General features: G+C 52.3%; 49 protein-coding genes (2 of these 49 cut by a window edge). 20 read left to right on the forward strand and 29 right to left on the reverse strand.

Features of this window, described 5'->3' with window-relative positions; all coding sequences use genetic code 11:
- From gspE to nadC, 3 genes are all read right to left on the reverse strand, one after another.
- A protein-coding gene (gspE, locus tag HV346_RS03815) for a type II secretion system protein GspE (RefSeq protein ID WP_181623689.1) crosses the window boundary here: on the reverse strand, positions 1–1061 show its 5' portion. It extends 325 nt beyond the left edge of the window; only the first 1061 of its 1386 coding nucleotides appear in the window; its start codon is at positions 1059–1061; its stop codon lies beyond the left edge, outside the window.
- Between the two features lie 12 nt (positions 1062–1073).
- On the reverse strand, positions 1074–1511 hold the full coding sequence (gene ppdD, locus HV346_RS03820) for a prepilin peptidase-dependent pilin (RefSeq protein WP_181622264.1): 438 nt from the start codon (positions 1509–1511) through the stop codon (positions 1074–1076).
- A gap of 176 nt (positions 1512–1687) precedes the next feature.
- Positions 1688–2581, reverse strand: a complete 894-nt coding sequence (gene nadC / locus HV346_RS03825) for a carboxylating nicotinate-nucleotide diphosphorylase (protein WP_181622265.1) — start codon at positions 2579–2581, stop codon at positions 1688–1690.
- Positions 2582–2668: 87 nt separating this feature from the next.
- Here nadC and ampD point away from each other — a divergent pair, with 87 nt between their 5' ends.
- A complete protein-coding gene (gene ampD / locus HV346_RS03830) occupies positions 2669–3232 on the forward strand; it encodes a 1,6-anhydro-N-acetylmuramyl-L-alanine amidase AmpD (protein WP_181622266.1) in 564 nt (187 codons plus the stop codon).
- The gene (gene ampE / locus HV346_RS03835; RefSeq protein WP_181622267.1) at positions 3229–4083 is read left to right on the forward strand and encodes a beta-lactamase regulator AmpE; all 855 of its coding nucleotides are present in this window, start codon (positions 3229–3231) and stop codon (positions 4081–4083) included. The genes ampD and ampE overlap by 4 nt, the downstream gene beginning before the upstream one ends.
- A gap of 18 nt (positions 4084–4101) precedes the next feature.
- On the opposite strand, the gene HV346_RS03840 is transcribed toward ampE, so the two are convergent.
- From HV346_RS03840 to aroP, 3 genes are all read right to left on the reverse strand, one after another.
- Complete coding sequence (locus HV346_RS03840) at positions 4102–5052, reverse strand: family 43 glycosylhydrolase (RefSeq protein ID WP_181622268.1); 951 nt, start codon at positions 5050–5052, stop codon at positions 4102–4104.
- Between the two features lie 10 nt (positions 5053–5062).
- Positions 5063–6460, reverse strand: coding sequence for an MFS transporter (locus tag HV346_RS03845; protein ID WP_181622269.1), 1398 nt, complete (start codon positions 6458–6460; stop codon positions 5063–5065).
- A 164-nt stretch (positions 6461–6624) separates the two neighbouring features.
- A complete protein-coding gene (aroP, locus tag HV346_RS03850) occupies positions 6625–7995 on the reverse strand; it encodes an aromatic amino acid transporter AroP (protein WP_181622270.1) in 1371 nt (456 codons plus the stop codon).
- Between the two features lie 539 nt (positions 7996–8534).
- Between aroP and pdhR the strand changes: the two genes are divergently transcribed.
- The 4 genes from pdhR to lpdA all read left to right on the forward strand — a co-directional run bounded on the left by pdhR (position 8535) and on the right by lpdA (position 15707).
- Positions 8535–9299 carry a pyruvate dehydrogenase complex transcriptional repressor PdhR gene (gene pdhR / locus HV346_RS03855; protein ID WP_181622271.1) on the forward strand — a complete coding sequence of 255 codons (765 nt, stop codon included), beginning with the start codon at positions 8535–8537 and terminating at the stop codon, positions 9297–9299.
- A 243-nt stretch (positions 9300–9542) separates the two neighbouring features.
- Positions 9543–12206, forward strand: a complete 2664-nt coding sequence (gene aceE, locus HV346_RS03860; RefSeq protein WP_181622272.1) for a pyruvate dehydrogenase (acetyl-transferring), homodimeric type — start codon at positions 9543–9545, stop codon at positions 12204–12206.
- A 14-nt stretch (positions 12207–12220) separates the two neighbouring features.
- Positions 12221–14107 (forward strand): pyruvate dehydrogenase complex dihydrolipoyllysine-residue acetyltransferase, encoded by a 1887-nt coding sequence (aceF, locus tag HV346_RS03865; protein WP_181622273.1) that lies wholly within the window; start codon positions 12221–12223, stop codon positions 14105–14107.
- Positions 14108–14282: 175 nt separating this feature from the next.
- Complete coding sequence (gene lpdA / locus HV346_RS03870; RefSeq protein ID WP_181623690.1) at positions 14283–15707, forward strand: dihydrolipoyl dehydrogenase; 1425 nt, start codon at positions 14283–14285, stop codon at positions 15705–15707.
- A gap of 54 nt (positions 15708–15761) precedes the next feature.
- On the opposite strand, the gene HV346_RS03875 is transcribed toward lpdA, so the two are convergent.
- On the reverse strand, positions 15762–16553 hold the full coding sequence (locus HV346_RS03875; RefSeq protein ID WP_181622274.1) for a DUF2950 family protein: 792 nt from the start codon (positions 16551–16553) through the stop codon (positions 15762–15764).
- 10 nt (positions 16554–16563) lie between these two features.
- Entirely contained in the window at positions 16564–18105 is a 1542-nt protein-coding gene (locus HV346_RS03880; RefSeq protein WP_181622275.1) for a DUF3300 domain-containing protein, read from the reverse strand.
- Between the two features lie 536 nt (positions 18106–18641).
- On the opposite strand from HV346_RS03880, the gene acnB reads away from it, so the two are divergent.
- Positions 18642–21239 carry a bifunctional aconitate hydratase 2/2-methylisocitrate dehydratase gene (acnB, locus tag HV346_RS03885; protein ID WP_181622276.1) on the forward strand — a complete coding sequence of 866 codons (2598 nt, stop codon included), beginning with the start codon at positions 18642–18644 and terminating at the stop codon, positions 21237–21239.
- Between the two features lie 159 nt (positions 21240–21398).
- Complete coding sequence (gene yacL, locus HV346_RS03890; RefSeq protein WP_181622277.1) at positions 21399–21761, forward strand: protein YacL; 363 nt, start codon at positions 21399–21401, stop codon at positions 21759–21761.
- A gap of 30 nt (positions 21762–21791) precedes the next feature.
- Here yacL and speD read toward each other — a convergent pair whose 3' ends face one another.
- The 3 genes from speD to HV346_RS03905 form a co-directional block, all read right to left on the reverse strand.
- Complete coding sequence (gene speD, locus HV346_RS03895) at positions 21792–22586, reverse strand: adenosylmethionine decarboxylase (protein WP_181622278.1); 795 nt, start codon at positions 22584–22586, stop codon at positions 21792–21794.
- Positions 22587–23456: a polyamine aminopropyltransferase gene (gene speE, locus HV346_RS03900; protein ID WP_181622279.1), complete on the reverse strand. Its 870-nt coding sequence runs from the start codon at positions 23454–23456 to the stop codon at positions 22587–22589.
- A gap of 119 nt (positions 23457–23575) precedes the next feature.
- On the reverse strand, positions 23576–23923 hold the full coding sequence (locus HV346_RS03905) for a YacC family pilotin-like protein (protein WP_181623691.1): 348 nt from the start codon (positions 23921–23923) through the stop codon (positions 23576–23578).
- Between the two features lie 145 nt (positions 23924–24068).
- On the opposite strand from HV346_RS03905, the gene cueO reads away from it, so the two are divergent.
- Positions 24069–25640, forward strand: a complete 1572-nt coding sequence (cueO, locus tag HV346_RS03910; protein WP_181623692.1) for a multicopper oxidase CueO — start codon at positions 24069–24071, stop codon at positions 25638–25640.
- A gap of 91 nt (positions 25641–25731) precedes the next feature.
- Here the strand turns inward: cueO and HV346_RS03915 are convergent, their stop codons facing one another.
- Positions 25732–28122, reverse strand: coding sequence for a glucose/quinate/shikimate family membrane-bound PQQ-dependent dehydrogenase (locus HV346_RS03915; RefSeq protein WP_181622280.1), 2391 nt, complete (start codon positions 28120–28122; stop codon positions 25732–25734).
- Between the two features lie 205 nt (positions 28123–28327).
- On the opposite strand from HV346_RS03915, the gene hpt reads away from it, so the two are divergent.
- A complete protein-coding gene (hpt, locus tag HV346_RS03920) occupies positions 28328–28864 on the forward strand; it encodes a hypoxanthine phosphoribosyltransferase (RefSeq protein WP_181622281.1) in 537 nt (178 codons plus the stop codon).
- Positions 28865–28962: 98 nt separating this feature from the next.
- Here the strand turns inward: hpt and can are convergent, their stop codons facing one another.
- Positions 28963–29625: a carbonate dehydratase gene (can, locus tag HV346_RS03925; protein ID WP_181622282.1), complete on the reverse strand. Its 663-nt coding sequence runs from the start codon at positions 29623–29625 to the stop codon at positions 28963–28965.
- A gap of 107 nt (positions 29626–29732) precedes the next feature.
- On the opposite strand from can, the gene HV346_RS03930 reads away from it, so the two are divergent.
- The 4 genes from HV346_RS03930 to HV346_RS03945 all read left to right on the forward strand — a co-directional run bounded on the left by HV346_RS03930 (position 29733) and on the right by HV346_RS03945 (position 33286).
- The gene (locus HV346_RS03930; protein ID WP_181622283.1) at positions 29733–30659 is read left to right on the forward strand and encodes an ABC transporter ATP-binding protein; all 927 of its coding nucleotides are present in this window, start codon (positions 29733–29735) and stop codon (positions 30657–30659) included.
- A complete protein-coding gene (locus HV346_RS03935) occupies positions 30656–31426 on the forward strand; it encodes an ABC transporter permease (protein ID WP_181622284.1) in 771 nt (256 codons plus the stop codon). The genes HV346_RS03930 and HV346_RS03935 overlap by 4 nt, the downstream gene beginning before the upstream one ends.
- A gap of 108 nt (positions 31427–31534) precedes the next feature.
- Positions 31535–31975, forward strand: a complete 441-nt coding sequence (locus HV346_RS03940; RefSeq protein WP_181622285.1) for a PTS sugar transporter subunit IIA — start codon at positions 31535–31537, stop codon at positions 31973–31975.
- A 63-nt stretch (positions 31976–32038) separates the two neighbouring features.
- Positions 32039–33286 carry a polysaccharide deacetylase family protein gene (locus HV346_RS03945; protein WP_181622286.1) on the forward strand — a complete coding sequence of 416 codons (1248 nt, stop codon included), beginning with the start codon at positions 32039–32041 and terminating at the stop codon, positions 33284–33286.
- A 1-nt stretch (position 33287) separates the two neighbouring features.
- On the opposite strand, the gene HV346_RS03950 is transcribed toward HV346_RS03945, so the two are convergent.
- The 16 genes from HV346_RS03950 to thpR all read right to left on the reverse strand — a co-directional run bounded on the left by HV346_RS03950 (position 33288) and on the right by thpR (position 47631).
- Positions 33288–34385, reverse strand: coding sequence for a fimbrial protein (locus HV346_RS03950; RefSeq protein WP_181622287.1), 1098 nt, complete (start codon positions 34383–34385; stop codon positions 33288–33290).
- 16 nt (positions 34386–34401) lie between these two features.
- On the reverse strand, positions 34402–34920 hold the full coding sequence (locus tag HV346_RS03955; RefSeq protein WP_239006333.1) for a fimbrial-like protein: 519 nt from the start codon (positions 34918–34920) through the stop codon (positions 34402–34404).
- 133 nt (positions 34921–35053) lie between these two features.
- Positions 35054–35608 carry a fimbrial protein gene (locus HV346_RS03960; RefSeq protein ID WP_181622289.1) on the reverse strand — a complete coding sequence of 185 codons (555 nt, stop codon included), beginning with the start codon at positions 35606–35608 and terminating at the stop codon, positions 35054–35056.
- Between the two features lie 27 nt (positions 35609–35635).
- Positions 35636–36217 (reverse strand): fimbrial protein, encoded by a 582-nt coding sequence (locus HV346_RS03965; RefSeq protein WP_249415128.1) that lies wholly within the window; start codon positions 36215–36217, stop codon positions 35636–35638.
- Positions 36218–36247: 30 nt separating this feature from the next.
- Positions 36248–38836 carry an outer membrane usher protein gene (locus tag HV346_RS03970; RefSeq protein WP_181622290.1) on the reverse strand — a complete coding sequence of 863 codons (2589 nt, stop codon included), beginning with the start codon at positions 38834–38836 and terminating at the stop codon, positions 36248–36250.
- Positions 38837–38900: 64 nt separating this feature from the next.
- Positions 38901–39611: a fimbrial chaperone gene (locus HV346_RS03975; protein WP_249415140.1), complete on the reverse strand. Its 711-nt coding sequence runs from the start codon at positions 39609–39611 to the stop codon at positions 38901–38903.
- A gap of 107 nt (positions 39612–39718) precedes the next feature.
- Positions 39719–40309, reverse strand: a complete 591-nt coding sequence (locus HV346_RS03980; RefSeq protein ID WP_181622292.1) for a fimbrial protein — start codon at positions 40307–40309, stop codon at positions 39719–39721.
- Between the two features lie 289 nt (positions 40310–40598).
- A complete protein-coding gene (gene panD / locus HV346_RS03985) occupies positions 40599–40979 on the reverse strand; it encodes an aspartate 1-decarboxylase (RefSeq protein ID WP_181622293.1) in 381 nt (126 codons plus the stop codon).
- 113 nt (positions 40980–41092) lie between these two features.
- Positions 41093–41947, reverse strand: coding sequence for a pantoate--beta-alanine ligase (gene panC, locus HV346_RS03990; RefSeq protein ID WP_181622294.1), 855 nt, complete (start codon positions 41945–41947; stop codon positions 41093–41095).
- Positions 41948–41958: 11 nt separating this feature from the next.
- On the reverse strand, positions 41959–42750 hold the full coding sequence (gene panB, locus HV346_RS03995) for a 3-methyl-2-oxobutanoate hydroxymethyltransferase (RefSeq protein ID WP_181622295.1): 792 nt from the start codon (positions 42748–42750) through the stop codon (positions 41959–41961).
- Positions 42751–42872: 122 nt separating this feature from the next.
- Positions 42873–43352, reverse strand: coding sequence for a 2-amino-4-hydroxy-6-hydroxymethyldihydropteridine diphosphokinase (gene folK / locus HV346_RS04000; protein ID WP_181622296.1), 480 nt, complete (start codon positions 43350–43352; stop codon positions 42873–42875).
- Positions 43349–44746, reverse strand: a complete 1398-nt coding sequence (gene pcnB, locus HV346_RS04005; RefSeq protein ID WP_181623694.1) for a polynucleotide adenylyltransferase PcnB — start codon at positions 44744–44746, stop codon at positions 43349–43351. Before pcnB ends, folK begins: the two co-directional genes overlap by 4 nt.
- Positions 44747–44797: 51 nt before the next feature.
- Positions 44798–45688 carry a tRNA glutamyl-Q(34) synthetase GluQRS gene (gene gluQRS / locus HV346_RS04010; protein ID WP_181622297.1) on the reverse strand — a complete coding sequence of 297 codons (891 nt, stop codon included), beginning with the start codon at positions 45686–45688 and terminating at the stop codon, positions 44798–44800.
- A 61-nt stretch (positions 45689–45749) separates the two neighbouring features.
- Positions 45750–46205 carry an RNA polymerase-binding protein DksA gene (gene dksA / locus HV346_RS04015; RefSeq protein WP_001155232.1) on the reverse strand — a complete coding sequence of 152 codons (456 nt, stop codon included), beginning with the start codon at positions 46203–46205 and terminating at the stop codon, positions 45750–45752.
- 177 nt (positions 46206–46382) lie between these two features.
- Entirely contained in the window at positions 46383–47087 is a 705-nt protein-coding gene (gene sfsA / locus HV346_RS04020; protein ID WP_181622298.1) for a DNA/RNA nuclease SfsA, read from the reverse strand.
- A complete protein-coding gene (thpR, locus tag HV346_RS04025; RefSeq protein WP_181622299.1) occupies positions 47077–47631 on the reverse strand; it encodes an RNA 2',3'-cyclic phosphodiesterase in 555 nt (184 codons plus the stop codon). Before thpR ends, sfsA begins: the two co-directional genes overlap by 11 nt.
- A gap of 73 nt (positions 47632–47704) precedes the next feature.
- Here thpR and hrpB point away from each other — a divergent pair, with 73 nt between their 5' ends.
- The 6 genes from hrpB to fhuB form a co-directional block, all read left to right on the forward strand.
- On the forward strand, positions 47705–50134 hold the full coding sequence (hrpB, locus tag HV346_RS04030; protein WP_181622300.1) for an ATP-dependent helicase HrpB: 2430 nt from the start codon (positions 47705–47707) through the stop codon (positions 50132–50134).
- Between the two features lie 139 nt (positions 50135–50273).
- Positions 50274–52796, forward strand: a complete 2523-nt coding sequence (gene mrcB / locus HV346_RS04035; protein WP_181622301.1) for a bifunctional glycosyl transferase/transpeptidase — start codon at positions 50274–50276, stop codon at positions 52794–52796.
- Between the two features lie 233 nt (positions 52797–53029).
- Entirely contained in the window at positions 53030–55279 is a 2250-nt protein-coding gene (fhuA, locus tag HV346_RS04040; RefSeq protein WP_181622302.1) for a ferrichrome porin FhuA, read from the forward strand.
- Positions 55280–55327: 48 nt separating this feature from the next.
- Positions 55328–56125, forward strand: coding sequence for a Fe3+-hydroxamate ABC transporter ATP-binding protein FhuC (gene fhuC, locus HV346_RS04045; RefSeq protein WP_181622303.1), 798 nt, complete (start codon positions 55328–55330; stop codon positions 56123–56125).
- The gene (gene fhuD / locus HV346_RS04050; RefSeq protein ID WP_181622304.1) at positions 56125–57015 is read left to right on the forward strand and encodes a Fe(3+)-hydroxamate ABC transporter substrate-binding protein FhuD; all 891 of its coding nucleotides are present in this window, start codon (positions 56125–56127) and stop codon (positions 57013–57015) included. Before fhuC ends, fhuD begins: the two co-directional genes overlap by 1 nt.
- Positions 57012–57671, forward strand: partial view of a Fe(3+)-hydroxamate ABC transporter permease FhuB gene (gene fhuB / locus HV346_RS04055; RefSeq protein ID WP_181622305.1) — the 5' end (the start) only. Its footprint extends 1323 nt past the window's final position; only the first 660 of its 1983 coding nucleotides appear in the window; the start codon lies at positions 57012–57014; its stop codon lies off the right edge, out of view. Before fhuD ends, fhuB begins: the two co-directional genes overlap by 4 nt.

Here is a 57671-nt window from a genome sequence, read left to right on the forward strand (position 1 = left end):
AGGCGACGAACAAGGCGTTGGGCAATAACCATAGAGAGTGCAGAAGAGAGCATCCAGCGGGCAACTCCCATTTGCTGTAGGCGAATCAACGTTTCAGCCGTTGAATTAGTGTGAAGAGTCGAAAGCACCAGATGTCCGGTTTGCGCGGCTTTAATGGCAATTTCTGCCGTTTCGCTATCACGGATTTCACCGACCATAATAATGTCCGGATCCTGGCGGAGCAGGGCGCGAAGCACGCTTTGAAACGTTAAGCCTGCACGGGGATTGATTTGTGTCTGGTTGAGTCCTGAAAGGGGGATCTCAATAGGGTCTTCTACACTGCAAATGTTGACGTCGGGAGTGTTCCGCGCCTGCAATGCACTGTAGAGAGTGACCGTTTTTCCGCTACCCGTAGGTCCTGTTACCAGGAGCAAACCTTGCGGCTTATTGAGTACCTCATCAAAGCGCCTTTGTTGGTCAGTGCTCATACCCAACTGATTAACCTCAAGCGCCTGTTGAACCTGGTGTAGTAAGCGGAGCACGATTTTTTCTCCGCCATTGCAGGGAAGTGTGGCGATGCGAAAGGAGACCGGGGTGTTAGCCAGTTCAACCGTAAACTGACCATCCTGCGGTAACCTGCGTTCTGCAATATCCAGCTGGCTCAGTACTTTTAACCGGGCGGTGAGAGTGGCCGCTAAGGCCACTGAAAGGGAGGGTTGCGGGTAGAGCACGCCATCAATGCGTAAACGAATCTGACAACCCTGCTCTGTTGGTTCTATGTGAATGTCGGATGCCCGTTGCTTTAACGCGTGCAAAAGCGTGCGGTTAAGAATATCGACAGCCGACCCAGTAGCCTCAGAGGTCACTGGCAGATGTGATTTTGCCATGGCCTGCTGGTGTTTCTCCATCCGCTCGACCGTCCAGCACTCGATATCAAGACGCTTTTGTGTGGTGAAGCGCAAAGCATCCATCAGCTCTGTCGTGGGATTGCCCACAACGGCGATACTGATCGTGTCGGCATCGCTGGTGAGTAACTGCGCCTGGTGACGCAGGCATAAGGTTGTGAGTTGTTCTAAATTCATCATCAGCTCCTGTTATTGACGTTCGAAGCGGAAGACGTCTTCACAGGCCTGTTTGAGCGAGGTGTCATTAGCGATATTGCAGTTTCGTACCCAGCCCGTCATGCCATTGCCATCATTCCATTGCGGTGTCATCACCACGTCAAGCCCGGTCAGGCTCTCCTGACCGGTGAGGGCCACTACCCCTTTTGCCACACTCATTCCGGAGACATAACGCGAAGTGGTTGGTGCGGGGATACCATTGCTGCCACCGTCACAGTTATCCACCCCACCATGATCCAGGGCGCAAAGCTCAATAGCGGTGCGATAGGGAATAAATGTTTGCAGCATATCGGTCAGGGCTGCTTTTCGAAGGTAGTTCTGGTAAGCCGGAACGCCAATTGCGCTCAAAATAGCAATAATGCCAATAACGACCATTAGCTCAATAAGGGTGAATCCCTGTTGTCTGTTCATTTCTGCTCCTTAGGTTAGATGGCGCTACTGTGGCAGCGCAAAGGCACAGAAACGAGGGGCAAAAAAGAGAACGTGAAGGGGCTTTCAGGCGTTTTCGGGAGAGTTACAGTTCAGGACAACAGATTTGCGTGTGTCTTCGTAATTCCCCTCCCCGATGGGAGAGGGGAAGCATGCGGCTATTTGAAGCGCATCGAAAGGTCGAGTGCCCGGATGTGTTTGGTGAGTGCCCCTACGGAGATAAAGTCCACACCAGTTTCGGCAAACTCACGCAGTGTCTCCTGAGTGACGTTACCGGAAACCTCAAGCTGTGCCTGACCATTGGTACGTTTAACGGCTTCACGCATCTGGTCGGTTTCGAAGTTATCCAGCATGATGATGTCGGCTCCGGCCTTGATGGCATCATCCAGTTCGTCCAGATTTTCCACCTCAACTTCGACCGGTACATCAGGGTGCAGCCAGAAGGCCTTTTCTACCGCCTGACGGACGGAGCCTGAAGCAATAATGTGGTTCTCTTTGATCAGGAAGGCGTCGGATAACCCCAGTCGATGGTTTGCCCCACCACCACACAGCACTGCGTACTTCAGTGCGGTGCGCAGGCCTGGCAGTGTTTTGCGGGTATCCAGCAATTGGGTATGCGTTCCTGCCAGCAGATCCACATAGCGGCGCACTTCACTCGCCACACCGGATAAGGTTTGCACGAAGTTAAGCGCGGTGCGTTCACCTGTCAGTAGCACACGGGATGGACCATCAAGTTCAAACAGTGACTGGTTGGCTGAAATAGCATCGCCATCTGCGACATGCCAGGTGACTTGAACGTCGTCACCCGCGAGTTGGGTAAAGACCTCTTCCACCCAACGTTTTCCGCAAAATACCCCGTCTTCACGGGTAATAATGACCGCGTGAGAGCGTGTCTCTTTTGGCAACAATTGTGCGGTAATATCGTTGTCGGCATTAACGTCGCCGCCCAGATCTTCTTTCAGGGCATGGGCAACGCTTGCCGGAATATCCATATTAATACGTTCCAGAAGCACGTCACGTCGGTGGTCGGGGTTATAGCGGCGAGGCGGCATGATAAAACTCCAAATTGGTAACGAATCATAATATTGAAACATGCTACTCTGAACCGGGTAACAGCACCATACATAAGGAGTTCCAGCATGTTGTTAGAAAACGGATGGCTGGTGGATGCGCGGCATGTGCCCTCGCCGCACCATGACAGCCGCCCGGAGGATGAGATGCCCTCACTGCTGGTTGTTCATAATATTAGTCTCCCACCGGGTGAGTTTGGCGGACCGTGGATCGATGCATTATTCACAGGAACGATTGATCCTGAAGCCCATCCTTTTTTTGCAGAGATTGCGCATCTGCGTGTTTCAGCGCATTGCTTGATCCGCCGTGACGGGGAAATTGTCCAGTATGTTCCATTTGATCAGCGCGCCTGGCATGCGGGTGTATCGCTGTATCAGGGGCGTGAGCGTTGCAATGATTTCTCTATTGGAATCGAACTGGAAGGCACGGACACCACACCGTATACCGATGCGCAATATCAGCAACTGGTTGCGGTGACACAGACGCTTATTGGATTGTATCCCGCCATTGCCGGGAATATCACGGGACACAGTGATATCGCGCCGGTAAGAAAAACCGATCCCGGACCGGCATTTGACTGGTCCCGGTTTCGCGCCATGCTTACCGCTTCGTCAGAAAAGGAGATGACATGACGTTGTTTACCATGCTGCTGGTTATGATCGCTGAACGGTTGTTTAAACTCGGCGAACACTGGCAATTGGATCATCGGCTGGAGGTGTTTTTCCGCCGCATTAAACATTTCTCTATGCTGCAAACGCTGTTGATGACGGCTGTCGTCATGCTTGTCGTGTTCTTGCTGCTGCGCTCGCTCCACGGTCTTTTTTTCAATGTGCCGCTGTTGGTGGTGTGGATCGTACTTGGCGTCTTGTGTATCGGGGCGGGCAAAGTGCGTTTGCACTATCATGCTTATCTGAAAGCTGCATCCCGCGATGATGCTCATGCCCGTGGTGCGATGGCGAGTGAATTAACGCTAATCCATGGCGTTCCACCGGATTGTAACGAACGTGAGTTTCTTCGCGAATTGCAAAACGCGCTGCTGTGGATTAACTATCGCTTTTATATTGCCCCGTTGTTCTGGTTTGTGGTGGGAGGCCCATGGGGGCCGGTATTGCTTATGGGATATGCGTTTCTGCGCGCCTGGCAAACCTGGCTTGCCCGCTACCTGACACCGCACGAACGTCTGCAATCGGGTATTGATGCCATTCTGCATGTGCTCGACTGGTTGCCGGTTCGCCTTGTTGGTGTGGTGTATGCGTTAATTGGCCACGGTGAGAAAGCGCTTCCTGCGTGGTTTGCTTCCCTTGCCGATCGCCACTCCTCGCAGTATCAGGTGTTAACCCGCCTGGCACAATTCTCCCTGGCGCGTGAACCTCATAGTGACAAAGTGGAAACGCCAAAAGCGGCCGTATCAATGGCGAAGAAAACGTCATTTGTGGTGGTCGTTATTGTGGCGCTGTTGACCATTTACGGTACGCTGGTTTAACCCAGCGCACCGTTGTCTTCAAAGCGTATCTGCGGGCGGGATGCCAAAATCAGGCATCCCATTTTCATTCCAGCGAACCAGTTTCAGGCGGGTATGGCGGTTGGGATCATAAAGCGGATCCCCTTCAATTTCGGTGTAGTTACGTGCGTGATACACCAGCACATCTTCGCCATCCTCTGTTTGCGTAAAGCTGTTATGCCCTGGTCCATACTGGCGGTTTTCATAGCTGGTGGTGAACACCGGGCGTGACGCTTTGTGCCAGTTGGCCGGATTTTGTGGGTCAGCATGCATATCTACCCACAGTAATCCCATGCAGTAGTTCTCATCGGTGGCGCTGGCGGAATAACTGATAAACAGTTTATTGCTATGTACCAACACTGCCGGGCCTTCATTGACCCAAAAACCGCGACACTCCCAGTCATACTCTGGTTTGCTGAGCATGACGGGCTCGCCCTTGAGCGTCCAGGGGTTTTCCATTTCACACAGATACAGGTTGGAATTGCCGGAAATATCCGGGGCTTTTTGCGCCCACAGATACCAGCGCTTGCCCTGATGGACAAACGTGGTTGCGTCCAGTGCAAAGGTATCGAATGGGGTTTTGATTTGCCCCTTTTCACGCCATGTTCCCGTGAGCGGATCGCTATGGGAACATTCCAGGGCGAACATGCGATGCTGGAACATGCCGAGTTTATCGAGCGCCTGGGTATGCGCAGCCGCAAAATAGATGTACCACTTACCATCAATGTGGTGCAGCTCGGGCGCCCAGATAAGCTCGCACATCGGGCCAGTGTCAGGTTTTCGCCACACCACCACGTCTTCAGCGCGGCGAAGGCCCTCCAGTGTGTCTGCGCGGCGGATTGCCAGCCTGTCATATTCCGGTACAGAGGCAATAAAATAGTACTGTCCATCATGACGCAGAATATAGGGGTCGGCACGTTGCTCAATAAACGGGTTTGGCCAGGTTTTCATTCGGCTTTCCTTATTTCGTCTCTGCGGCTTTCAGTTCCTGATAGTCGTTCAGTTCACGGTAATTGGTACGACGTTTTTCCAGATCGGCCTGTATTTGTTTCATCAATTCTCGATCCACTTTTAACAGGCGAACCACGCCAGCAGTGATCAAATATCCGACGCCTGGGATCACCGTAAACAGCAGTACGATCCCGTTGATGGCATCAGCACTTTGGGCTTTCGCGCCAGCGTCGTAACCGTACCAGGAGAGCAGGAAGCCCACCATAGCGCCCGCAACAGCCAGCCCCAACTTGAGGAAGAAAATATTGCCGGAGAAGCTGATTCCGGTGATACGTTTCCCTGTTTTCCATTCGCCATAATCATCAACATCCGCCATTAACGACCAGTGCAGCGGGGAAGGGATCTGATGCAAAATGTTCAGCAGGAAGTAGAGAACGACGATTGTGACTGTCGCTTTTGGATCGAAGAAGTAGAACGCGCTGGAGAAGATTGCCAGCACGATGTTGGTCCAGAAGAACACCTTTAATTTACACCAGCGGTCAGTTAACACTTTCGCCAGCATACTGCCGAGCATCATGCCCACTACGCCAAGGCTGATAAACAGCGTGGCAAAATGGGTGCTTTGCCCCATCACCCAGGTGACGTAATACATTGTTGCCGCCATGCGGATAAAGCCAGGACAGACGTTGCAGAGCGTGAGCAGCAGGATGCGCACCCATTGATCGTTTTTCCACACATCCTTGAGATCGTTTTTCAGCTCATCGTTGGTCTGAACAGCCGGGCGGACGCGCTCGCGTACAGTAGAAAAGCAAAACAGGAACATACATGTGCCGATCAGAGCCAGCACGGTCATCGCCATCTGGTAGCCCCTGGCTTTGTTATCGCCCCCAAACCAGTCGGCCATTGGCAACAGGGTTAATGACAGCAGTAACGTGGCAATGCCGACCAGCACAAAACGCCAGGACTGGCAGGCAACGCGCTCTTTCGGATCGTTGGTAATGACGCCGCCCAGCGAGCAATAGGGGATATTGATGGCCGTATAGGTGAGCGACAGCAGGAAATAGGTGACAAAGGCATAGATAACTTTGCTGTTGTAGCTCCAGTCCGGTGTGGTGAACATGAGGATGCTAAAGAGCGCGTAGGGGAAGGCAATCCATAATAACCATGGACGAAAACGACCATACTTGCTGCGGGTACGGTCGGCAATCGCTCCCATAATAGGGTCGGTTATTGCATCAATGACACGGACCGAAAGCAACAATACGCCAACCAGTGCAGGCGCTAGCCCAAAAATATCCGTATAGAAATAGTTAACAAACAACATAATAGCGCCGAAGATGATATTGCATCCCGCGTCGCCCATCCCATAGCCGATCTTTTCTTTCACTGATAATTTGGTGTTATCCATCGACAGCTCTCCGAGTAACGGTATGGAGAGAATTATTTGCCTGCAAATGAATATATGCGTTGCAGTATTGGGGTGGTGATATGGATTAAATGGCTATTGGCGCGAATTTGTGAGGGAGGTAACAACACGCTGTACCCGCGAAAAGCGGGTACAGCGGAGAGGGATTAATGTGCTTTTACTGCTTTGGCATTTTTCTGTTTACACAGGTAGCCGATACCGAGGATCACAATCCATACCGGGATCAGATAAACGGAGATCGCCATACCCGGAGTCATCAACATAATGACCAATACTGCCGCCATGAACAGCAGGCATACCCAGTTACCCAGAGGATAGAACAGCGCAGGGAAGCGAGTGGTCACGCCTTGCTGTTGTTTCGCACGGCGGAACTTGATGTGTGCCAGGCTAATCATCGCCCAGTTGATCACCAGAGCTGAGACCACCAGAGCCATCAGCAGGCCAAAAGCGGACTCCGGAGCCAGATAGTTAATCAGCACGCACAGTGCAGTCACAACGGCTGACACCAGGATGGTATTTACCGGTACACCACGCTTGTCGACGTTGAGCAATGCTTTCGGTGCGTTGCCTTGTTGCGCCAGACCGAACAGCATGCGACTGTTGCAGTATACGCAACTGTTGTACACCGACAGCGCTGCCGTCAGGACCACCACGTTCAGGGCATTCGCGACGAAAGTATCCCCCAGTTCATGGAAGATCAACACGAATGGACTGGTATCAGCCGTTACGCGTGTCCATGGCAGCAGAGAAAGCAGAACGGCCAGTGAACCCACATAGAAAATCAGAATACGGTAGATCACCTGGTTGGTGGCTTTCGGGATGCTCTGCTCCGGGTTATCCGCTTCTGCTGCGGTAATGCCGACCAGTTCCAGCCCCCCGAAGGAGAACATGATAATCGCCATCATCATGACAAGCCCGGTCATGCCGTGAGGCAGGAATCCACCTTGTTCCCACAGGTTACGAACGGTGGCTTGTGGGCCGCCGTTGCCGCTGAACAGCAGCCAGCCGCCAAAGATGATCATCGCAACAACCGCGATTACTTTGATGATAGCGAACCAGAACTCCATCTCCCCGAACACTTTTACGTTAGTCAGGTTGATGGCGTTAATGATAACGAAGAAGGCAGCCGCAGAAGCCCAGGTTGGGATATCCGGATACCAGAACTGAATATATTTACCCACAGCGGTCAGTTCAGCCATGGCAACCAGAACGTACAACACCCAGTAGTTCCAGCCAGAGGCGAAGCCCGCGAAACCTCCCCAGTATTTATAGGCGAAGTGACTGAAAGAGCCGGCCACCGGCTCTTCAACGACCATCTCACCTAGCTGACGCATGATCAGAAAAGCGATAAAACCAGCGATAGCGTAACCCAGAATAATGCCTGGACCGGCGGACTGGATTACGGATGCGCTCCCCAGAAACAGGCCTGTACCGATAGCACCACCCAATGCGATGAGCTGTATGTGGCGGTTTTTGAGGCCGCGCTTTAGCTGATCGCCGTGCTGTTGACCTTCCATTAGAAAACCTCGTGTGTGGTTGTTATGTTCACGCTCAGGCGTGTGTAATTATGAAAGTCCATTTCATGTATTATTTTCTTTACGGACTAATAAAATGAAATATTCGGAACTGTCTTCCTTAGGGGCAAGAATAGTGATAAGTGCGAATGAATGCACCTGCTTTATGAAAGGATGATGACGAGTTGAATAAAAAGAGAGCATTTGTAAATCCTGCCCATTAATCGTTCCTCTGCTACCTATAGAATAAAAATGCTCCTTAAGTGGGCGAATTTTCATTATTTTCGTTGTTGAATCGCTTCAGATTGCAAATTCCATCGTTTCAATAAGGTTAAAACCACCTCTTTGGTAGTAATCATTTCATTTGTGCAAAGTTACATAACTGAAACGTTATTTCTGTAAGGTTGTTAAAATGTGCAGGGTTTACTGATTTCAATCAAAACCAATATGGACAGAAGGTGAATACTTTGTTACTTTAGCGATACGAATATGAAATTGGTAAGACCAATTGACTCCGGGCAAAAAGGCGTAAGACAGGGAATATGGCCTACAGCAAAATTCGCCAACCAAAACTATCCGATGTGATTGAGCAGCAGCTGGAGTTTTTGATCCTTGAGGGGACACTGCGCCCCGGTGAAAAACTCCCGCCTGAACGCGAGCTGGCAAAACAGTTCGACGTTTCCCGTCCCTCTCTGCGTGAGGCGATTCAACGCCTTGAAGCAAAGGGCTTGCTGCTTCGTCGCCAGGGCGGCGGAACCTTTGTGCAAAACAGCCTGTGGCAGAGCTTCAGCGATCCGCTGGTAGAACTTCTCTCTGACCACCCAGAATCCCAGTTTGACCTGCTAGAGACCCGTCACGCGCTTGAAGGCATTGCAGCTTATTACGCTGCGCTTCGTAGCAATGATGAAGATCGTGAGCGCATACGCGAACTCCATCAAGCCATTGAACGGGCACAGCAGTCCGGCGATCTCGACGCCGAGTCTGATGCCGTCGTCCAGTATCAAATTGCCGTTACCGAAGCGGCGCATAATGTGGTGTTGCTTCACTTGCTACGCTGCATGGAACCGATGCTGTCCCAAAATGTTCGTCAGAATTTTGAATTGTTGTATGCCCGTCGGGAAATGCTTCCGCTGGTCAGCAACCATCGCACCCGAGTATTCGAGGCGATAATGGCCGGGGAACCGGAGCAGGCGCGTGAAGCGTCGCACCGCCATCTGGCTTTCATTGAGGAAATCTTGCTGGACCGCAGCCGTGAACAATCGCGTCGCGAACGTTCACTTCGCCGCATACAGCAACGAAAGGATTAAGCGCCAGGTTTTTTTAGAGCGCGGCAACTAAACGCAGAACCTGTCTTATTGTGCTTTTAGTTTTCGAAATAGTTCGGGTTGTATCGCGGCGGCAAGCGCGCGAATCCCTGGGAGCATAGTGAGCTATGTGACCAGGGTGAGGAAGCGCAGCCAACAAAGAGACAGCCTGAAATAGGAAGAAAAAGAACACAATGGGACAGGTTCCAGACAAATTAACGTACTAGATAGATAAGGAATACCCCCATGTCAGAACGTCTCCAAAATGACGTGGATCCGATCGAAACTCGCGACTGGCTACAGGCGATCGAATCGGTCATCCGTGAAGAAGGTGTTGAGCGTGCTCAGTATCTGATTGATCAGCTGCTTTCAGAAGCCCGTAAAGGTGGCGTGAAGGTAGCGGCAGGTGCAGGGGCTAGCAACTACGTAAACACGATTGCCGTCGAAGACGAACCGGAATACCCGGGCAATCTGGATCTGGAACGTCGTATCCGTTCTGCAATCCGCTGGAACGCGATTATGACCGTTCTGCGCGCATCCAAGAAAGACCTGGAACTGGGTGGCCACATGGCATCCTTCCAGTCTTCAGCAACCGTTTATGAAGTGTGCTTCAACCACTTCTTCCGTGCACGTAACGAGAAAGACGGCGGCGATCTGGTTTACTTCCAGGGTCACATCTCCCCTGGTATCTATGCACGTGCATTCCTGGAAGGTCGTCTGACTGAAGAGCAGATGAACAACTTCCGTCAGGAAGTTCACGGTAAAGGTCTGTCTTCTTACCCGCACCCTAAACTGATGCCTGAATTCTGGCAGTTCCCGACCGTGTCTATGGGTCTGGGCCCAATCGGTGCGATCTACCAGGCGAAGTTCCTGAAATATCTGGAACACCGTGGTCTGAAAGATACCTCTGAACAAACCGTTTACGCTTTCCTGGGCGACGGTGAAATGGATGAGCCAGAATCTAAAGGGGCGATTACTATCGCTACCCGTGAGAAACTGGACAACCTGTGCTTCATTATCAACTGTAACCTGCAACGTCTGGATGGTCCGGTAACCGGCAACGGCAAGATCATCAACGAACTGGAAGGCATCTTCGCAGGTGCTGGCTGGAACGTGATCAAAGTGATGTGGGGCGGTCGTTGGGATGAGCTGCTGCGTAAAGATACCAGCGGTAAACTGATCCAACTGATGAACGAAACCGTTGACGGCGACTACCAGACCTTCAAATCCAAAGACGGTGCATACGTTCGCGAGCACTTCTTCGGTAAATACCCAGAAACCGCAGCGCTGGTTGCAGACTGGACTGACGAGCAGATTTGGGCCCTGAACCGTGGTGGCCACGATCCGAAGAAAGTCTACGCTGCACTGAAAAAAGCGCAGGACACCAAAGGTAAAGCGACTGTGATCCTGGCCCACACCATCAAAGGTTATGGCATGGGGGATACCGCTGAAGGTAAAAACATCGCTCACCAGGTTAAGAAAATGAACATGGACGGCGTGCGTTATATCCGCGACCGTTTCAATGTGCCAGTGACCGATGAGCAGGTTGAAAACCTGTCTTACCTCACCTTCCCGGAAGGTTCTGAAGAGCACAAGTACCTGCACGAACGTCGTCAGGCACTGAAAGGCTACCTGCCATCTCGTCAGCCTAACTTCTCCGAGAAACTGGAACTGCCTGCGCTGGAAGACTTCTCTCAGCTGCTGGAAGAACAGAACAAAGAAATCTCCACTACTATCGCTTTCGTTCGTGCCCTGAACGTGATGCTGAAGAACAAGTCGATCAAAGATCGTCTGGTTCCAATCATTGCTGATGAAGCACGTACTTTCGGTATGGAAGGTCTGTTCCGTCAGATCGGTATCTACAGCCCGAACGGCCAGCAGTACACCCCGCAGGACCGTGAGCAGGTTGCATATTACAAAGAAGACGAGAAAGGTCAGATCCTGCAGGAAGGTATCAACGAGCTGGGTGCAGGCGCGTCCTGGCTGGCTGCTGCGACCTCTTACAGCACCAACGATCTGCCAATGATTCCGTTCTACATCTACTACTCCATGTTCGGTTTCCAGCGTATCGGTGACCTGTGCTGGCAGGCTGGCGACCAACAGGCTCGCGGCTTCCTGGTAGGGGGAACTTCCGGTCGTACGACACTGAACGGTGAAGGCCTGCAGCACGAAGATGGTCACAGCCACATTCAGTCTCTGACTATCCCTAACTGTATCTCTTACGACCCGTCTTACGCATACGAAGTGGCTGTCATCATGCATGATGGTCTGGAGCGTATGTACGGTGAGAAACAAGAGAACGTTTACTACTACATCACCACGCTGAACGAAAACTACCACATGCCGGCGATGCCAGCAGGTGCAGAGGAAGGTATCCGTAAAGGTATCTACAAACTCGAAACCGTTGCAGGTAGCAAAGGTAAAGTTCAGCTGTTGGGCTCCGGTTCTATCCTGCGTCACGTACGTGAAGCCGCACAGATCCTGGCAAACGACTACGGTGTAGGTTCTGACGTCTACAGCGTAACCTCCTTCACTGAACTGGCTCGTGATGGCCAGGATTGTGAGCGCTGGAACATGCTGCACCCAATGGAAACGCCGCGCGTTCCGTACATCGCTCAGGTGATGAACGATGCTCCAGCGGTGGCTTCTACTGACTATATGAAACTGTTCGCAGAGCAGGTTCGTACCTACGTACCAGCTGATGATTATCGCGTACTGGGTACTGACGGCTTCGGTCGTTCTGACAGCCGTGAAAACCTGCGTCACCACTTCGAAGTTGATGCTTCTTATGTGGTTGTAGCAGCACTGGGCGAACTGGCTAAACGTGGCGAAATCGACAAGAAAGTGGTGGCGGAAGCAATCACCAAGTTCAACATCGATGCTGAAAAAGTTAACCCGCGTCTGGCGTAAGAGGTAAAAGAATAATGGCTATCGAAATCAATGTACCGGACATCGGGGCTGATGAAGTTGAAATCACCGAGATCCTGGTCAAAGTAGGCGACAAAGTTGAAGCAGAACAGTCGCTGATCACCGTAGAAGGCGATAAAGCCTCTATGGAAGTCCCGTCTCCTCAGGCTGGCATCGTTAAAGAGATCAAAGTCTCTGTTGGCGATAAAACCGAGACGGGCAAACTGATCATGATTTTCGATTCCGCTGACGGTGCAGCAACTGCTGCACCTGCGCAGGAAGAGAAGAAAGCCGCTCCGGCCGCTGCACCAGCAGCTGCCGCGGCAGCGAAAGAAGTCAACGTGCCTGACATCGGCGGTGACGAAGTTGAAGTGACCGAAATCCTGGTGAAAGTGGGCGACACCGTTGCGGCTGAACAGTCCCTGATCACCGTAGAAGGCGACAAAGCCTCTATGGAAGTTCCGGCTCCGTTCGCGGGTACGGTTAAAGAGATCAAAATCAACACCGGTGACAAAGTGTCTACTGGCTCCCTGATCATGGTCTTCGAAGTGGCGGGTGCTGCACCTGCTGCCGCGCCTGCACAGGCCGCTGCTCCGGCAGCCGCTGCACCAGCTGTTGCTGGCGGCGCGAAAGACGTTAACGTACCAGACATCGGCGGTGACGAAGTCGAAGTGACCGAAGTGATGGTGAAAGTCGGCGACAAAGTTGCTGCTGAACAATCACTGATCACCGTTGAAGGCGACAAAGCGTCCATGGAAGTGCCTGCGCCATTCGCGGGTACGGTTAAAGAGATCAAAATCAGCACTGGTGACAAAGTGTCTACCGGTTCCCTGATCATGGTCTTCGAAGTGGAAGGCGCTGCGCCTGCCGCCGCTCCGGTTGCTGCTCCAGCACCTGCTGCTGCACCGGCTCAGGCGGCTAAACCTGCTGCTGCCCCAGTTGCGAAGGCGGAAGGCAAATCTGAATTCGCTGAAAACGACGCTTACGTTCACGCGACTCCACTGATTCGTCGCCTGGCGCGCGAATTCGGTGTGAACCTGGCGAAAGTGAAAGGGACTGGCCGTAAAGGTCGTATCCTGCGCGAAGACGTTCAGACTTATGTGAAAGACGCGGTGAAACGCGCTGAAGCTGCACCTGCTGCTGCCAGTGGCGGTGGTATTCCGGGCATGCTGCCATGGCCAAAAGTGGACTTCAGCAAGTTTGGCGAAATCGAAGAAGTTGAACTGGGTCGTATCCAGAAAATCTCTGGTGCTAACCTGAGCCGTAACTGGGTGATGATCCCGCACGTTACGCACTTCGACAAAACCGATATCACTGACCTGGAAGCGTTCCGTAAACAGCAGAACGCAGAAGCTGAGAAGCGTAAACTGGATGTGAAATTCACCCCAGTCGTCTTCATCATGAAAGCGGTTGCTGCTGCGCTTGAGCAGATGCCTCGTTTCAACAGCTCCCTGTCCGAAGATGCACAGCGTCTGACGCTGAAAAAATACATCAACATCGGTGTGGCGGTTGATACGCCAAATGGTCTGGTTGTTCCGGTCTTCAAAGACGTGAACAAGAAGAGCATTACCGAGCTGTCTCGTGAACTGACTGTGATCTCCAAGAAAGCGCGTGATGGTAAGTTGACTGCTGGCGAAATGCAGGGCGGTTGCTTCACTATCTCCAGCATCGGTGGCCTGGGTACAACCCACTTCGCACCGATTGTTAACGCGCCGGAAGTGGCTATCCTCGGTGTGTCCAAATCCGCGATTGAGCCGGTATGGAACGGTAAAGAGTTTACTCCGCGTCTGATGATGCCGATTTCTCTTTCCTTCGACCACCGCGTGATCGACGGTGCTGATGGTGCGCGCTTTATCACCATCATCAACAACACCCTGAGCGATATTCGCCGCCTGGTGATGTAATCGAAAAGCCGGCCAATCGGCCGGCTTTTTTCTGATAATCTCGTGAGGTTTGTGAGGTTATTGGCGAAAGCGACAATTCGTGAGCCGTTTGTTGTTTCAAAATTGTTAACAATTTTGTAAACTGCGGGCGGATAGAACGACCCGGTGGACGACGGGTATAAATTAAGAGGTCATGATGAGCACAGAAATCAAAACTCAGGTCGTAGTACTTGGGGCAGGCCCGGCAGGTTACTCCGCAGCATTCCGCGCCGCGGATTTAGGTCTGGAAACCGTCATCGTAGAACGCTACAGCACCCTCGGCGGTGTTTGTCTGAACGTCGGCTGTATCCCTTCAAAAGCGCTGCTGCACGTAGCCAAAGTTATCGAAGAAGCCAAAGCGCTGGCTGAACACGGTATCGTCTTCGGCGAGCCGAAAACCGATATCGACAAGATTCGTACCTGGAAAGAGAAAGTTATCACTCAGCTGACCGGTGGTCTGGCTGGTATGGCCAAAGGCCGTAAAGTGAAAGTGGTAAACGGTCTGGGTAAATTCACCGGGGCAAACACCCTGGAAGTGGAAGGTGAAAACGGCAAAACCGTGATCAACTTCGACAACGCGATCATCGCGGCAGGCTCTCGCCCAATCGAACTGCCATTCATTCCACATGAAGATCCGCGCGTGTGGGATTCCACCGATGCACTGGAACTGAAAAGCGTTCCAAAACGTCTGCTGGTCATGGGCGGCGGTATCATCGGCCTGGAAATGGGTACGGTGTACCATGCGCTGGGTTCAGAGATTGACGTGGTTGAAATGTTCGACCAGGTTATCCCGGCTGCCGATAAAGACATCGTTAAAGTCTTCACCAAACGTATCAGCAAGAAATTCAACCTGATGCTGGAAACCAAAGTGACTGCCGTTGAAGCGAAAGAAGACGGTATTTACGTTTCCATGGAAGGCAAAAAAGCCCCTGCTGAAGCGCAGCGCTATGACGCCGTGCTGGTGGCTATCGGTCGCGTACCGAACGGTAAAAACCTTAATGCAGGCGCAGCGGGCGTGGAAGTTGACGATCGTGGTTTCATTCGCGTCGACAAACAGTTGCGCACTAACGTGCCGCACATCTTTGCTATCGGCGATATCGTCGGTCAGCCAATGCTGGCACACAAAGGTGTTCACGAAGGTCACGTTGCCGCTGAAGTTATCGCGGGCATGAAACACTACTTCGATCCGAAAGTGATTCCTTCTATCGCGTACACCGAGCCAGAAGTGGCCTGGGTGGGTCTGACAGAGAAAGAAGCGAAAGAGAAAGGCATTAGCTACGAAACCGCCACCTTCCCGTGGGCAGCTTCTGGGCGTGCTATCGCTTCTGATTGCGCTGACGGCGTAACCAAACTGATCTTCGACAAAGAGACTCACCGTGTAATCGGTGGTGCAATTGTCGGTACTAACGGCGGCGAACTGCTGGGTGAGATTGGTCTGGCTATTGAAATGGGCTGTGACGCTGAAGACATCGCGCTGACCATCCACGCTCACCCAACTCTGCATGAGTCTGTGGGCCTGGCGGCAGAAGTGTTTGAAGGTAGCATCACCGACCTGCCAAACGCGAAAGCGAAGAAGAAATAAGTTTCTTCCGGCTTAAAAAAGCGGCTGATAAGCCGCTTTTTTTGTGCCTGTGGTTCAGGGAGCGACAGGTTGCCAGTTTTTATCCGGGTTATAGACAGTGAGTTGCTGTGCTTTTTGTGGCGAGTGACTGCCGAGGTTTGTCTGATAAACTTTGTCATCCTGATTGATCACAAAACTCATCACTCCTGTTTCACCATAACTGACTGGCCAGGCGACCATTGCAAAACCGTGTTTATCAGGCAGGATTTTGAACCGATAGCCGTGATAACCCATTCCTGGCTCTTTTGGACTGAACGCCGGACCGAGTGGGCTGGGGGGTTCGCCTTGTGCAACAGGCCAGTACAGGCCATCTTTTTTCCCTTCTGAACTGACAATTTTCCGGGCGTAGGTCTGGTTAAGGGCGTAATAGCTCTGCTGGGCATCGACGTAGGCATGCAGGGCTTCTATGGCAGCCAGTTCATTGCGGCCTATTTCACGTGTCAGGATCTCATTGGCGGCTTCCTGCATATCAAATTGCCACCCGGATGCCGTCTTGATGACGGGTATTGGCAGTTGCCAGCTATTTTCACCGACGATGAGATGGGCAATATTGTCGTTAACCACTGTGCTGTGGCGCACTTTCCAGTCGCGCAAAAAACGGTCGACGGCATCTGGGTCGACACCTTCTGGCGGCAAAAAATGACGCCAGTTATCACCGAGCAGGGAATTCATCGCACTTTCATTTTGCTCATTAATGGCATTCGCCAGTGCATCCGTTGCTTGTTCTGGCGTGCTGAAATATTGCTGCGCCATCGTGACGGTAGACACCATCAAAAGCACCAGCCCACTGAGTAATTTGATTTTCATGTCTGTTCCTTTAGCGATGACGGAATTCACGGTGTTCAGTTCGGGCTGGCATTTGTCGCTGCTGTTGCTGCTGATTACGGGCTGATAACTGACGGCTCTGCGTGCCGCGTTGCTGCTGGGCCTGCCAGTTAGCGGAAAGGCTATCGTTACCGCTTAGCGCATTAGCACGAGGTGGGTTGTTTGGCCGCTGGGCGGTTTGTGAAACCCGTTTTTCCGGACGCGGAGTGGTTGTCTGGCGGCTCTCGTGCGTTTGCTTAGCATGCTTGCGTTGTCCGCTTTGCGGTGTGTTGTCGTACCCGCGATAGTTACTACGCTGAGAAATTTGCTTCAGTTGCTGATTTGCTGCCTGACGCTGAGCCTCTTTTGTGGCCGGGCGCTGTGCCTGGGAGAGCGTTTTACCCGTCGATTGCTGAACTTGTGCTAACGCCGCCTGACGCTGGTTATCGCGGTTCACCGGTTTTTGCTGCGTTGCACTCAGGCCTGTCGCCGTATTTGTTGAATGGAAACGGCTGTTGAGCTGGTTTGTGGGATACGGCACGCCTCCCCGATAGGCTGGATTGTGCTGCCAGGTCTGGTTAGCCCCAGTAAGATGTTGTCCGCTGATTTTATTGAAATTATCAACGTTGATATTGATGTTGTTATCACCGTTACGGTTATATCCGCCGTTGTGGTTGTAATCATCATCGTGATGATGGTGATCCCAGTCGTCGTCATCCCAGTCGATATTGCTGAAAATTGCATAGGTTGTTGCGACACCCAGACTAAAACCAAAGCCTTTTACCAGGCTGTCAGTGAATTGCTCCCCAGGGGAAGGAGGGAGATAGACCGGGGGATAACTGGTATTGGGCCAGGTTCCATAGACCGTATTAGGATTATAGGTTGGAACATACACAACCTGAGGATCGGCAGATTCGATCTTAATGACGGTCGGGGCTGGCGTTGCGGTACTAGTGGATGTCGATTCCGTGGAGGTGCTTTTCGTCGACGCGGGTTTTGTCACGGTGGTGACGGTCTGCTGAGGTGTGGATTGTAATGCGCCAGTCTGCTGAGCGAGGGCGCGAAGACGTTGAACAGAGTCCATTACATCCTTCGGCTGCGCGAGGAAAGCATCACCGAGGTTTTGCACCCAGGGAGGATTCTCGCCCATCAATGACATCAGCTGTGGAAAGGCAACCAGCGATTTCACACTGGGGTCCCACGGCTGCCCGGCCACGGCCTGAATGGCGGTATCCCCCTGCATTTTGGGGTTATCTTTGGACCACTGCGCCGCCTGAATCACATTTGCCGGATAGGTCGATGCCATCAAAATCTGAGACAACAGCGCGTCAGGGTAGAGTGCAACAGGGGCGACCCATTGATCCAGTTGTGCAGATGTGTAAGTCGGAGCAGGGGTTGCAGATGATTGCGCGACGGGGGTTGGCTGCGCCACGGGAACGGCCGGTTGGGGCTGGGGCTCTGTCGCCCGTCCTTTCACCAGCATGACGCCTGATGCGGCAAAAAGCCCGGCACTGCACAGAAGGACAAGGAGGTGTGGCTTAAAAGGCAACTTCATAAGATGACTCCGACGAGACGAGGGCAGTGCCGTGAGGCGTTGCTGTTGCCGCGAGTATATTCACCCGAGTTTTGCTGTTTTGACTTTTATTGGGAAATCACCGGAACATCTGGCTAAAGAATGTGAGCATTTATTACACAAATTATATCTGATGTCGGGAAAGTCGTCGGGTATTCCGCAGGCAGCCCTTGCGAATGACCTGCAAAACAGATGTTCACTATCCGCTATACCATCCTTAACGATTCAGCAAACTATTTAATGTTGCTTTTTTGTAAACGGATTAACACTGTGCAGAAATCCTGCTATGCTGCCCGACGCGGCTTCGGGCATTTACCCTACAAACTGCTGTCTCACAGGAGCGTGAAGAAAACGCCCAATACACGAAAGCTTTCAATTTGCGTCAAGGCGGCAAGTGAACGGATCTTCCAGAGCTTACATCAGTGAGTGACGGGAGTGAGTGAATGCAGCCAACGGAGAGGTAAGTTGAAGGAGGAAGTGTATGCCGCAATATGACAATGAGAGCGAGGAGAACCGTCGTGCTAGAAGAATACCGTAAGCACGTAGCAGAACGTGCCGCCGAGGGAATTGTACCCAAACCTTTAGATGCAACCCAAATGGCCGCGCTCGTCGAGCTGCTGAAAAACCCGCCCGCGGGCGAAGAAGAATTCCTTTTAGATCTTTTGATCAACCGAGTACCGCCAGGCGTAGATGAAGCCGCATATGTTAAAGCCGGTTTCCTTGCTGCCATTGCCAAAGGTGAAGCCACCTCCCCACTGGTCACTCCTGAAAAAGCCATTGAACTGCTCGGTACGATGCAGGGTGGCTACAATATTCATCCATTGATCGACGCGCTGGACAGTGACACCCTGGCCCCTATTGCCGCGAAAGCGCTGACCCACACGCTGCTGATGTTTGATAACTTCTACGATGTGGAAGAAAAAGCGAAAGCGGGTAACCACTACGCGAAACAGGTTATGCAATCCTGGGCTGACGCCGAGTGGTTCCTGAGCCGTCCTGCGCTGGCAGAAAAAATGACCGTGACGGTGTTCAAAGTCACGGGTGAAACCAACACTGATGACCTGTCTCCAGCCCCGGATGCCTGGTCTCGCCCTGATATCCCACTGCACGCCCTGGCGATGTTGAAAAATGCCCGTGAAGGCATTGAGCCTGATCAGCCTGGAAGTGTTGGCCCGATCAAACAGATTGAAGCCCTGCAGGAGAAAGGTTTCCCACTGGCCTACGTTGGCGACGTCGTGGGAACGGGCTCTTCCCGTAAGTCTGCAACCAACTCCGTACTGTGGTTCATGGGTGATGATATTCCTCATGTGCCGAACAAACGCGGCGGTGGCCTGTGTCTCGGCGGTAAAATTGCCCCTATCTTCTTTAACACCATGGAAGATGCAGGCGCGCTGCCTATTGAAGTGGACGTGAACAACCTGAACATGGGCGACGTGATTGACGTTTATCCGTTCAAGGGTGAAGTCCGTAACCACGAAACCGGTGAACTGCTCGCAAGTTTTGAACTGAAAACGGATGTGCTGATTGATGAAGTTCGTGCGGGTGGGCGTATTCCGCTGATCATCGGTCGTGGCCTGACGACTAAAGCGCGTGAAGCGCTGGGTCTGCCGCACAGTGATGTCTTCCGTCAGGCGAAAGATGTGGCAGAAAGCAGCCGTGGCTTCTCTCTGGCGCAGAAAATGGTTGGCCGTGCCTGTGGTGTGAAAGGCATTCGTCCAGGTGCGTACTGCGAACCGAAGATGACCTCCGTAGGTTCTCAGGACACCACCGGCCCGATGACCCGTGATGAGCTGAAAGACCTGGCGTGCCTGGGCTTCTCTTCTGATCTGGTAATGCAATCATTCTGCCATACCGCTGCGTATCCTAAGCCGGTTGACGTCACCACGCACCACACGCTGCCGGACTTCATTATGAACCGTGGCGGTGTGTCTCTGCGTCCGGGTGATGGCGTTATCCACTCCTGGCTGAACCGCATGTTGCTGCCTGATACCGTAGGCACAGGCGGTGACTCTCATACCCGCTTCCCGATTGGCATCTCCTTCCCGGCAGGCTCTGGTCTGGTGGCATTTGCTGCTGCGACGGGCGTGATGCCGCTGGATATGCCGGAATCGGTTCTGGTGCGCTTCAAAGGCAAAATGCAGCCGGGGATTACCCTGCGTGATCTGGTGCATGCGATCCCGCTGTATGCGATCAAACAAGGTCTGCTGACCGTTGAGAAAAAAGGGAAGAAAAACATCTTCTCTGGCCGCATTCTGGAGATCGAAGGTCTGCCGGATCTGAAAGTTGAGCAGGCGTTCGAACTGACGGATGCTTCCGCTGAGCGCTCAGCGGCAGGTTGTACCATCAAGCTGAACCAGGCGCCGATCGAAGAGTATCTGACGTCCAACATCGTATTGCTGAAGTGGATGATTGCAGAAGGTTACGGCGATCGTCGTACCCTGGAACGCCGCGTGCAGGGGATGGAAAAATGGCTGGCAGATCCGCAACTGCTGGAAGCCGATGCGGATGCAGAATATGCAGCCGTGATCGACATCGATCTGGCGGATATTAAAGAGCCAATCCTGTGTGCACCGAACGATCCAGACGATGCCCGTCTGCTTTCTGATGTGCAGGGCGATAAGATCGACGAAGTGTTCATCGGTTCCTGCATGACCAACATCGGTCACTTCCGTGCTGCCGGTAAACTGCTGGATACCCATAAAGGCCAGCTGCCAACCCGCCTGTGGGTGGCTCCGCCAACCCGTATGGATGCGGCGCAGTTGACTGAAGAAGGTTATTACAGCGTATTCGGTAAGAGCGGGGCGCGTATCGAAATCCCTGGCTGTTCCCTGTGTATGGGTAACCAGGCGCGTGTTGCTGACGGTGCGACAGTGGTTTCCACTTCTACCCGTAACTTCCCGAACCGTTTAGGTACAGGCGCAAACGTCTATCTGGCCTCTGCGGAACTGGCGGCAGTTGCCGCGCTGATTGGTAAACTGCCAACGCCGGAAGAGTACCAGACCTATATTGCGCAAGTTGATAAGACGGCGGTGGATACCTACCGCTATCTGAACTTCGACCAGCTCTCTCAGTACACCGAGAAGGCTGACGGCGTGATCTTCCAGACAGCAGTATAATAAATGCGCCCCTCTCCAGTGTGAGAGGGGCTGGGGTGAGGGCATCAGGCCGCAGGGCTTTGCTCTCACCTTTTTATTTTCATTCCTCCCGTCTCTCACGCTTTTTTTCTTCCTCTCTGCTGCGATAATTAACGTAATGGCTTTGCAGAGGAAAATACGATGGATTACGAATTTCTGCGCGACATCACAGGTGTGGTGAAAGTGCGTATGTCGATGGGCCACGAAGTGGTGGGGCACTGGTTTAACGAAGAAGTGAAGGAAAACACCGCCCTGTTAGATGAAGTGGTACAGGCGGCACAGACGGTGAAAGGCAGTGAACGTTCCTGGCAACGTGTCGGGCATGAATACACGCTGTGGATGGATGGTGAAGAGGTGATGGTTCGCGCCAATCAGCTGGAGTTTTCGGGTGATGAAATCGAAGAGGGAATGAGTTACTACGATGAAGAGAGTCTGTCGCTGTGTGGCGTTGAGGACTTTTTACAGGTGGTAGCGGCATACCGTGAATTTATGAAACAGAAGTAATTCGTCGGAGCATCCTTGCTCCTTATGTGTTTACACGGCTGGCATATTGCGGCCGTAGTAAATCTCGCGCATCTCTTTCCACAACAGGTCCGTGATAACCTTGCGCTCTTCCTCGCTTAGCTCTTCCGGCCGGGTATGGAACATATAGTGCTTAAGATCGAATTCCTTTAGTAACATCTTGGTGTGAAAGATGTTTTCCTGATAGACATTCACATCCACCATATCGTACAGCGCCTTCATATCCTCGGACATAAAGTTCTGAATGGAATTAATTTCGTGGTCGATAAAGTGCTTCATCCCATTGATATCACGAGTAAAACCCCGCACGCGATAGTCAATAGTCACGATATCCGATTCGAGCTGGTGGATTAAATAGTTCAACGCATTCAGCGGTGAAATCACGCCGCAGGTAGAGACTTCAATATCCGCGCGGAAGGTACAAAGCCCACCTTCAGGGTGACTTTCCGGATAGGTGTGAACACAGATGTGGCTTTTATCCAGGTGGGCTACCACGGCTTCTGGCAGTGGACCTGGGTGTTCGCTGGGGTCGATCAGTTTCGGGTCTACAGGCTCCTCGCTCACGAGGATGGTGACGCTTGCCCCCTGAGGCTCATAATCCTGTCGGGCAATATTCAGAATATTAGCGCCGATAATCGAACAGGTTTCTGAGAGGATCTCCGTCAGGCGGTTAGCGTTGTAGAGTTCATCGATATAGGCGATGTAACCATCGCGTTCTTCCGCTGTTTTGGCGTAGCAGATATCGTAAATACAAAAACTCAGGCTTTTCGTCAGGTTGTTAAAGCCATGCAGTTTAAGCTTTTTCAATTAACTCACCTCCTTAGAGGACAGCGCGTCTTGCAGATATTGTGGCAAGGCGAATGCCGCAGTGTGGACGGCCGGGTTGTAGTATCGACACTGAAGGCCAGACTGATGGAAGCGAGCCTGGATGATTTCCGTCGAAAGATGGCGTAGCACATCGTTATCGGTCGCCCAGGCGAAGGTCATGATCCCGCCGTAATAGGTCGGAATGGCCGCCTGATAGAAGCTGACATCGTCAAAGTAGCTGCTTAATTTACGATGGCTGTCCAGGGCTTCATCTTGTTGCAGGAAGCAGACGCCATTTTGTGCGACGAAGATCCCGCCGGGATTCAGGCAACGTTTGCAGCCTTCGTAGAAGGAAGAGGTAAACAACGTTGCACCAGGGCCAATGGGATCGGTGCAGTCAGAGATAATCACATCAAAGGTCTGACGGGTCTGATTTACAAAATTAACCCCGTCATCAATGACAAGGTTGAAGCGCGGGTCGTCGTAGCTACCGGCGTTGTGGTTGGGCAGATACTGGCGGCAGAACGAAACCACTCCGGCATCGATCTCCACCATAGTAATGGTTTCGATGGACTGATGGCGGGACACTTCACGCAGCATTGCGCCATCGCCACCACCAATGATCAGCACGTGTTTGGCGTGCCCATGCGCCAGAAGCGGTACGTGGGTCATCATTTCGTGATAGATAAATTCGTCGCGCTCGGTGGTTTGTACCACGCCGTCCAATGCCATCACGCGCCCAAATGCGGCGTTCTCAAAAATGATCAGATCCTGATGATCGGTTTTCTCGTGATAAAGCACATTATCAACGGAAAAGTACTGACCAAACTGGTCATGTAGCGTTTCATGCCAGACTGTATTTTCGGCCATGGGGTGATTCCTCCTTCGTTAACATCTGTTACACCAGCATAAACAGGGGCGCAGACGACAGCGAGCTATAACCGTCACTGAACGGTTATAGCATCATCAACAAAGGAGCGTCGGGAAGGTTATTTTACGTAGGCGAGCAGGCTTAGTGAGTCGCGAGCCAGCGCTTTGCATTTCTTTGCAGTGGGGATGCCGATACCGCTTAAATCCCGGTAGCTGTCTTCGCCGAGCGCCTTCATGTCGAAGCTGTCGTAGTTGCTGAGGTCCCATTGGTTCTGTTGGGCAAAAAAGACCAGTGCACGACGAATTTGCCCGTTGGGTAAATTCTGGTATCCGCAATCGTTTTTCAGGAATACAAACACCGCCGTTAAATCGGCCATATCTTCTGCTTCATTTTCACTTAGCGCATAACTGTTCGAGCACATAGCCATCAGGCTGGCGAACAAAATTGTCCTGAAAAACGTCTTCATTGCTTCTACCACTGCATCACGGAAAATTAACGTTAGCATACTTGATGCCAGGGCGACGATCTTTATTATTGCCGCTTTGCTTGACCTTCCGGTAAGGGGAGGGTTTATGCTCAAAATATCGCCTGCAGGAAATAAGGAAATGAACATGCAACGCCGTGATTTTTTGAAATATTCCGTTGCGCTGGGGGTTGCCAGCGCACTACCACTCTGGAGCCGTGCTGCTTTTGCCGCTGACAGGCCTGGATTGCCCATTCCGGAGGTGCTTACCGCAGATGCTCGTGGCCGTATTCAGCTAGTGGTCCAGCAAGGTAAAACGACGTTTGGTGCACAGACGGCAACGACGTGGGGATATAACGGTAATATGTTAGGCCCCGCCATCCAGTTACGCAAAGGTAAAGCCGTCACCGTTGATATTCACAATACGCTGACAGAAGAGACAACACTGCACTGGCACGGTCTGGAAGTGCCGGGAGAGGTTGATGGTGGGCCACAAGGTGTGATTAAAGCCGGTGGCAGCAGAAGCGTAACCTTTACTCCTGACCAGCGTGCGGCAACGTGCTGGTTCCACCCTCATCAGCATGGCAAAACAGGTCATCAGGTCGCAATGGGACTGGCGGGGTTAGTGCTGATTGAAGACGACGAGAGCCGCCTGCTGCGTCTGCCAAAACAGTGGGGCATCGACGATGTGCCTGTGATTGTGCAGGACAAAAAATTTACCACTGACGGGCAGATTGATTACCAACTGGATGTGATGAGCGCCGCGGTGGGATGGTTTGGCGATACGCTTCTGACCAACGGGGCGATTTATCCTCAACATGCCGCACCAAAGGGCTGGCTGCGTTTGCGTTTGCTTAACGGCTGCAATGCCCGTTCACTGAATTTTGCGACCAGCGATAAACGCCCATTGTATGTGGTGGCGAGCGACGGTGGTCTGCTGCCGGAGCCGGTGAAAGTGAACGAACTGCCCATGCTGATGGGTGAGCGTTTTGAAGTGCTGGTGGATATTAGCGACGGCAAAGCGTTTGATCTGGTGACGTTACCCGTCAGTCAGATGGGGATGGCCGTTGCGCCTTTTGATAAACCCCATCCGGTGCTGCGTATCCAGCCATTGCAGGTTACGGCCTCTGGCACATTGCCGGATACCTTAACCACGCTGCTGCCCGCACTGCCTGCTCTTGAAGGATTAACCCAGCGCAAGCTACAGCTCTCAATGGACCCGATGCTCGACATGATGGGGATGCAGGCGCTGATGGCGAAGTATGGTGACCAGGCGATGGCGGGGATGCAGCATGGACAAATGATGGGTCATATGAATATGGATCACGGCAAGATGGGGAACATGGGGAATATGAACCATGGCAGCCATGATTTTGATTTCCACAATGCCAACCGCATCAACGGCAAAGCGTTCGATATGAACACGCCGATGTTTGCTGCCGCAAAAGGGCAGTTCGAGCGTTGGGTGATTTCAGGCGAGGGCGACATGATGCTGCATCCGTTCCACATTCACGGCACGCAGTTCCGTATTCTCTCTGAAAACGGTAAAGTGCCTGACCCGCATCGCGCGGGCTGGAAGGACACGGTTAAGGTTGAAGGTGGCATCAGTGAGGTGCTCGTAAAATTTGACCACGATGCACCAAAGGAGTTTGCCTATATGGCGCACTGCCATCTGCTGGAACATGAAGATACGGGGATGATGCTCGGTTTTACCGTTTAGAACAGTGCAGCCTGATGCCCTCACCCTGACCCTCTCCCACAGGGAGAGGGAACAAACATAAAAAACGGCAACCGAAGTTACCGTTTTGCGTTTATTTTGCTTCGTCAGGTAAAGCATACGCGACGATATAGTCGCCCATCTTCGTTCCAAACGAACCGTGGCCACCCGCAGAGATGACAACATACTGCTTGCCATTCACTTCATAGGTCATCGGCGTGGCCTGCCCACCCGCAGGCAAGCGGCCCTGCCACAGTTTCTCACCGTTGGTCATGTTGTACGCGCGCAGGTAGTTATCTGCGGTTGCCGCGATGAACAGCACGTTACCGGCGGTAGAAATTGGGCCACCCAGCATTGGCATACCCATATTGAACGGGACAGGAACCGGCATCGGGAATGGCATGCTGTCCTGTGGCGTACCAATACGTTTTTTCCACACAATCTGGTTAGTTTTGAGATCCAGACCGGAAATATAACCCCAGGCTGGCTGTTTACACGGCAGACCGAACGGAGACAGGAACGGGTTCAGAGTTACGCCAAACGGTACGCCATACTGCGGCTGAATACCGGATTCAGTCCCAGTACCTTTTGCGTCTTTCGGTGGCTCCATCGGGTTGCCCGGACCTCGTGGGATCAGCTTAGAGACGAACGGCAGTGCCATCGGGTTGGCAATCGCCACCTGACGGTTCGGATCAACGGAAATTCCGCCCCATTCGAACATTCCCAGGTTGCCAGGGAAGACCAGCGTGCCTTGCTCAGACGGCGGTGTGAATATGCCTTCATAACGCAACTGATGGAACATCACGCGGCAGACCAACTGGTCAAACATGGTGGCGCCCCACATGTCAGCACCGCTGAGGTCTTTCTTCGGACGGAAGCTCAGGTCAGAGAACGGCTGTGTTTTGCTGACGTAGTCGCCTTTTGCTGCACCCTGAGGAACCGGTTTTTCCGGGGCAGGGACAACCAGCTTACCGTTGCTGCGATCCAGCACAAAAATGTTGCCGGTTTTCGCCGGAGCATAAATCACCGGAACGGTTTTGCCGTTAACCGTGATGTCTGCCAGCGTCGGCTGGGAAGGCATGTCCATATCCCACAGATCGTGGTGAACGGTCTGGTAACTCCATGCCAGTTTACCGGTGGTCGCATTCAGCGCCACGATAGCACTCGCGTAACGCTCCTGCTCTGGCGTGCGGTTACCGCCCCAGATATCCGGCGTGGTCACACCCATTGGCAGATAGACCAGATCCAGCTTCGCGTCATACGCAGCCGGAGCCCAGGAGTTTGGAGAGTTAAAGGTAAAGGTGTGTTCATCCGACGGGATCGCATTAGGATCTTTCGCGCCCGGGTCGAAGGCCCACAGCAGTTTACCGGTATTCACGTCAAAACCACGGATAACGCCAGAGGTTTCACGGGTAGAGAAGTTATCCGTTACCGAACCGGCAATCACAATCGTTTTATCGGTGATGATTGGCGGAGATGTCGGCTCATACAGACCCGGCGTGGTGTCCGGCATATTGGTCTGCAGATTCAGGATACCTTTGTTGGCAAAGGTTTCGCACAGTTTGCCGGTTTCGGCGTTAATGGCAAACAGACGACCATCATTGACCGGCAGCATAATACGACGTGGGCAATCCGCGACAACATCCGGGCTGGCGTTATCGGCGCGCGCTTCATGGTAAGAAACTCCGCGACAGGTCACATGCTGGAATGAGGTGTTGGTGTTCAACTGCGGATCGAAGTGCCATTTTTCTTTCCCGGTAGTGGCATCAAGCGCGAACAGACGCTGGTGTGCCGTACACAGGTAAAGCATGTCGCCCACTTTAATTGGCGTGACTTCGTTGGTCAGTTCGCCGGGATCGTTTGGCTGCTTCAGGTCACCCGTTCGGAAGACCCAGGCTTCTTTCAGGTTCTTAACATTATCCGCATTGATTTGCTTCAGTGGCGAGTAGCGCTGACCTTCCTGATTACGACCATATGCTGGCCAGTCGCCATCTGCAACCTGAGAGATCGCTGCAGCAGGCGTGGACTCGGTGTTCAGTGTGCCTTTAATTTCCTGCGGGTCGTTGAATCCGGCCCAGGTCAGGATGCCGCCGCTGATCAGCAGTGCCACAACCAGGGCGGAGACTGCACCGCTGGAAGGCACAAGCAGACGACGCCAGACGAATGGCAGGATCAACCAGATGCCAAAGAAGACCAGAATGTCACTGCGCGGCGTCAATGCCCAGAAGTCGAACCCGACTTCCCAGACGCCCCAAATCATTGTTGCGAGGAGTAATGCGGCATAGAGCCACAGTGCTGATTGCTTTCTACGCAAAAGCAGGACGGTTACACCCACCATAACCAGACCCGCAATTGGGTAGTACCAGGAGCCGCCAAGTGCGACCAGCCAGACGCCACCGATTAACAAATACAGCGCGCAGAAGGCTGCGAACGCCGCTGTTAATGTCACCAGTAGACGTGGCTGTTGAGATTTTGTTTCAGCCATAGAAAAGTACTCATCAGTTTGTTAATTATTTGCTAGCAATTAATTATAGGTATTAACAAGTGTGATCGGAATCACAAAATTTGCTTTTTGTAACTCATACTCCAGGGCTATCCATTTACTGGTATACTTGCGGGCTTGTGAATTAATGCCGGACGCAGGTTGATCCGCATTGAGAGATTTGTCTTAAAATCATATGGTTAGTAATATGAAACATACTGTTGAAGTGATGATCCCGGAAACCGAGATCAAAGCGCGTATCGCCGAACTGGGTCGTCAAATCACCGAACATTACAAAGACAGCGGCAGCGAAATGGTGCTGGTTGGTCTGCTGCGCGGTTCATTTATGTTCATGGCAGACTTGTGCCGTGAAGTGCATGTGTCCCATGAAGTCGATTTTATGACCGCCTCCAGCTACGGCAGCGGCATGTCGACCACCCGTGATGTGAAAATCCTGAAAGACCTGGATGAAGATATTCGCGGCAAAGATGTGTTGATCGTAGAGGACATCATCGACTCCGGTAACACACTCTCTAAAGTGCGTGAGATCCTGAGCCTGCGTGAGCCTAAATCTCTGGCAATTTGTACTCTGTTGGATAAACCAACCCGCCGTGAAGTGAGTGTTCCGGTCGAGTTCGTTGGTTTTTCCATTCCGGACGAGTTTGTGGTGGGTTACGGCATTGATTATGCGCAGCGTTATCGCCATCTGCCGTACGTGGGTAAAGTGGTCTTGCTGGACGAGTAATATTGGCAGGGTGCGGCCTGATGTCCTCACCCCGATCCTTTCTCTCGACGAAAGGGTGAAAAGAGTGCCCCGATAAGTGTTTGCTTTCGGGGCTTCTTTTATTTGTGGTTCACGTGTTTGAGCTTCAGGTTGGCAATCCCGGAACGGTAGCGCTGTTCCAGGGTTTCACGGTTTGTGGCGGTGACTTCGAGGTTACGCAGTAACCCGTCATGAATTCCGTATGCCCAACCATGTACCGACACTTTTTGCCCGCGTTTCCACGCGGATTGCATAATGGTGGAGTGTCCCAGGTTATAGACCTGCTCCATAACATTAAGCTCGCACAGTGTGTCGAGACGACGTTCCTGCGGCATTTCGCCCAGCAGTGAGCTATGTTTGAACCAGATATCGCGAATGTGCAGCAGCCAGTTATCGATAAGCCCCAGTTCAGGGTTTTCGACAGCCGCTTGAACACCACCGCAACCGTAGTGACCACAAATAATGATGTGCTCAACTTCTAACACGTCAACGGCATACTGAACGACAGAAAGGCAGTTGAGATCGGTATGAATGACCAGGTTAGCAACGTTACGGTGTACGAACAATTCTCCGGGTTCGAGGCCAGTCAGGCGTTCAGCAGGAACACGGCTGTCAGAACATCCAATCCATAGAAAGCGTGGATTCTGCGCTTGTGCCAGTTTCTCGAAAAATCCGGGATCTTCTTCCACCAGCATTTTTGACCATAGTGCATTGTTGCTGATGAGTGTATCTATGTCATTCATGGAGGTTAACGGCCTGTAACCGAGTGATTGCGTTGCGCTACTATAGGGTAACCCGACTTTTAATGAAACCACACAACGTGTGTCAGAACTATAGGTAAGTCTAATTCATGGCTATTGCACTGGAGCTTGAACAGCTTAAAAAAACCTATCCAGGCGGCGTTCAGGCGCTCCGCGGGATAGATCTCAAGGTCGAAGCGGGGGATTTCTACGCGCTTCTTGGGCCGAATGGGGCGGGGAAATCGACCACCATCGGCATTATCAGTTCTCTGGTCAATAAGTCCTCTGGCCGGGTCAGCGTGTTTGGCTACGATCTGCAAAAAGATGTGGTCAACGCCAAGCGTCAACTGGGCCTGGTTCCGCAGGAGTTCAACTTCAACCCGTTTGAGACGGTGCAGCAAATTGTTGTCAACCAGGCGGGTTACTATGGTGTTGAGCGTAAAGAGGCGGTTGAACGCAGCGAAAAATACCTTAAACAGCTCGATCTGTGGGAAAAACGTAACGAACGTGCGCGGATGCTTTCCGGTGGGATGAAGCGCCGTTTAATGATCGCCCGCGCACTGATGCATGAGCCAAAGTTGTTGATCCTCGATGAACCAACCGCGGGTGTAGACATTGAGCTTCGTCGCTCAATGTGGGGTTTCCTTAAGGATCTCAACGACAAAGGGACGACCATCATTCTGACCACCCACTATCTCGAAGAGGCGGAAATGCTCTGCCGTAATATCGGGATTATCCAGAATGGCGAGCTGGTGGAAAATACGTCGATGAAAAGCCTGCTCTCTAAGCTGAAATCCGAAACCTTTATTCTCGATCTTGCGCCGAAAAGCCCGCTGCCGAAGCTGGACGGGTATCAGTATCGCCTGGTCGATACGTCAACGCTTGAAGTGGAAGTCTTGCGGGAGCAGGGGATTAACAGTGTGTTCTCGCAACTGAGTGCGCAGGGCGTGCAGGTATTAAGTATGCGTAATAAAGCGAACCGGCTGGAAGAGCTGTTCGTCTCTCTGGTGCACGAAAAACAAGGAGACAAAGCATGACGCATCTTTACTGGGTCGCGCTGAAAAGCATCTGGGCCAAAGAGATTAACCGCTTTATGCGTATCTGGGTGCAAACCCTGGTTCCACCTGTCATCACAATGACGCTGTACTTTATCATTTTCGGTAACCTGATTGGTTCGCGCATTGGCGAGATGCACGGGTTTACCTATATGCAGTTTATTGTGCCAGGCCTGATCATGATGGCGGTTATTACCAACGCCTACGCCAACGTGGCCTCGTCGTTCTTTAGCGCCAAGTTCCAGCGCAATATTGAAGAGCTGCTGGTGGCGCCTGTGCCAACGCATGTGATCATTGCCGGATATGTTGGCGGTGGAGTGGCGCGTGGCCTGTGTGTTGGGATTCTGGTAACGGCGGTCTCACTGTTCTTTGTGCCATTCCAGGTGCATTCATGGTTGTTCGTGGCGCTCACACTGCTGCTGACGGCCATTTTGTTCTCGCTGGCTGGCTTGCTGAATGCTGTGTTTGCCAAAACCTTTGACGATATCAGCCTGATCCCGACTTTTGTGCTGACACCGCTGACCTATCTCGGCGGGGTGTTCTATTCCTTGACGCTGCTGCCGCCATTCTGGCAGGCACTCTCGCACCTTAACCCGATTGTCTACATGATCAGCGGCTTCCGCTTTGGCTTCCTCGGAATTACCGATGTGCCGCTGTTTACAACGGTAGCTGTGCTGGTGGTATTTATCTTCGCCTTTTATCTGCTGTGTTGGTATTTGATCCAGCGTGGGCGTGGTTTACGTAGCTGATCATCATGCCCGGCGGTGTTTTGGCTGCCGGGTATTTTTCTTTGACAGCTATCACCGACCGTTAATCATCACTTCGCTACACTACTCGCCTGCTAAGGAGAGACGTTTATGCTGGGATGGGTGATTACTTGCCATGATGAATATGCGCAAGATATGTGGGTAAAGCTTGAAGCCAGATTTGGCCCCCTGGTGCAATGCCGTACGGTGAATTACTGGCGAGGGTTGAGTACTAATATGCTCGGCCGGATGATGTGCGATGCCTTACATGAAACTGACACCGGTGATGGCGTTATTTTTCTGACCGATAAGTCTGGTGCTGCACCTTACCGCTCTGCGGCACTGTTAAGCCATAAACACGACAATTGTGAAGTGATCTCAGGCATCAGCCTGCCATTGCTTGAGACAATGTATCCTCTACGCGGCGAATTAAGCAGTGCGGCGTTTCGTAATACCATCGTGGAGCAGGGTATGGCAGGCGTTAGCAGCCTGTGGCATCAACAGCAGAAAAACCCGCCTTTTGTTCTGCTCCACGAGCTGTACAGGAATTAAACATGGGCATTGATGTCACTTTTGCTACAATGACATCAGTTTTTTCGTGCCGATAAAGACCTGATGCTTACGCGTATTGTTTTCCTGCTTTTGCTGCTTATCTCCGGCAGCGCTTCAGCCAGTTTGTTAAGTCAGCAAGGACTGCCTGCTCAGTATATGCAAACCACCGAAGATGCGGCGATTTGGGCGCAGGTGGGGAATGAGGTGGTCAACGTCGGCAATGTGCGAGCTGGACAGATTATCGCCGTTGTGCCTACTGCAGCCGATTATTACGAATTCCGTTTTGGCTTTGGAACCGGCTTTATCGACAAAGGTCATCTTGAAGCTGTTCAGGGAAAACAGCGTGTAGAAGATGGTCTGGGCGATCTCAACAAACCCTTAAGCAATCAAAACCTGATCACCTGGAAAGATACCCCAGTCTACAACGCGCCAAACAGCGGTAGCGCGCCATTTGGTACGCTCAGCAGTAACCTGCGTTATCCCATCCTGAATAAGCTCAAAGATCGCCTGAATCAGACCTGGTTCCAGATCCGTATCGGTAATCGCCTGGCGTGGATAAGCAGCCTGGATGCTCAGGAAGACAACGGTATTCCTGTCATTACCTATCACCATATTTTGCGTGATGAAGAGAACACCCGTTTCCGCCATACCTCTACAACAACCAGTGTGCGTGCGTTCAGTAACCAGATGACCTGGCTTCGGGATCAGGGTTATACGACGTTGACCATGTATCAATTGGAAGGGTACGTACGTAACAAAATGAATCTGCCTGCGAAAGCCGTGGTGATTACTTTTGACGACGGCCTGAAGTCGGTGAGTCGCTACGCATACCCCATTCTGAAAGAGTATGGTTTTAAAGCGACGGCATTTATTATCTCGTCGCGGATTAAGCGCCACCCGCAGAAATGGGCGCCTAAATCGTTGCAGTTTATGAGTGTTTCAGAGTTGAAAGAGATTCAGGATGTGTTTGATATCCAGTCACACACCCATTTCCTGCACCGTGTGGATAATTATCGCCAGCCTATTCTTCTCAGCCGTTCTTACCACGTTATTTTGTTTGATTTTGAGCGCTCACGGCGCGATCTGGCCCAGTTTAATCCGCATGTCCTTTATCTGTCTTACCCGTTTGGCGGCTATAACGACAAAGCCATAAAAGCGGCGAACGATGCGGGTTTCCATCTGGCGGTCACAACGGTGCGGGGAAAAGTGAAGCCGGGGGATAATCCGTTCTTGCTGAAACGTCTGTATATCTTAAGAACGGATTCGCTGGAGACCATGTCGCGGCTGATCAGTAATCAGCCGCAAGGGTAGGTTATTGGTAAGACAAAATAAAGGTGGCTGCGGTTTTGAAATCACCTGATTTCACGGGCGTGCCATCACCTAAAACCTGTGCGCTAAAGTTAAAATAAGTGACTTTTGTCCAGTCATCACTTCGTGCGTAAGGCACGTTGACCATACCGCCGGGGTCCATCTGCACGTTATAGTCCGTGTTCATGATCTTCACTGCCACACCAGATGCACTCCCGGCGCTTTTCCCCAGTAAGTTATACACTCCGGCTGGTGGAAGGTATTTGCTGGTCATCTTTATTGAAGCAATAGTCGCATTACAGTTCTGCGTATTAATGGTAAAGGGAACGGCCCTGGCGCTATTTTTCTTAATATCACTGACGAAGTAGGTTCCTAAATTAACATTATTACCTGATACCGCACTGCCGCTCAGTTGACCTAAGTTGCAGGTCATCACCGGGAAACTAAATTGCAGTGTGCTGTCGCTGATAATGATATTAATTTCCGGCTGGCCCGGTGGGCCAATGCGCCATGTTCCCACTTTACCTGCCAGGGAATGGCCAGCTCCTGAGGTTGCGGGCCTGAAATCGGGCGCCTGCCAGTAGCTTATTTTTATTGTCCAGTTGCGATCAGCACTCTCCCAGGGATATCCGCTCTCTGAGGGAAACGAGTTGGTATACCCTCCAGGTGCAAGCAGAGGCAAAACAACATCGCTGTGGTTGGTTCCACAGCCATCACCCGTGCGGCACACCAATGTGACGGAATAGTAGATCCCCGGAACGTTGGTTTTGAATAAGGCTTCTCCTGCAGTGCCTTTGTACTGCGTGCTCATCAACTCCGGGCTGGTAGTAAAGTTGACGCTGTTGTTCCATGGGGATTCTGATTTACAGCCAATCGCGTCACTTCCTTTTAAAGGAAGTACGTAACTAAACGCTACATCCATATTTCTGGGGGACGGAATTGCAGCATTTACTATTCTGTCTTTCACATTCAGTGTCGCGACATAGGGAATGGTGTAATCCCCCGCAGCCCAGCTCTCAATATAACAGCTCTGATCGGCGAACGCGGGTTTCACGACCGCCAGACAAAAAAGGCTGGAGAGCAGCAGTAGCCATTTTCTCATTACTTCTCCTTGTAATTTATTCATAGGTTACGCTCACCAGTACATGGCTGGTGACCCGGCCCGCAGTAACACTTCCTGTATTCTGGTAACGGGCGGTAAATTCATACTGCGTTAGGTACGCATAATTTTGCTGTTTTGACGTGACGTCATAGACCACATCGGAACTGCCATTTTGCTGTAAAACGTTTTGATGCAGATCTGCGGAGAAGACGACAATACCGACATTTTTAGCGCCGGTGGAGGACTGCTCAAGATCGTTTGCGAAGACCTGATTATTCCCTTGTGCCAGAACACCGGATTGCGGCCGAAAACTGAAATGCAGTTTGCTGGCAGCGCCTTTGTCGTAGTCTTCACAGTCGATGACCTTGATGGCAAATTTAGTTCCACCCGCTTCCTTCGTTGCAGTGTATTTGTCACTACCATCCGCATTAGAAAACCAATCTCTTGGCACAACCGGTAACAGCACCTGACCGCCATTTGATAGGCCGATCTTGCAGGTATTGGCAATGATGTTCGCCGTCAGTTTGATATTCATGCTGGCGTCATCTGCCCACGCAGGGGCAGATGACAATCCGAATGAGAGCGCTGCCAGCAGCAGCGGCAGCCTGTATTTTTTTAAAGATAAAGAAGAGTGTTGCATTATTAAGCTACCGCCTGCCAGTGGTTCATTACTGGTATGTAATCAGGAAGGTCACCGGCGAGGTGACAGCACCAGTGGTGACATTGTTGATGGTCTTGCCATCGGCAACCACAATACGTGATGTCAGGTCATAGGTTCCCGCACCTGAGGTCATCGCGACGTTTTTAGTCTGCGGGGTGGTGCAATTCAGTTGTGTTCCTGATGGCGTTTTACCCTGCCAGATTTCGAATGCGGTCGCGTTGTTAGCACCAAAATTCGTACTGCCAGCGGCAGAACAACTACTGCCAGCGCCTGGTGTTGCCTGAACATCTGCGGATTTCACGCCAGCACAACTGCTGAACACAATCTTAAAGACTTCAGCCCGGGTTTTGTTCGAGAGGTCAGATTTAAAGACATCGCCAAAACCAATTTCGGTGGCAGGCGCACCTGCTGCATTTTGCACCTGGGCGCTACAGGTCCCGGCTTCAATGGTCGTGACAAAAGTGGCCTGAACACTTGATGTGCCCGTAATGGCAGCAAAAGCGGCCGAAGAGAACAACCCGAGGCAGGCAGACAGCGCGATAATTTTCGTTTTCAGTTCCATTATTAAAGACTCCGTATTTCTGCCTGATTAATCGTAATAAAAGTTGAAGGTGGCGACGGCGCTAAACTGACCCGTTGTAGAACCACCGGCCTGTGTTTCAACGAGTGTGGCTCTCAGAGGTACTTCTTTGCTGGTGATTTCACCCGCTGTCCAGACCAGGCGCTTTTGATCGTTGGTCGAGTTGATTTCAAAAGGTGCTGTTGGGGCTGATACACGAGCAATACTGACACCGGTGTAATCCGCGCCTCCGGAGGTCTTGCTCACGCTGTTGACAATAGCGCTCTTCACGTACCCGGAAGCGGAACCGCTCACCGTGGTCTTCAGTGAAGTCAGACTTGACGGGCACTCAACAATGGCCAGCTTGAAGTCTGCGGTGGCGGTTCCTGCTGCGACGTAGTCCTGACGAACTTTGCCGTTCTGACCTATGGTGATGGTGTTGTTTTTTCCATCACCCGTGCCGCCAACGATTTTCATGTCGCAGGTGGTTTCACGAATATTGGCTGTAAAGGTCACATCCAGGTTTGTCGCAGCCTGAACCGCGCTGCTTGCTGTAGTCAGTACCGTTGCTGCAAAAATACAGCGAACGAATTTGTTGGGTATTAACATCATTAACTCATGCTCCTTGTTGAAAATAGCTCATTACATCCGGCAGGTCTGGCCTGGCAGCAGCGTGGTCAGACCCGCTTTTTGTGCGCCCGGCAGGATCTGGTAACTCACGTGACATCGACTCTCCTTGCCGCTTCCCCAGACCACAGTAAGTGTTCCTTTCTCGTCGACACCGCGTACGTAGGCTTGGCCCGCCTGACCGACGCTGCCGACTGACTCACCTTTATCGTTGAGTACATCTGCCCCCAGAGGGATAAAACCTTTGTCTGAGCGTTGAAGCTCAATAACGGCTGAACGTCCTTCGTCGGTTTCAAAGTTAACCAGCACGATCGAACCACTGCGTGGAATGGCGATGGAGCTGGTGCTCTTCACCTCCACATCGGCTTTTAAGGTGCTGGTATCCAGCCCAACGCGGTTTTCACGATATGCAGAGAGATACGGCATGATGGCGTAGCCAGAGTCACCAATTTCCCCGTCGCCGTTGTTTAAGCGTGCGCCTTTTGCGCCACTGGCCTTGACCAGTGCGAGTGAGTCGGTATCACTGATGCTGCCCGGAGCGAACGTCAGGCCACCGGAGTGCAGCAATATGCCGCCGCTGTAGCTGGCAGAGTATTGCTGCTGGTTGTTATCCGTCACCGAAGCCGAAAGGCTGAGCGGCCCATGTGGGCTGTTGTAACTGCCGTAGCCACCAATCTGATTAATGGTGCTGTCATCCCCGCGGTTAGTGCTGGTTGTGACGCTGTAGCTAAAGCGACTGTCCTGCGAGTTTCCACTTGCGGTGGTATTGAGGCTGGCATTACCGCCAAAATCGGAGCTCAGCCCCATATTGACGCTGGAGAAGCCCGCCGGGCGCTTGCCAAACCCGAATAAGGCATCAAATGGCAGGCTGATATTGATATAAATGCTGTCGTCTTTGTCGCCCGTTTCATCGTAAGAGCGTTGCAGTGAGACGCTGTAGCTTCCGTAGGTAAAGCTGTTGCTGTAACCGGCGGTATAGCTGGCGCTGGATTTGCTGCCATCCCAGTAGTCCTGCCAGCTTCCATTTACGTACATCGACCCATAACTCACTTTGTTATGCACCAGCGGCTGGCTAACGTTAATCTGTACCTGGTTTTTCATACGTTTGAACGTGCTGTAAACGTCATTGCTGGTACTGCCAGGTTTGAGGTTGCGATCCTGGTATTTCACACGATCTGCCAGCGAAGCGGCATCGCGCAGACTCAGGTAATCCTCCGTAGAGAAGCGGTACGCGGCGACGTTTAGCGAGGTATCTGTCGCGGATAACATCTTGCTGTACGACAAGCGATAACTCTGCCCGGAAAGCGTGCGTAGCCCATCGATGTCTGCTCGTGAGTGGGTAACATCAAACGCAAATGCACCTACTTCGGTATTCATCGCCAGACCTGCCAGCCCGGCATAGAAACCGGTGTCCATATATTGCAGGCCGGTGTATCCCGTGAAGATGTTATTCAGCCCGTAATACAGGGTGGCGTAGGCCAGCCGTGGTGAATCGTGAATGGACTGGTCGTGTAATTCACCCGCACCGATATCCCAGCGAGCAAAGCCAGGACGCAGCATTTGGCTCACTGAAGAGTAGGGCACTGAAAATGAACGTTTACTGCCATCGGCTTCTTCAATCGTCACCAGCAGATCGTTACCGTAACCGGTGGTGCTCAGATCGGAAATCTCAAACGCGCCAGGCGGTACTGAGGTCTCGTAGATCTTGTTGCCGCTTTGCGTTATGGAGACGCGGGCATTGCTGTTGGCCACGCCACGGATCACCGGCGCATAGCTGGAGAGGCCATTTGGCAACATACGGTCGTCGTTATACAGACGCAGACCGCGCAAGCTGACGGAATCAAACGCGTCGCCACGCGTATACGAGTCGCCCATCAGCATCTGGGCTTTCAGTGGGGTAATGTCTCGCTGCAGGTAGATATCCTGGCTGGCGTAATGGCTGCCGTTGTCGGAATCCCAGTTCAGGTTGCCGCGCGAGCGAAAACGCCACGGCCCCATGTTCAAGCCGTAGCGTAAGCCTGCATAGGCAGTATCCGTTGTGCTGCCAGTGCCTTCACTTCGCCAGGCGTTGAGATCGTAGGAGAGCATCGCCGCAGAAATACCGCTGTCCCACAATGAAGGATCGACATATCCCTCTGGCAGTTTAAGGACATACAGCTGTGGGATCGTGAGATCCAGCTCCTGGGTCGCAGGATCAAATGTTGCTGTTGCTCCTGAAAAGGCTTTTTCAATCGCAATACAGGTTTCATCCGTAATATCGGGCGTTTTCTCCAGCGATTCCGTATTAATGCCCATCTGTTTGAGCGCTAATACGGTAAAGCACGGCGTCGCACGAGGCGTGCCATTATCTTTAAATTCAACGTCACTGGTCATTTTGGGTTTCCCGTTGACGTTGATTTTTGTGCGGTATTTTCCGGGTAACACCGGGTTGCCGTGACTAAAACGGCTGACATCAACTTTACTGCCAGTATTAAATAAAAACTGATCGTTAAATTCGACTTCATCCGTCCCCATCGTTACCGGGGATTGTGAATCGGCAGCTACGGCGCATAGCGGAATCGCCGCGCTTATAGAAAGGCACAGAAATGAATGTCGAAAAATCATAATAATCCTGATCCATCAGATGCCGGTTAATATTAACCGGCATAAATATTCGAGTTATTTATTATTAATTGACGGGAATGTTGTGTTCTTCCATGCCGCCAAAATCATTTATTGAGGAATACTTCACTTTCCCACTGGTGATATTTGAAAGTCCTTTGACTTTCATTACTTCGCTAGAGAGAGGCTTAACAGAGTGGCTTTCCACTTCGTATTTTTTGCCATTCACTTCAAATTCAGCGCTGGCCAGAGAAACGTTATAAACCGCATCATTTTTGGCAACCAAAACCAAACCATCAGCGTTTTTTTGCTGTGACCATTTCAGGTTTTTCGCGGCCTCTTCCGGTGTGCCTTTCAGGCCATTCGGGCGGAAAAAGAGTTTAATTCGGGTGCGAAAAGCCAGTTGCAGCATGTTCTGGTTTTCTTCGGATTGCGCTTTTGGCGGAACCTCCAGCACGTTAAACCAGTACAATGATTCACGGTCTTGTGGCATCGATGTGCCTAACCAGGTGACGCGGATTGACTGGCCTTTTCGGGCATCGACGCGGGTTACTGGAGGGGTGATCACAAACGGGAGTTTTAACTCTTGTGGGTCCACGGTATCACGCCCATCGTCCAGCCATGACTGTACAAGAAGAGGGTGATTACCTTTATTTTCAAGATTAACAATCACGTCTTTGGCTGATTCCGGGTAAATAACCCGAGTACCTGAAATAACAATATCAGCGTTAGCCTGAGCGGTTATTATGCAGCCAAGCATAAATACCAGCGTTTTCATTCCATTGCTTATTTTTGCATTACGCAGTCGCATATCCACTCCAGGATAATTGAGATGAAATAACGTCCGCCGAAGGGCGGACGTATTTTAAGATGAATAATCGATGATTATTCGTAGCTCATGGTGAAGAAGGCGTTAGCCGTTACTTTACCTGCAGTTACTGGGTTGCTGTCTTTAACCCATGCAGAGCCAGGGACATAGGCCACACGGTAGTACAGATTGCCAGAACCATTGGTCACGTCAGCAACCTGAGAGTTGTTTGCTGGCTGGCCAACCATGACGCGGTCAGTGTTGGAAGAAGAGTTGTTAAACATCGCCAGGCTGACGTTGGTGGCAGAGCCAGAAACGTTTGAATCCGGGTCGATCGTGCCGTTACCAATGGAGCCCATGTTTTTAGACATGAACACTGCAGACGCTTTTTTCACTTGAGCTGGGCATTTAGTCAGCATCAGTTCGAAGTTTTTAGAACCCACACCTTTATCAATGGTCGTGCCTTCAACGTCCGATTTTTTCACGACTGGCAGGGTGATCGTGATGTTGTTGGTGTCTTCACCGTTATTGGTGTTGATAACACAAGTGGTGTCCGTTACTGCGCCGTCAAACGTGATCAGACCAATATCGGTATCAGCGAAGGAAGCGGCAGAACTAAAAGCCATAACTACAGCAGCGGCAGTCATGCTAATTTTTTTCAGTGACATAACAAATTCCATGTTAATGGAAGATTTTTAAAGCTGGGGTTTCTCAGCGGGAGGGATTCTAGAACTAAAATTATATTTACAATTGTTATAAATAATTAATTTTGAATGTAGCTATTCTTTATTTATTTATGTATCAATGGGATAGGGTTGGTTTGGCAGGATGGATAAATTCTTAAAAAATAAAAATCATTAGGGAGGTATATAGATTTTTTAAAACTAATAAGGTAGATAATTAATATTATATCAAGACCCGAAATATTAGTGTAAATAATATTTCGGGTCGATTTTATTATGCGACCTGAACCGGAATAGCTTTCGCGGTACGTTTCATTTCGTTATCGCCTTCAAAGTACGCCACTTTTGGCTGCCAGCGATGTGCTTCTTCATCAGACATCATCACGAAACTGGCAATAATAACGATATCACCCACGTTCGCGCAGTGCGCGGCAGCGCCGTTAACGGAGATAATTTTAGAACCGCGTTCCGCCGCTATGGCATAAGTGTAGAAGCGATTGCCATTGGTGACATTCCAGATATCAATGGCTTCATTTTCAAGAATACCCGCCGCATCGAGAAAATCCTGATCGATCGCGCAGGAGCCTTCGTAATGCAGGTCTGCCTGAGTGACTTTCACACGGTGAAGCTTACCTTGCAGCATTTTGCGAATCATTACGTCTACCTTTAATCATCATGCTTTGCCCTCTCGCAGACGACAGGGCAGGGTGAAGGGAACAATTCCCAAGGCAAATATGGGCGCAGTATTGCCCGATTTTTAGCCGATGTCTACTTCGCCAGTTCAACCACTTTATTGTCGATCAGACGCGCCTGGCCGAGCCATGCAGCCACCAGAATGACCGCTCGTTTGCTGGCTTCGGTGAACTCCAGCAGCGTATCCGCATCACGAATTTGGACATCATCAGAGCGGAAACCTTTATCGTTTAATGCCTGCTCAGCAAGAGCGACAATCTCTTCTGCCGTCAGTTCTTTCGCCAGAAGCTGTTCAGCCATGGTATTCATTACTTTGCTTAACCCTGGCGCAATTTTGCGCTGGTCAGCCGTCAGATAACCATTGCGGGAGCTGAGTGCCAGACCGTCTTTAGCACGCACAATCGGGACGCCCACGATCTCGATGTCATAGCCCATATCGGCCACCATCTTGCGAATCAGCGCCAGTTGCTGGAAGTCTTTCTCACCAAAACAGGCCACATCGGGTTGAACCAGGTTGAAAAGCTTGCTGACAATCGTTGAGACACCACGGAAATGCCCTGGGCGACTTGCGCCTTCCAGCATGGTCGAAATCCCTGGGACATCCACATAGGTCGACTCTTCGGTTCCCTGAGGATAAACATCAGCCGGAGCCGGAGAGAAGACGATATCCGCATGGCGTTTTTTGAGCTTCTCGCAATCTTCCTGAAGAGTGCGCGGGTAGCGAGCCAGATCGTCAGCCCGATCAAACTGCATGGGGTTCACAAAGATACTGACTACCACGATATCGGCACGGGCTTTTGCCTCGTCAACCAGTTTCATATGGCCGTCATGGAGGTTTCCCATGGTTGGAACCAGTGCGATACGTTTACCTTCCTGGTGCGCACGACGAATGTGCTGGCGCAGCAACGGCAGGGTTTCAATGATTAGCACAACAAGACTCCTTAATGGAAACTGTGTTCTTCGCCCGGATAAACTCCGGATTCAACCTCGTCAATATACTGCCTGACCGCAGCGCGCATGTCGCCCGCCGTGCTAAGGAAGTTTTTGGCGAATTTAGGGATATGCCCACCAGTAATGCCAAACGCGTCGTGCATCACCAGAATCTGACCGTCTGTGACGTTACCTGCGCCAATCCCAATTACCGGAATTGAAAGTGCATCGGTAACGCGTTGCGCCAGCTCTACCGGCACACACTCCAACACCAGGAGCTGGGCGCCTGCGGCTTCAAGCGCCAGCGCATCATCCAGCAGGGTCTGCCCGGCATCACCGCGACCTTGCACTTTATAGCCGCCGAAAATATTGACGGATTGTGGGGTTAAACCCAGATGCCCACAAACAGGTACGGCGCGCTCAGTGAGCATTTTCACCGTATCCACAAGCCAGGAACCGCCTTCTATTTTGACCATGTTCGCCCCTGCGCGCATAACGATCGCCGCATTTTCAAAGGCTTGTTCCGGTGTGGCGTAAGCCATGAACGGCAAATCGGAGAGAAGCAGGCAGGCAGGCGCGCCACGGCGTACCGCGTGCGTGTGATAAGCGATATCCTCAACCGTTACGGGCAGAGTGGAGTCATGTCCTTGTACCGTCATCCCTAACGAATCGCCGACCAGCATGACGTTAATCCCTTCTTCGGCAAAGAGTTTGGCGAAGCTGTAGTCATATGCCGTGATCGTCGCGAAGCGTTTCTTTTCCTGTTTGCATTTCTGCAGTAAGGCGATGGTGGTTGGTTTCATACTGTTTCCTGATAGCTCAAAGCGAATCTTTGCGCATTCTAACAGTAACATTCGAGGGAACAATGATTTTAGGCAATCGATTAACCACAAATATTTCATGGTGAATCAACAAAAAAACAGGATTACCAGCGGGCGGGTTTTTCGGCGTTAAGACGGTCTAAAACAGTCTTCAGAGAATCACCATCAGGGAAGCGGAGATCGGGGGCGACTTCAAAGAGTGGCCAGAGCATGAAACCACGGTTTTTCATGTCGTAATGGGGGATTGTCAGGCGTTCGGTATGAATAGTCTGATCGCCAAACAGCATGATATCAAGGTCGAGCGTACGTGGTCCCCAGCGTTCAGCTTTGCGCACACGACCTTGCTGTAATTCGATACGTTGGGTGTGATCCAGAAGCGTGTCGGCATCAAGTGCTGTCTCTAGCACAACAGCGGCATTGAGGTAGTCAGGCTGATCCTGAGGCCCCAGCGGTGGTGTGCGATAAAAAGACGATACAGTAACGACACGGCTCTGTGGGATCTCACTCAGCGCCTGCACGGCAGCATTGACCTGCTCCAGGGGAGAAGCAAGATTGCTGCCGATGGCTATCCAGGCGAGAGTCATGCACTGCCTTCACGGCGTGGCGCACGTTTACGCGGGCGGCGGTGACGACGGCGAGTTTCTGGCTCTTCATCCAGATTGGTCAGCATACCTTTTTGCTCTGGCGGCGCAGAGACCTGGAATTCACCCCACCATTTCACCAGCTTTTGCAGTTCCTGGTTGTTTTCAATCTCGGCACGCAGTGCCATCAGATCGTAAGCGGCACGGAATTTCGGATGTTCCATCAACTTCCAGGCACGTTTACCCTGACGGCGAGACATGCGCAGCTGTAGCTGCCAGATATCACGCACCAGAGTGGTAATACGTTTCGGAATGGCCAGCGTGCGACAGGCTTCGTCCAGAACGTCATTTGCCGCAAGTGCAAACGCGTCGTAATACGCCAGCCCACTCTCCTGAGCAATCTTTTGTGCGGTTTCCAGAAGCGGATACCAGAACATGGCCGCAAACAGGAACGCAGGATTAACACGCATATCGTTGTGCAGACGCGTGTCGGTATTCTTCAGCACCTGCGCAATCATACGTTCCATCGGACTGTCGCTGCTTTCAGTAAAGTAGCGAGTGATCGTCGGGAACAGTGGCTGGAACAGGCTGTATTCACGTAGCAAGGTATAGGTTTCAAACCCATAACCGGCTTGCAACAGCTTCAGCGTCTCTTCGAACAGACGGGCCGGAGGAACATCGTTAATCAGCGTTGCCAGACGCGGGATTGGCTCGGCGGTTTCCGGGCTAATACGCATGTTCAGCTTTGCGGCAAAGCGCACAGCACGCAACATACGTACAGGATCTTCTCGATAACGTGTTTCCGGTGTACCGATCAGACGAATCAGTCCCGCTTTCAGATCCTGCATTCCACCAACGTAATCACGCACGGTGAAATCGGCAACGCTGTAATAGAGACTGTTGATCGTGAAATCGCGACGCTGGGCATCTTCTTCAATCGAACCAAAGATATTATCGCGCAGTAACATCCCGTTTTGGCCACGCTGGGAAGTCGTGCGATCGGTCGTACTGCCTTCGTGATGCCCACGGAAAGTGGCAACTTCAATAATTTCAGGCCCAAACATGACGTGGGCGAGACGGAAACGACGGCCAACAAGGCGGCAGTTACGGAATAATTTGCGTACCTGCTCAGGGGTGGCGCTGGTCGTTACGTCGAAATCTTTCGGTTTTTTGCCTAGCAATAAATCGCGGACACCGCCGCCCACGAGGTAAGCCTCGTAGCCTGCTTTATTCAGACGATAAAGTACCTTGAGGGCATTTTCACTGATATCTTTGCGGGAAATATTGTGCTGCTCACGCGGAATAACCGACATATGGGATTGCGCAATGACGTCATCCGCCATGCTCTCTTCGCGGCTTAGCACCTTACGGCAAAAATTAGCGACTCGGGTAAAAATAGTACACCTCGTAGTGTGTTTTATTTGTCAGGACAAAAAAATAGCGGCTAATCATAGCTCAGCACAACGCATTTGAGAATGCTGGATTTTAGGCACAGCCGCGAGCGACCAGCTTTTGGCTGCCATTCTCAGTAATTCATCAACGCCTAAATCGTGCCATTCACCTGTTACATTTTGGTTGAGAAATCGCAATGCGTCGATCAAAACAGGGCGCGGATCGCCGTCAGGTAGAGCTGGAGCGTGGTTCTGCTTCGACAATTTATTGCCTTGCTCATTGAGCGCCAGCGGCAGGTGGATGTAGTCCGGTGCTTGCCACCCGAAGTGCTGATACAACGATATTTGTCGTACGGTGGGTTCAATAAGGTCTGCGCCGCGCACGATTTCCGTTACGCCCTGAAAATGATCGTCAACGACCACGGCCAAATTATAGGCAAATAAGCCGTCGCGACGATGAATAATAAAATCTTCCTGTGCCAGGCGAGCATCGGCCTGAATGTTACCAGACAGTCGATCGTTAAAATGCATAACCGGATGATGTTGCTGCAACCGTACGGCGGCATTTTCCGGCCCGTTATGCGCTGAACGACAGTGACCATCATACACGCCGCCAACGCTCTGGATGCGCGCACGGGTACAGGTGCAGTAGTAGGAAAGTCCTTGTTCATAGAGCCATGCCAGACGTTCCCGGTAGGCATCGTGACGTTTAGACTGCCAGAGTATGTCGCCATCCCAGTGAAGACCGTAATGTTCCAGCTGACGCAGAATAGCCTCTGCAGCACCGGGAACTTCACGCGGGGGATCAATATCTTCTATGCGGACACGCCAGATACCGTGATTTGCCCGGGCCTGTAGGTAGCTGCCAAGCGCAGCAATCAGGGAGCCGAAATGTAATTCACCAGAAGGGGATGGCGCGAAGCGCCCAATATAGTGTGATTCAGACATATCAACAGTAACAAGGCGGGAGAAAACTCCCGCCTTTGTGAACGTTATGACAGGGCAGGGATTAACCGGCCATCTGTTTTTCGCGAATTTCTGCCAGCGTTTTACAGTCGATGCAAAGATCGGCAGTTGGACGCGCTTCCAGGCGACGAATACCAATTTCAACACCGCAGGATTCGCAGTAGCCGAAATCTTCGTCCTCAACCTTTTTCAGCGTTTTTTCGATCTTTTTGATCAGTTTGCGTTCGCGGTCACGGTTACGCAGTTCGAGGCTGAACTCTTCTTCCTGAGCGGCACGGTCTACCGGGTCCGGGAAGTTAGCAGCTTCATCCTGCATATGTGTAACGGTGCGATCGACTTCATCCCTGAGTTGATTACGCCATGCTTCAAGAATACGCTTGAAGTGCGACAGCTGGGCTTCGTTCATATACTCTTCGCCCGGCTTCTCCTGGTATGGCTCCACCCCAGCGATGGCGAGAATACTCAGGGACGATGTTTTACGGTTTTGCCCTTCTTGCATGTTGCTTCTCCTTAACACGCACTATCGATCCCCGTGTTGGGGGAAAAATCAGGTCGCTATAAATAGCAGATGCTTTTCCGTATGGCAATTATCTATACGTAACACTTGACAAGCCTGTGAGGAAAAGCGTATTTGCGCACGCGGCCAGAACACCAAATAATCAATCGTCTACCTTCCTTATAACACGATCGGAAGGGTCGATCTCAGAGTCATATTATCGGCAGAAAGTTCCGCTTTATAAGCGAAAACCTCTACCCCCTGCTTATGTGCCTCATTCAACAGTTGCGCGTATTTTGGGTCAATATGGCGGGCAGGAGAAAATCGTTCAATTGCTGAGTGCAATACTGCAAACAGCAACACGGCGCGTTTGCCCGCCGCCGCTACACTCATCAACTCTCGCAGATGCTTCTGGCCACGTAGCGTTACTGCATCTGGAAAGTAGCCATTTTCCTGTTCTGCTAACGTCACTGATTTTACTTCAATATAGCACTCAGGTCGTTCTTCCGCCTGTAGCATAAAGTCAATTCTGCTCCCTTCCTCGCCATATTTCACTTCACTTTTTAAGCTGCTGTAACCGGCGAGTTCAGGAATAATCTCGTCAATAAGAGCTTCCTTAACCAGTTGATTTGCCCGCAATGTATTGACACAAATAAAGGCGTCTTGCTGGGTTTGTGTCATCTCCCAGGTATGAGGATATTTACGTTTAGTATTTTCTGATGTGGAATACCAGATCGTGTCACCCGGCGTCGCGCAACCTGTCATCGCACCCGTATTAGGGCAATGCAGTGTCAGCGTTTCGCCATCAGGAGTTACTACATCAGCAAGAAAGCGCTTGTAGCGTTGAATCAATGTGGCGTGTTGTAAGGCAGGGCTAAACTTCATCGGGATTCCTTAAGGTGTCGCCCAGCGTCCAGCGCTGTAACGGGGTGTATCGGGTGCGTCCTTGTCTAAAAACAGATTCGTATAGCGCGAACGCTTTCACTGGAAAGACCCAGTGAAAGCCAGGCGGCGGAATAGCAACGGCCTGGCCGGCGTCGCGCAACAAGGTGATATGAGGGTGAAACGGCTGCGGGTTTTGATAACACCCACTGCGCGCCGCCTGAGCGCGCAGCATATTCGCCAGTTGTAATAATCCACGAGGTGGCTGTCGCGTCCCGAGCCAGACCACGCGGGAGCGTAACCACTGTCCGGCATCATCCAGGTGCAGCGTAAAGCCAGGCTGGGAAATGCGTCCGGCCATTGTGGCCAGAGCGCGTTGCTTTTCGGCACTGACGTCGCCTAAAAAAGCCAGTGTCAGATGCAGGTTTGCGGCCGCCACAGGGCGACCTGCCTCGGCGGGAAAGTGGTCGGCGCGCCAGCGGACGATTTGCCGCTGTATCGTGGCGGGCATCTCAATGGCGAAAAACAGTCGTTTCGACTCAGGCATACGGGGGACTCGGTAATGATATGCGCCGATGCTACAATGTACGCCGACGAATGTTAACCCTCTGGAGTTGTTAGTGTCCTCATTGCCGGTCGCCGTTGTCCTTCCTGAGCTGCTCGCTGCCCTACAACATGCCCCGCAGGTTTTGCTTAATGCGCCTACAGGAGCCGGTAAATCGACCTGGCTGCCGTTGCAGATCCTGAAAGACGGGAATATCCACGGGAAAATTATCCTTCTGGAACCGCGCAGGCTAGCCGCGCGTAACGTGGCGCAGCGCCTTGCTGAACTGCTGAATGAGAAGCCCGGCGAAACAGTCGGCTACCGCATGCGCACTGAAACCTGTGTGGGCCCGTCCACGCGGCTGGAAGTGGTGACGGAGGGTATTCTCACCCGGATGTTGCAAAACGATCCTGAGCTGACCGGCGTCGGTCTGGTGATTCTGGATGAATTTCATGAGCGGAGTTTACAGGCCGACCTCGCGCTGGCGTTGTTGCTGGATGTACAGCAGGGGCTGCGTGACGATCTCCGCCTCCTGATTATGTCGGCAACGCTGGATAACGCACGCTTACAGCAAACATTACCTGATGCGCCCGTTATCACCTCTGAAGGCCGCGCTTTCCCGGTAGAGCGTCGCTATCAATCTCTGCCAACCCACCCGCGCTTTGACGAGGCCGTCGCCATGGCTACGGCGGAGCTGTTACGTCAGGAATCCGGTTCGTTGCTGCTGTTTTTACCTGGTGTTGGGGAGATCCAGCGGGTGCAGGAGCACCTGGCATCCCGTGTGGGCCGTGATGTTACGTTGTGTCCACTCTACGGCGCGTTATCGCTGAATGAACAGCGTAAGGCGATCCTGCCTGCGCCTGCCGGAATGCGCAAAGTGGTACTGGCGACGAATATCGCTGAAACCAGTTTAACCATCGAAGGTATTCGTCTGGTGGTTGATACTGCGCAGGAGAGAGTCGCCAGCTTTGATCCTCGTACCGGCCTGACGAAACTCCTGACTCAACGGATAAGCCAGGCCTCAATGATCCAGCGTGCCGGTCGTGCCGGACGACTCGAATCGGGGATCTGCTTGCATTTGATCGGCGCTGAGCAAGCTGAACGTTCAGCATTGCAGAGTACTCCTGAGATTTTACAAAGCGATCTCGCCAGCCTGGTCATGGATCTGTTGCTGTGGGGCTGCCCGGATCCTTGTCAGCTCACCTGGCTCAATCCGCCGCCAGAAGTTAATCTTGCGGCTGCACGCGGTTTGCTTGCGCGGCTTGGTGCGCTGGAGGGCGATCGTCTGTCATCACGTGGGCAAAAAATGGCGGCGATGGGCAATGAGCCGCGCCTGGCGGCAATGCTGGTGGCCGCACAATCGGATGACGAAAAAGCCACAGCGGCAAAACTGGTCGCCATTCTTGAAGAGCCTCCTCGGAGCGGGAACAGCGACCTGATGGCCGCATTTTCGCGCAACCAGCCTAACTGGCAGCAGCGGGCGCAGCAGCTGTTGAAACGGCGTAATAGCCGGGGGGGAATGCCAGACAGCAATAATATCGCGAATCTTCTGGCGCAGGCTTTCCCGGACAGGATTGCACGTCGGCGTGGGTTGGACGGGCGCTACCAACTGGCAAATGGTATGGGTGCGATGCTGGACAGTGATGACGCGTTAACGCGCCACGAATGGCTCATTGCTCCGCTATTATTGCAGGGCAGTCATTCCCCGGATACGCGCATCCTGCAAGCCATTGCCGTTGATATCGAGGGGCTCACGCGCGCTTGCCCGCAATTGCTTGAGCAATCTGATACGGTGGAGTGGGACGATGCGCAAGGGACGCTGAAAGCTTTTCGTCGTAGCCAGATTGGTAAACTGACGTTGAATGTGAAGCCGCTGGCGAAGCCTTCAGAAAACGAGTTGCACCAGGCGATGCTGAACGGCATTCGGGAAAAAGGGCTGAGTGTGCTGGGCTGGACACCGGAAGCGGAACAGTATCGACTTCGCCTGCACTGCGCCTCGCGTTGGTTGCCTGAATATACCTGGCCTGACGTCAGTGATGATGCCTTGCTGGCGACGCTTGAGAGGTGGCTATTGCCGCAAATGAGCGGTGTACATTCGTTACGAGCCCTGAAAGCACTGGATGTGAAGACGGCGTTACAAAATTTACTCGACTGGTCATTGCGTCAACGTCTGGATAGTGAACTGCCAGGGCATTACACTGTGCCGACCGGAAGCCGGATTGCCATTCGTTATCACGAAGATAATCCGCCTGCGCTGGCTGTACGTATGCAGGAGATGTTTGGTGAGGCGACAACGCCGTCTATTGCCGAAGGGCGTATTCCTTTGGTGCTGGAACTGCTGTCTCCTGCTCATCGGCCACTGCAAATTACGCGTGATTTACGTGCGTTCTGGGCAGGAAGCTATCGTGACGTGCAAAAAGAGATGAAGGGGCGTTACCCCAAACACGTCTGGCCGGACGATCCGGCAAATACTGCGCCGACAAGGCGGACGAAGAAATATTCTTAGTGGGTGCGGCCTGATGCCCTCACCCCGGCCTTCTCCCACAGGGAGAGGGGGAAACCAATTTTGAGAGATTTCTTCTTTCACGGTGATGTGGAAGAAAAGAGAATCTGGCCTTTGCGCCTGAATGTTGCGGAGAAAAAGCATGGCGGGGAATGACCGCGAGCCAATAGGACGTAAGGGAAAACCTGCGCGTCCGGCAAAAGAAAAGGTGAGTCGTCGTCGTAGTGATGAGGATTACGACGATGACTATGAAGATGATTATGAGGATGAAGAACCTATGCCACGTAAAGGAAAAGGCAAAGGGCGTAAGCCTCGCGGTAAACGCGGCTGGTTCTGGCTGCTGCTGAAGCTGTTTATTGTTTTTGTTGTTTTGATGGCTATTTACGGCGTCTATCTGGATCAAAAGATCCGTAGCCGTATCGACGGAAAAGTCTGGCAATTACCGGCGGCGGTTTATGGCCGTATGGTGAACCTTGAGCCGGATATGTCCATCACAAAGAACGAAATGGTGAAACTGCTGGAGGCCACTCAGTATCGTCAGGTGTCGAAGATGACGCGTCCTGGTGAGTTTACTGTTCAGGCGAAAAGCATTGAGATGATCCGTCGTCCATTTGATTTCCCGGACAGCAAAGAGGGGCAGGTGCGTGCGCGTCTGACCTTCGATGGCGATCATCTTGAAACCATCGAGAACATGGACAACAACCGTCAGTTCGGGTTCTTCCGTCTCGATCCGCGTCTGATCACCATGCTCTCTTCTGCCAATGGCGAGCAGCGTCTGTTTGTGGCGCGTAACGGTTTCCCGGATCTGCTGGTGGATACCCTGCTGGCAACGGAAGACCGTCATTTCTATGAGCATGACGGTATCAGTCTTTACTCCATTGGCCGTGCGGTGCTGGCAAACCTGACCGCCGGGCGTACGGTGCAGGGGGCGAGTACGCTGACGCAGCAGTTGGTGAAAAACCTGTTCCTCTCCAGCGAGCGCTCATACTGGCGTAAAGCGAACGAAGCCTACATGGCCGTGCTGATGGATGCGCGTTACAGCAAAGATCGTATTCTTGAGCTGTATATGAACGAGGTGTACCTCGGTCAGAGCGGTGATAACGAGATCCGCGGTTTCCCGCTGGCGAGCCTTTATTACTTTGGACGTCCGGTGGAAGAGTTGAGCCTTGACCAGCAGGCACTGCTGGTTGGTATGGTGAAAGGGGCCTCAATCTATAACCCGTGGCGTAACCCGAAACTGGCGCTGGAACGTCGTAACCTGGTTCTGCGTCTGCTGCAACAGCAGCAGGTCATCGACCAGGAGCTTTACGACATGCTGAGCGCGCGTCCGCTGGGTGTGCAACCGCGCGGTGGGGTGATCTCTCCACAGCCTGCATTTATGCAAATGGTCCGCCAGGAGCTGCAGAGTAAGCTGGGCGATAAGGTGAAAGATCTCTCTGGCGTGAAGATCTTTACCACCTTCGATTCTGTTGCCCAGGATGCAGCTGAAAAAGCGGCGGTCGACGGAATTCCGGCACTGAAGAAACAGCGTAAGCTGAGCGACCTTGAAACCGCTATGGTTGTGGTTGACCGTAATACGGGGGAAGTGCGCGCCATGGTGGGCGGTGCGGAGCCACAGTTTGCGGGCTACAACCGGGCCATGCAGGCACGTCGCTCTATCGGTTCTCTGGCGAAGCCAGCAACCTATCTCACGGCGCTGAGCCAGCCAAATCAGTATCGCCTGAATACCTGGATTGCCGATGCGCCGCTCGCGCTGCGTCAGCCTAACGGTCAGGTATGGTCGCCACAGAACGATGATAAGCAGTTCAGTGGACAGGTTATGTTGGTGGATGCGCTGACTCGCTCCATGAACGTACCAACGGTAAATCTGGGGATGGCGCTTGGCCTGCCTGCGATTACCGATACCTGGCAGAAACTGGGTGTGCCGAAAGATCAACTGAACCCGGTTCCTGCCATGATCCTCGGCGCATTGAACCTGACGCCAATTGAAGTCGCTCAGGCGTTCCAGACCATCGCGAGCGGTGGTAATCGCGCGCAATTGTCGGCATTACGTTCGGTAATTGCTGAAGATGGTTCCGTGTTGTACCAGAGCTTCCCGCAGGCGGAGCGTGCTGTTCCGGCTCAGGCCGCCTACATGACACTGTGGACCATGCAGCAGGTTGTTCAGCGTGGTACGGGGCGTCAATTGGGAGCGAAGTACCCAGGATTGCATCTGGCAGGTAAAACCGGGACCACCAATAACAACGTGGATACCTGGTTTGCCGGTATCGATGGTCGTGAAGTGGTGATTACCTGGGTGGGACGCGATAATAACCAGCCGACCAAACTCTATGGTGCAAGTGGGGCAATGTCGATTTACCAGCGTTATCTGGCAAATCAGTCCCCGGTTCCGCTGAATCTGGTCGCACCTGAAGATGTCGTAGATATGGGCGTGGATGAGGCGGGTAACTTTGTTTGCGGCGGTGGTGTGCGTTCGCTGCCGGTCTGGACGACCAACCCAGACTCGCTGTGCCAGCAAAGTCAGCCTCAGCAGCCGACAGGCAATCCGTTTGATTCATCTTCTCAACAACAGCCGCAGCAGCAACAGCAGCCGCAGCAACAAAATGAGAAGAAAGACAGCGACGGTGTTGCAGGCTGGATCAAAGATATGTTCGGCGGAAACTAATCTGCCTCTGACCCCCTTCTGCGGAAGGGGGTTCTCTTCACCAGTAACACACATATCCCTAACCAAAATACCATCACTTCTTAACCCTACGTTTTCTCTTGTTTAATTCTTAAACCCTCAATTCTCGTAGGGGCGTATATCACTTGCTATGCCTTTTATGTTTCGCATAATATGCTGCGGTCATAATAATAATTCTCGTTTTCGTTATCATTCACTTTCATCAGAGATACATCATGGCGCTTTCCAATACTGCCCAGCCAATGAATACGTCGCTGCGTAAAATCGCAGTTGTCGTAGCCACAGCGGTGGTCAGCATGTCTGCTTATGCACAGGCTGCTGAAACCCCTAAAAAAGAAGAAACCATCACTGTTACCGCCGCTCCTGCCGCACAGGAAAGTGCCTGGGGTCCTGCTGCAACGATCGCCGCAAGACAATCCGCGACCGGGACCAAAACGGACACCCCAATTCAAAAGGTTCCACAGTCTATTTCTGTCGTGACAGCCGAAGAGATGGCGCTGCATCAGCCACGCTCGGTTAAAGAAGCCCTCAGCTATACGCCGGGTGTTGCAGTAGGCACTCGTGGTGCTTCCAATACCTATGATTATCTGGTTATTCGTGGCTTCGCGGCCGATGGTCAGAGCCAGAACAACTACCTCGACGGTATGAAGATGCAGGGCAACTTCTATAACGACGCGGTGATTGATCCTTATATGCTGGAGCGTGCTGAAATCATGCGCGGTCCGGTTTCCGTTCTTTACGGAAAAAGTAGCCCTGGTGGCCTGCTGAACATGGTGAGTAAGCGCCCAACAACCGAGCCGCTGAAAGAGATCCAGTTCAAAGTCGGTACTGATAGCCTGTTCCAGACTGGTTTTGACTTCAGCGATGCGATCGACGATGACGGCGTTTATTCATACCGCCTGACGGGTGTTGCGCGTTCTAACAACGCACAGCAAGAGGGCAAAGGGGAGCAGCGTTATGCCATCGCGCCCTCTTTCTCCTGGCGTCCAGATGATAAAACCACCTTCACTTTCCTCTCCTATTTCCAGAACGAGCCTGAAACGGGTTATTACGGCTGGCTGCCAAAAGAGGGAACGGTTAATCCACTGCCAAACGGCGATCGTTTGTCGACGGATTTCAACGAAGGTGCGAAGAACAACACCTACACCCGTAACCAGAAAATGGTGGGGTACAGCTTCGACCACGAATTCAACGATACCTTTACCGTGCGTCAGAACCTGCGCTTTGCCGAGAACAAAACTTCGCAAAACAGCGTTTACGGTTATGGCGTATGTTCCGATCCTGCCAACGTTTACAGCCAGCAATGCGCGGCGTTAGCACCTGCGGATAAAGGTCACTATCTGGCACGTAAATACGTTGTCGATAATGAAAAACTGCAAAACTTTACCGTTGATACTCAGTTGCAGAGCAAATTTGCGACCGGTCAGGTGGATCACGTCTTGCTGACCGGCGTCGACTTTATGCGTATGCGTAATGACATCAACTCCTGGTTTGGTTATGACGACTCGGTCCCGCTGCTGGATCTCTACAATCCAGTAAACAGCAATTTTGATTTCGGCTCTAAAGATCCGGACAATTCCGGTGCGTACCAAATCCTAAACCGCCAGAAACAGACCGGCCTGTATGTTCAGGATCAAGCGCAGTGGGATAAAGTGCTGGTGACTCTGGGCGGCCGTTATGACTGGGCCGATCAGGACTCTTATAACCGTGTAACGAACACCACGTCTAAACGTGATGATAAACAGTTCACCTGGCGTGGCGGTGTTAACTACCTGTTCGACAACGGTGTCACGCCTTATTTCAGCTACAGCGAATCGTTTGAACCGGCTTCACAGACAGGCGCGAGTGGCAACATCTTTGCACCATCTAAAGGCAAGCAGTACGAAGCGGGCGTGAAATACGTGCCGAACGATCGTCCGATCGTGATTACTGGTGCGGTGTACCAGCTGACCAAAACCAATAATCTGATGGCTGACCCGGCAGGCTCATTCTTCTCTGTTGAAGGCGGTGAAATCCGTGCCCGTGGCGTAGAGCTGGAAGCGAAAGCGGCACTTTCTGCGAGCGTCAACGTAGTGGGTTCCTATACCTATACTGATGCAGAATACACCACCGACACCAACTACAAAGGCAATACACCTGCGCAGGTTCCAAAACACATGGCATCCGTGTGGGGGGATTACACGATGTTTGATGGTGCGCTGTCTGGCCTGACGCTGGGAACTGGCGTTCGTTATACCGGTTCCAGTAAAGGTGACCCGGCGAACTCTTTCACTGTGGGCAGCTACACCCTGGTGGATGCGTTGATCAGATACGATCTGGCGCGTGTCGGTATGGCGGGCTCAAACGTGGCGCTTCATGTGAACAACCTGTTCGATCGTGAATATGTTGCGAGCTGCTTCAACACCTACGGTTGCTTCTGGGGTGCTGAACGTCAGGTTGTCGCGACCGCGACCTTCCGCTTCTAATCTCTCTTCGGGCACGGTTCGCCGTGCCCTTTTATTAAGTTGGCCACCATGCAGGATAATAAAACGCAAACCGATACCACCTTTGCACTCCACAACACCTCCTTTCGCGTACCCGGGCGCACCTTGCTGCACCCGCTCTCTTTGACGTTCCCTGCAGGTAAAGTCACTGGCCTGATTGGTCACAATGGTTCCGGTAAATCGACCTTGCTGAAGATGCTTGGACGCCATCAATTGCCCTCCGAAGGTGATATTTTGCTGGATGGGCAGCCGCTGGAGAGCTGGAACAGCAAAGCATTTGCCCGCAAGGTGGCGTATCTGCCCCAGCAACTGCCGCAAGCAGAAGGAATGACGGTGCGTGAGCTGGTGGCGATTGGACGTTATCCGTGGCACGGTGCGCTTGGCCGCTTCGGTGTGGCTGACAGAGAGAAAGTAGAAGAGGCCATTGCATTAGTGGGATTAAAACCGCTGGCGCATCGTCTGGTGGACAGTTTATCGGGTGGTGAGCGTCAGCGAGCGTGGATTGCCATGCTGGTTGCGCAGGATAGCCGTTGTCTGCTGCTTGATGAGCCTACCTCTGCGCTGGATATTGCTCATCAGGTTGATGTTCTGGCGCTGGTGCATCGCTTAAGCCAGCAGCGTGGTCTGACGGTGATTGCCGTCCTGCATGATATCAATATGGCGGCGCGCTATTGTGATTATCTGGTTGCGCTTCGGGGAGGGGAGATGATCGCTCAGGGAACGCCATCTGAGCTGATGCGTGGCGAAACGCTGGAACATATTTACGGCATTCCTATGGGTATCCTGCCTCACCCGGCAGGGGCTGCACCGGTGAGCTTCGTGTATTGATGCTGGATTCAACTTTAATCAGCCGCCGCCGCTTGTTGACGGCGATGGCGCTTTCACCCCTGCTGTTGAAAATGGGGGCTGCACAAGCAGCGACAATCGATCCGCACCGCATTGTGGCGCTGGAATGGCTACCGGTAGAATTAATGCTGGCTCTGGGCATCACGCCTTACGGTGTTGCTGATATTCCTAACTACAACCTGTGGGTCAATGAACCGAAACTGCCTGATTCGGTTATTGATATTGGTCTGCGCACTGAGCCTAATCTTGAGTTGCTCACCCAGATGAAACCCTCTTTTTTGTTCTGGTCGGCAGGCTATGGTCCTTCTGAAGCGACGATGGCACGCATTGCGCCTGGCCGGGGCTTTACCTTCAGCGACGGTAAAAAACCGCTGACAATGGCAAAAAACTCCATCAATGAGATGGCGCAGTTTCTGAATCGTGAAGCCGAGGCGAAAAAACATCTCGCCGAATTCGACGCTCTGATTGATTCTCTGAAGCCGCGATTTACCCATCGTGGCGATCGTCCGTTACTGATGGTGACCTTGCTGGATGCCCGTCATATGCTGGTGTTCGGCAAAAACTGTCTGTTCCAGGAAGTGCTTGATAGCCTGGGTATTCGTAATGCCTGGGATGGAGAGATGACCTTCTGGGGCAGCACTACGGTGGGGATCGACCGTCTGTCGTCGTTTCGCGATGTGGACGTACTCTGCTTCGATCACGGCAATGAGCGTGAGATGCAAACCCTGATGGCAACGCCACTCTGGCAGGCGATGCCGTTTGTACGTGAACAACGATTCCAGCGTGCGCCAGCGGTGTGGTTCTATGGCGCAACGCTGTCAGCAATGCATTTTGCCCGCGTGCTGGATAATGCGCTGGGAGGCAAGGCATGAGTTCACGTATCGCGCGCTTCCCCGCATTGTTGCTGGTCCTTCTCTCTCTGACGGCACTCGCCTTAACCTGGATGAACCTGTCGACGGCACTGCCTCGCGATCAGTGGAGTTCGGCATTTGCCGCGCCAGATATCGACAACATTCAACAAATGCTGTTCCACTATAGCCTGCTGCCGCGTCTGACAATTTCATTGCTGGTCGGGGCTGGTCTGGGGCTGGTGGGCGTATTGTTCCAGCAGGTCTTACGTAATCCTCTGGCTGAACCCACCACGTTAGGGGTGGCGACCGGGGCTCAGCTCGGGATCACCATCACCACGCTGTGGGCGTTTCCGGGGGTATTAACCTCGCAGTTTGCCGCGCTGGCGGGGGCGTGTGTGGTGGGGGCGTTGGTCTTCGGTGTAGCCTGGGGAAAACGCCTCTCTCCCGTTACGTTGATCCTCGCCGGTCTTGTGGTGAGCCTATACTGTGGAGCCATCAACCAGCTGCTGGTGCTGTTCCATCATGATCAGTTGCAAAGCATGTTCCTGTGGAGTACCGGAACGCTGACGCAAACTGACTGGAGCAGCGTACAACGCCTGTGGCCGCAACTGCTGGGCGGCGCTTTGCTGACGCTTCTGCTGTTACGTCCCCTGACGTTGATGGGCCTGGATGATGGT

The organism is Enterobacter sp. RHBSTW-00994 (assembly GCF_013782625.1).
In the GTDB taxonomy this organism is placed as follows: Bacteria; Pseudomonadota; Gammaproteobacteria; order Enterobacterales; family Enterobacteriaceae; genus Enterobacter.

What these genes read in the sequence shown, in the direction of transcription:
- HV346_RS03955 (WP_239006333.1), bottom strand. Translation starts at nt 34,920, where the DNA reads ATGAATATCAAACTGACGGCGAACATCATTGCCAATACCTGCAAGATC.
- panD (WP_181622293.1), bottom strand. Translation starts at nt 40,979, where the DNA reads ATGATTCGCAAAATGCTGCAAGGTAAGCTTCACCGTGTGAAAGTCACT.
- HV346_RS03845 (WP_181622269.1), bottom strand. Translation starts at nt 6,460, where the DNA reads ATGGATAACACCAAATTATCAGTGAAAGAAAAGATCGGCTATGGGATG.
- speE (WP_181622279.1), bottom strand. Translation starts at nt 23,456, where the DNA reads ATGGCCGAAAATACAGTCTGGCATGAAACGCTACATGACCAGTTTGGT.
- yacL (WP_181622277.1), top strand. Translation starts at nt 21,399, where the DNA reads ATGGATTACGAATTTCTGCGCGACATCACAGGTGTGGTGAAAGTGCGT.
- can (WP_181622282.1), bottom strand. Translation starts at nt 29,625, where the DNA reads ATGAATGACATAGATACACTCATCAGCAACAATGCACTATGGTCAAAA.
- HV346_RS03915 (WP_181622280.1), bottom strand. Translation starts at nt 28,122, where the DNA reads ATGGCTGAAACAAAATCTCAACAGCCACGTCTACTGGTGACATTAACA.
- panB (WP_181622295.1), bottom strand. Translation starts at nt 42,750, where the DNA reads ATGAAACCAACCACCATCGCCTTACTGCAGAAATGCAAACAGGAAAAG.
- aceE (WP_181622272.1), top strand. Translation starts at nt 9,543, where the DNA reads ATGTCAGAACGTCTCCAAAATGACGTGGATCCGATCGAAACTCGCGAC.
- HV346_RS03875 (WP_181622274.1), bottom strand. Translation starts at nt 16,553, where the DNA reads ATGAAAATCAAATTACTCAGTGGGCTGGTGCTTTTGATGGTGTCTACC.
- fhuC (WP_181622303.1), top strand. Translation starts at nt 55,328, where the DNA reads ATGCAGGATAATAAAACGCAAACCGATACCACCTTTGCACTCCACAAC.
- aceF (WP_181622273.1), top strand. Translation starts at nt 12,221, where the DNA reads ATGGCTATCGAAATCAATGTACCGGACATCGGGGCTGATGAAGTTGAA.
- HV346_RS03880 (WP_181622275.1), bottom strand. Translation starts at nt 18,105, where the DNA reads ATGAAGTTGCCTTTTAAGCCACACCTCCTTGTCCTTCTGTGCAGTGCC.
- HV346_RS03940 (WP_181622285.1), top strand. Translation starts at nt 31,535, where the DNA reads ATGCTGGGATGGGTGATTACTTGCCATGATGAATATGCGCAAGATATG.
- HV346_RS03965 (WP_249415128.1), bottom strand. Translation starts at nt 36,217, where the DNA reads ATGATGTTAATACCCAACAAATTCGTTCGCTGTATTTTTGCAGCAACG.
- pdhR (WP_181622271.1), top strand. Translation starts at nt 8,535, where the DNA reads ATGGCCTACAGCAAAATTCGCCAACCAAAACTATCCGATGTGATTGAG.
- fhuA (WP_181622302.1), top strand. Translation starts at nt 53,030, where the DNA reads ATGGCGCTTTCCAATACTGCCCAGCCAATGAATACGTCGCTGCGTAAA.
- sfsA (WP_181622298.1), bottom strand. Translation starts at nt 47,087, where the DNA reads ATGAAGTTTAGCCCTGCCTTACAACACGCCACATTGATTCAACGCTAC.
- cueO (WP_181623692.1), top strand. Translation starts at nt 24,069, where the DNA reads ATGCAACGCCGTGATTTTTTGAAATATTCCGTTGCGCTGGGGGTTGCC.
- HV346_RS03945 (WP_181622286.1), top strand. Translation starts at nt 32,039, where the DNA reads ATGCTTACGCGTATTGTTTTCCTGCTTTTGCTGCTTATCTCCGGCAGC.
- folK (WP_181622296.1), bottom strand. Translation starts at nt 43,352, where the DNA reads ATGACTCTCGCCTGGATAGCCATCGGCAGCAATCTTGCTTCTCCCCTG.
- HV346_RS03970 (WP_181622290.1), bottom strand. Translation starts at nt 38,836, where the DNA reads ATGATTTTTCGACATTCATTTCTGTGCCTTTCTATAAGCGCGGCGATT.
- thpR (WP_181622299.1), bottom strand. Translation starts at nt 47,631, where the DNA reads ATGCCTGAGTCGAAACGACTGTTTTTCGCCATTGAGATGCCCGCCACG.
- mrcB (WP_181622301.1), top strand. Translation starts at nt 50,274, where the DNA reads ATGGCGGGGAATGACCGCGAGCCAATAGGACGTAAGGGAAAACCTGCG.
- ppdD (WP_181622264.1), bottom strand. Translation starts at nt 1,511, where the DNA reads ATGAACAGACAACAGGGATTCACCCTTATTGAGCTAATGGTCGTTATT.
- HV346_RS03930 (WP_181622283.1), top strand. Translation starts at nt 29,733, where the DNA reads ATGGCTATTGCACTGGAGCTTGAACAGCTTAAAAAAACCTATCCAGGC.
- lpdA (WP_181623690.1), top strand. Translation starts at nt 14,283, where the DNA reads ATGAGCACAGAAATCAAAACTCAGGTCGTAGTACTTGGGGCAGGCCCG.
- hpt (WP_181622281.1), top strand. Translation starts at nt 28,328, where the DNA reads ATGAAACATACTGTTGAAGTGATGATCCCGGAAACCGAGATCAAAGCG.
- aroP (WP_181622270.1), bottom strand. Translation starts at nt 7,995, where the DNA reads ATGGAAGGTCAACAGCACGGCGATCAGCTAAAGCGCGGCCTCAAAAAC.
- dksA (WP_001155232.1), bottom strand. Translation starts at nt 46,205, where the DNA reads ATGCAAGAAGGGCAAAACCGTAAAACATCGTCCCTGAGTATTCTCGCC.
- HV346_RS03980 (WP_181622292.1), bottom strand. Translation starts at nt 40,309, where the DNA reads ATGTCACTGAAAAAAATTAGCATGACTGCCGCTGCTGTAGTTATGGCT.
- gluQRS (WP_181622297.1), bottom strand. Translation starts at nt 45,688, where the DNA reads ATGTCTGAATCACACTATATTGGGCGCTTCGCGCCATCCCCTTCTGGT.
- ampD (WP_181622266.1), top strand. Translation starts at nt 2,669, where the DNA reads ATGTTGTTAGAAAACGGATGGCTGGTGGATGCGCGGCATGTGCCCTCG.
- fhuD (WP_181622304.1), top strand. Translation starts at nt 56,125, where the DNA reads ATGCTGGATTCAACTTTAATCAGCCGCCGCCGCTTGTTGACGGCGATG.
- HV346_RS03935 (WP_181622284.1), top strand. Translation starts at nt 30,656, where the DNA reads ATGACGCATCTTTACTGGGTCGCGCTGAAAAGCATCTGGGCCAAAGAG.
- HV346_RS03905 (WP_181623691.1), bottom strand. Translation starts at nt 23,923, where the DNA reads ATGAAGACGTTTTTCAGGACAATTTTGTTCGCCAGCCTGATGGCTATG.
- HV346_RS03960 (WP_181622289.1), bottom strand. Translation starts at nt 35,608, where the DNA reads ATGGAACTGAAAACGAAAATTATCGCGCTGTCTGCCTGCCTCGGGTTG.
- HV346_RS03840 (WP_181622268.1), bottom strand. Translation starts at nt 5,052, where the DNA reads ATGAAAACCTGGCCAAACCCGTTTATTGAGCAACGTGCCGACCCCTAT.
- HV346_RS03950 (WP_181622287.1), bottom strand. Translation starts at nt 34,385, where the DNA reads ATGAGAAAATGGCTACTGCTGCTCTCCAGCCTTTTTTGTCTGGCGGTC.
- HV346_RS03975 (WP_249415140.1), bottom strand. Translation starts at nt 39,611, where the DNA reads ATGAAAACGCTGGTATTTATGCTTGGCTGCATAATAACCGCTCAGGCT.
- ampE (WP_181622267.1), top strand. Translation starts at nt 3,229, where the DNA reads ATGACGTTGTTTACCATGCTGCTGGTTATGATCGCTGAACGGTTGTTT.
- nadC (WP_181622265.1), bottom strand. Translation starts at nt 2,581, where the DNA reads ATGCCGCCTCGCCGCTATAACCCCGACCACCGACGTGACGTGCTTCTG.